The 56,724-nt window shown below is 67.1% G+C and carries 55 protein-coding genes and 1 pseudogene (1 of these 56 only partly in view); 29 read left to right on the top strand and 27 right to left on the bottom strand.

The genetic code is table 11. The features are described 5' to 3' along the window. The first annotated feature begins 86 nt into the window (after positions 1–86). A complete protein-coding gene (locus tag AC50YM_RS07755; protein ID WP_494956393.1) occupies positions 87–1,376 on the top strand; it encodes an MFS transporter in 1,290 nt (429 codons plus the stop codon). 4 nt (positions 1,377–1,380) lie between these two features. Here AC50YM_RS07755 and AC50YM_RS07760 read toward each other — a convergent pair whose 3' ends face one another. Further along, positions 1,381–2,394, bottom strand: coding sequence for a LacI family DNA-binding transcriptional regulator (locus AC50YM_RS07760; RefSeq protein ID WP_494956394.1), 1,014 nt, complete (start codon positions 2,392–2,394; stop codon positions 1,381–1,383). Between the two features lie 244 nt (positions 2,395–2,638). On the opposite strand from AC50YM_RS07760, the gene AC50YM_RS07765 reads away from it, so the two are divergent. From AC50YM_RS07765 to AC50YM_RS07805, 9 genes are all read left to right on the top strand, one after another. Beyond that, the gene (locus tag AC50YM_RS07765) at positions 2,639–4,183 is read left to right on the top strand and encodes a sugar ABC transporter ATP-binding protein (protein WP_494956395.1); all 1,545 of its coding nucleotides are present in this window, start codon (positions 2,639–2,641) and stop codon (positions 4,181–4,183) included. Continuing rightward, the gene (locus AC50YM_RS07770) at positions 4,180–5,226 is read left to right on the top strand and encodes an ABC transporter permease (protein ID WP_494956396.1); all 1,047 of its coding nucleotides are present in this window, start codon (positions 4,180–4,182) and stop codon (positions 5,224–5,226) included. Before AC50YM_RS07765 ends, AC50YM_RS07770 begins: the two co-directional genes overlap by 4 nt. Further along, positions 5,219–6,301, top strand: coding sequence for an ABC transporter permease (locus tag AC50YM_RS07775; protein ID WP_494956397.1), 1,083 nt, complete (start codon positions 5,219–5,221; stop codon positions 6,299–6,301). The genes AC50YM_RS07770 and AC50YM_RS07775 overlap by 8 nt, the downstream gene beginning before the upstream one ends. A gap of 79 nt (positions 6,302–6,380) precedes the next feature. Next, positions 6,381–7,442 carry a rhamnose ABC transporter substrate-binding protein gene (gene rhaS, locus AC50YM_RS07780; protein WP_494956398.1) on the top strand — a complete coding sequence of 354 codons (1,062 nt, stop codon included), beginning with the start codon at positions 6,381–6,383 and terminating at the stop codon, positions 7,440–7,442. 177 nt (positions 7,443–7,619) lie between these two features. Further along, entirely contained in the window at positions 7,620–9,068 is a 1,449-nt protein-coding gene (locus AC50YM_RS07785; protein ID WP_494956399.1) for an arabinose isomerase, read from the top strand. After that, on the top strand, positions 9,065–9,442 hold the full coding sequence (locus AC50YM_RS07790) for an L-rhamnose mutarotase (RefSeq protein ID WP_494956400.1): 378 nt from the start codon (positions 9,065–9,067) through the stop codon (positions 9,440–9,442). The genes AC50YM_RS07785 and AC50YM_RS07790 overlap by 4 nt, the downstream gene beginning before the upstream one ends. Position 9,443: 1 nt before the next feature. After that, on the top strand, positions 9,444–10,610 hold the full coding sequence (gene rhaI, locus AC50YM_RS07795; RefSeq protein WP_494956401.1) for an L-rhamnose isomerase: 1,167 nt from the start codon (positions 9,444–9,446) through the stop codon (positions 10,608–10,610). A 4-nt stretch (positions 10,611–10,614) separates the two neighbouring features. Then, positions 10,615–12,651, top strand: a complete 2,037-nt coding sequence (locus AC50YM_RS07800; protein ID WP_494956402.1) for a bifunctional aldolase/short-chain dehydrogenase — start codon at positions 10,615–10,617, stop codon at positions 12,649–12,651. Further along, positions 12,648–14,216, top strand: a complete 1,569-nt coding sequence (locus AC50YM_RS07805; protein ID WP_494956403.1) for a rhamnulokinase — start codon at positions 12,648–12,650, stop codon at positions 14,214–14,216. The genes AC50YM_RS07800 and AC50YM_RS07805 overlap by 4 nt, the downstream gene beginning before the upstream one ends. A gap of 49 nt (positions 14,217–14,265) precedes the next feature. Here the strand turns inward: AC50YM_RS07805 and AC50YM_RS07810 are convergent, their stop codons facing one another. Both AC50YM_RS07810 and AC50YM_RS07815 read right to left on the bottom strand, forming a co-directional pair. Further along, a complete protein-coding gene (locus AC50YM_RS07810; RefSeq protein ID WP_494956404.1) occupies positions 14,266–15,954 on the bottom strand; it encodes an alkaline phosphatase D family protein in 1,689 nt (562 codons plus the stop codon). A 40-nt stretch (positions 15,955–15,994) separates the two neighbouring features. After that, positions 15,995–16,921 (bottom strand): M20/M25/M40 family metallo-hydrolase, encoded by a 927-nt coding sequence (locus AC50YM_RS07815; protein ID WP_494956405.1) that lies wholly within the window; start codon positions 16,919–16,921, stop codon positions 15,995–15,997. Positions 16,922–17,433: 512 nt separating this feature from the next. Between AC50YM_RS07815 and AC50YM_RS07820 the strand changes: the two are divergent. Then, positions 17,434–18,620: pseudogene (locus AC50YM_RS07820) on the top strand (TerC family protein). Here the strand turns inward: AC50YM_RS07820 and AC50YM_RS07825 are convergent. The 5 genes from AC50YM_RS07825 to AC50YM_RS07845 all read right to left on the bottom strand — a co-directional run bounded on the left by AC50YM_RS07825 (position 18,617) and on the right by AC50YM_RS07845 (position 21,493). Beyond that, positions 18,617–19,291 (bottom strand): dTMP kinase, encoded by a 675-nt coding sequence (locus AC50YM_RS07825; protein WP_494956406.1) that lies wholly within the window; start codon positions 19,289–19,291, stop codon positions 18,617–18,619. The pseudogene AC50YM_RS07820 and the gene AC50YM_RS07825 overlap by 4 nt on opposite strands. A gap of 75 nt (positions 19,292–19,366) precedes the next feature. Beyond that, the gene (locus tag AC50YM_RS07830; RefSeq protein WP_494956407.1) at positions 19,367–19,891 is read right to left on the bottom strand and encodes a hypothetical protein; all 525 of its coding nucleotides are present in this window, start codon (positions 19,889–19,891) and stop codon (positions 19,367–19,369) included. A 30-nt stretch (positions 19,892–19,921) separates the two neighbouring features. Further along, positions 19,922–20,248 (bottom strand): GYD domain-containing protein, encoded by a 327-nt coding sequence (locus AC50YM_RS07835; protein WP_494956408.1) that lies wholly within the window; start codon positions 20,246–20,248, stop codon positions 19,922–19,924. Positions 20,249–20,360: 112 nt separating this feature from the next. Further along, complete coding sequence (locus AC50YM_RS07840) at positions 20,361–20,843, bottom strand: NUDIX hydrolase (RefSeq protein ID WP_494956409.1); 483 nt, start codon at positions 20,841–20,843, stop codon at positions 20,361–20,363. Continuing rightward, positions 20,840–21,493, bottom strand: a complete 654-nt coding sequence (locus AC50YM_RS07845) for a hypothetical protein (RefSeq protein WP_494956410.1) — start codon at positions 21,491–21,493, stop codon at positions 20,840–20,842. Before AC50YM_RS07845 ends, AC50YM_RS07840 begins: the two co-directional genes overlap by 4 nt. Before the next feature lie 243 nt (positions 21,494–21,736). Between AC50YM_RS07845 and AC50YM_RS07850 the strand changes: the two genes are divergently transcribed. Continuing rightward, positions 21,737–22,957: an alanine racemase gene (locus tag AC50YM_RS07850; protein ID WP_494956411.1), complete on the top strand. Its 1,221-nt coding sequence runs from the start codon at positions 21,737–21,739 to the stop codon at positions 22,955–22,957. Here the strand turns inward: AC50YM_RS07850 and AC50YM_RS07855 are convergent. Continuing rightward, entirely contained in the window at positions 22,938–23,834 is an 897-nt protein-coding gene (locus AC50YM_RS07855; RefSeq protein WP_494956412.1) for an MBL fold metallo-hydrolase, read from the bottom strand. The two genes, AC50YM_RS07850 and AC50YM_RS07855, sit on opposite strands and share 20 nt — an antisense overlap. Next, positions 23,831–24,241: a winged helix-turn-helix transcriptional regulator gene (locus tag AC50YM_RS07860; RefSeq protein WP_494956413.1), complete on the bottom strand. Its 411-nt coding sequence runs from the start codon at positions 24,239–24,241 to the stop codon at positions 23,831–23,833. The genes AC50YM_RS07855 and AC50YM_RS07860 overlap by 4 nt, the downstream gene beginning before the upstream one ends. A 103-nt stretch (positions 24,242–24,344) precedes the next feature. Here AC50YM_RS07860 and AC50YM_RS07865 point away from each other — a divergent pair, with 103 nt between their 5' ends. Then, the gene (locus tag AC50YM_RS07865) at positions 24,345–25,205 is read left to right on the top strand and encodes an SDR family oxidoreductase (RefSeq protein WP_494956414.1); all 861 of its coding nucleotides are present in this window, start codon (positions 24,345–24,347) and stop codon (positions 25,203–25,205) included. On the opposite strand, the gene AC50YM_RS07870 is transcribed toward AC50YM_RS07865, so the two are convergent. From AC50YM_RS07870 to AC50YM_RS07905, 8 genes are all read right to left on the bottom strand, one after another. After that, a complete protein-coding gene (locus tag AC50YM_RS07870) occupies positions 25,192–26,544 on the bottom strand; it encodes an MFS transporter (RefSeq protein WP_494956415.1) in 1,353 nt (450 codons plus the stop codon). The genes AC50YM_RS07865 and AC50YM_RS07870 overlap by 14 nt on opposite strands. Before the next feature lie 12 nt (positions 26,545–26,556). Further along, complete coding sequence (locus AC50YM_RS07875; protein ID WP_494956416.1) at positions 26,557–27,270, bottom strand: FadR/GntR family transcriptional regulator; 714 nt, start codon at positions 27,268–27,270, stop codon at positions 26,557–26,559. Positions 27,271–27,280: 10 nt separating this feature from the next. Then, positions 27,281–28,408, bottom strand: a complete 1,128-nt coding sequence (locus AC50YM_RS07880) for an L-talarate/galactarate dehydratase (protein ID WP_494956417.1) — start codon at positions 28,406–28,408, stop codon at positions 27,281–27,283. A gap of 95 nt (positions 28,409–28,503) precedes the next feature. Beyond that, a complete protein-coding gene (locus AC50YM_RS07885; protein WP_494956418.1) occupies positions 28,504–29,424 on the bottom strand; it encodes an AEC family transporter in 921 nt (306 codons plus the stop codon). A 149-nt stretch (positions 29,425–29,573) separates the two neighbouring features. Further along, positions 29,574–30,902, bottom strand: coding sequence for an enolase C-terminal domain-like protein (locus AC50YM_RS07890; protein WP_494956419.1), 1,329 nt, complete (start codon positions 30,900–30,902; stop codon positions 29,574–29,576). Further along, entirely contained in the window at positions 30,899–32,533 is a 1,635-nt protein-coding gene (locus AC50YM_RS07895) for an aldehyde dehydrogenase (NADP(+)) (protein ID WP_494956420.1), read from the bottom strand. Before AC50YM_RS07895 ends, AC50YM_RS07890 begins: the two co-directional genes overlap by 4 nt. 10 nt (positions 32,534–32,543) lie before the next feature. Further along, positions 32,544–33,458 (bottom strand): 5-dehydro-4-deoxyglucarate dehydratase, encoded by a 915-nt coding sequence (gene kdgD / locus AC50YM_RS07900; RefSeq protein WP_494956421.1) that lies wholly within the window; start codon positions 33,456–33,458, stop codon positions 32,544–32,546. Between the two features lie 131 nt (positions 33,459–33,589). Further along, positions 33,590–34,474: a LysR family transcriptional regulator gene (locus AC50YM_RS07905; protein ID WP_494956422.1), complete on the bottom strand. Its 885-nt coding sequence runs from the start codon at positions 34,472–34,474 to the stop codon at positions 33,590–33,592. A 141-nt stretch (positions 34,475–34,615) separates the two neighbouring features. On the opposite strand from AC50YM_RS07905, the gene AC50YM_RS07910 reads away from it, so the two are divergent. The 4 genes from AC50YM_RS07910 to AC50YM_RS07925 are packed head-to-tail and all read left to right on the top strand — an operon-like array spanning position 34,616 to position 38,152. Beyond that, on the top strand, positions 34,616–35,617 hold the full coding sequence (locus tag AC50YM_RS07910) for a Bug family tripartite tricarboxylate transporter substrate binding protein (RefSeq protein ID WP_494956423.1): 1,002 nt from the start codon (positions 34,616–34,618) through the stop codon (positions 35,615–35,617). Positions 35,618–35,622: 5 nt separating this feature from the next. Next, complete coding sequence (locus tag AC50YM_RS07915; protein WP_494956424.1) at positions 35,623–36,210, top strand: tripartite tricarboxylate transporter TctB family protein; 588 nt, start codon at positions 35,623–35,625, stop codon at positions 36,208–36,210. Positions 36,211–36,218: 8 nt separating this feature from the next. Continuing rightward, positions 36,219–37,751 carry a tripartite tricarboxylate transporter permease gene (locus tag AC50YM_RS07920; RefSeq protein ID WP_494956425.1) on the top strand — a complete coding sequence of 511 codons (1,533 nt, stop codon included), beginning with the start codon at positions 36,219–36,221 and terminating at the stop codon, positions 37,749–37,751. Beyond that, entirely contained in the window at positions 37,748–38,152 is a 405-nt protein-coding gene (locus tag AC50YM_RS07925) for a universal stress protein (protein WP_494956426.1), read from the top strand. The genes AC50YM_RS07920 and AC50YM_RS07925 overlap by 4 nt, the downstream gene beginning before the upstream one ends. 365 nt (positions 38,153–38,517) lie before the next feature. Here AC50YM_RS07925 and AC50YM_RS07930 read toward each other — a convergent pair whose 3' ends face one another. Beyond that, positions 38,518–39,009, bottom strand: coding sequence for a MarR family winged helix-turn-helix transcriptional regulator (locus tag AC50YM_RS07930; RefSeq protein ID WP_494956427.1), 492 nt, complete (start codon positions 39,007–39,009; stop codon positions 38,518–38,520). Positions 39,010–39,151: 142 nt separating this feature from the next. Here AC50YM_RS07930 and ribA point away from each other — a divergent pair, with 142 nt between their 5' ends. Further along, entirely contained in the window at positions 39,152–41,083 is a 1,932-nt protein-coding gene (ribA, locus tag AC50YM_RS07935) for a GTP cyclohydrolase II RibA (RefSeq protein WP_494956428.1), read from the top strand. Here the strand turns inward: ribA and AC50YM_RS07940 are convergent, their stop codons facing one another. Then, positions 41,084–41,422, bottom strand: coding sequence for a YnfA family protein (locus AC50YM_RS07940; protein ID WP_494956429.1), 339 nt, complete (start codon positions 41,420–41,422; stop codon positions 41,084–41,086). It lies immediately after the preceding gene. Positions 41,423–41,628: 206 nt separating this feature from the next. On the opposite strand from AC50YM_RS07940, the gene AC50YM_RS07945 reads away from it, so the two are divergent. Continuing rightward, positions 41,629–41,931: a DUF4193 domain-containing protein gene (locus tag AC50YM_RS07945; RefSeq protein ID WP_494892080.1), complete on the top strand. Its 303-nt coding sequence runs from the start codon at positions 41,629–41,631 to the stop codon at positions 41,929–41,931. An 86-nt stretch (positions 41,932–42,017) separates the two neighbouring features. Beyond that, positions 42,018–43,034 (top strand): hypothetical protein, encoded by a 1,017-nt coding sequence (locus AC50YM_RS07950; protein ID WP_494956430.1) that lies wholly within the window; start codon positions 42,018–42,020, stop codon positions 43,032–43,034. A 45-nt stretch (positions 43,035–43,079) separates the two neighbouring features. Here the strand turns inward: AC50YM_RS07950 and AC50YM_RS07955 are convergent, their stop codons facing one another. The 3 genes from AC50YM_RS07955 to AC50YM_RS07965 form a co-directional block, all read right to left on the bottom strand. Then, complete coding sequence (locus AC50YM_RS07955; protein WP_494956431.1) at positions 43,080–43,415, bottom strand: YegP family protein; 336 nt, start codon at positions 43,413–43,415, stop codon at positions 43,080–43,082. A 240-nt stretch (positions 43,416–43,655) separates the two neighbouring features. Beyond that, complete coding sequence (locus tag AC50YM_RS07960; protein WP_494956432.1) at positions 43,656–44,660, bottom strand: dienelactone hydrolase family protein; 1,005 nt, start codon at positions 44,658–44,660, stop codon at positions 43,656–43,658. Between the two features lie 61 nt (positions 44,661–44,721). Beyond that, positions 44,722–45,465: a TetR/AcrR family transcriptional regulator gene (locus AC50YM_RS07965; protein WP_494956433.1), complete on the bottom strand. Its 744-nt coding sequence runs from the start codon at positions 45,463–45,465 to the stop codon at positions 44,722–44,724. Between the two features lie 166 nt (positions 45,466–45,631). Between AC50YM_RS07965 and AC50YM_RS07970 the strand changes: the two genes are divergently transcribed. The 5 genes from AC50YM_RS07970 to AC50YM_RS07990 all read left to right on the top strand — a co-directional run bounded on the left by AC50YM_RS07970 (position 45,632) and on the right by AC50YM_RS07990 (position 50,970). Beyond that, positions 45,632–46,282 (top strand): DUF2306 domain-containing protein, encoded by a 651-nt coding sequence (locus AC50YM_RS07970; protein WP_494956434.1) that lies wholly within the window; start codon positions 45,632–45,634, stop codon positions 46,280–46,282. A 127-nt stretch (positions 46,283–46,409) separates the two neighbouring features. Beyond that, positions 46,410–47,423: an isopenicillin N synthase family dioxygenase gene (locus AC50YM_RS07975; protein ID WP_494956435.1), complete on the top strand. Its 1,014-nt coding sequence runs from the start codon at positions 46,410–46,412 to the stop codon at positions 47,421–47,423. Positions 47,424–47,598: 175 nt separating this feature from the next. Then, positions 47,599–50,295, top strand: a complete 2,697-nt coding sequence (hrpB, locus tag AC50YM_RS07980) for an ATP-dependent helicase HrpB (protein ID WP_494956436.1) — start codon at positions 47,599–47,601, stop codon at positions 50,293–50,295. Between the two features lie 106 nt (positions 50,296–50,401). Beyond that, positions 50,402–50,674 carry a hypothetical protein gene (locus tag AC50YM_RS07985; RefSeq protein WP_494956437.1) on the top strand — a complete coding sequence of 91 codons (273 nt, stop codon included), beginning with the start codon at positions 50,402–50,404 and terminating at the stop codon, positions 50,672–50,674. Further along, positions 50,671–50,970, top strand: a complete 300-nt coding sequence (locus AC50YM_RS07990) for a hypothetical protein (RefSeq protein ID WP_494956438.1) — start codon at positions 50,671–50,673, stop codon at positions 50,968–50,970. The genes AC50YM_RS07985 and AC50YM_RS07990 overlap by 4 nt, the downstream gene beginning before the upstream one ends. A gap of 89 nt (positions 50,971–51,059) precedes the next feature. Here the strand turns inward: AC50YM_RS07990 and AC50YM_RS07995 are convergent, their stop codons facing one another. Next, a complete protein-coding gene (locus AC50YM_RS07995; protein WP_494956439.1) occupies positions 51,060–52,382 on the bottom strand; it encodes a nicotinate phosphoribosyltransferase in 1,323 nt (440 codons plus the stop codon). Between the two features lie 71 nt (positions 52,383–52,453). On the opposite strand from AC50YM_RS07995, the gene ligD reads away from it, so the two are divergent. Further along, the gene (gene ligD, locus AC50YM_RS08000) at positions 52,454–53,476 is read left to right on the top strand and encodes a non-homologous end-joining DNA ligase (protein ID WP_494956440.1); all 1,023 of its coding nucleotides are present in this window, start codon (positions 52,454–52,456) and stop codon (positions 53,474–53,476) included. Between the two features lie 7 nt (positions 53,477–53,483). On the opposite strand, the gene AC50YM_RS08005 is transcribed toward ligD, so the two are convergent. Further along, complete coding sequence (locus AC50YM_RS08005; RefSeq protein WP_494956441.1) at positions 53,484–54,404, bottom strand: amidohydrolase family protein; 921 nt, start codon at positions 54,402–54,404, stop codon at positions 53,484–53,486. Positions 54,405–54,476: 72 nt separating this feature from the next. Further along, positions 54,477–54,749, bottom strand: coding sequence for a hypothetical protein (locus AC50YM_RS08010; protein WP_494956442.1), 273 nt, complete (start codon positions 54,747–54,749; stop codon positions 54,477–54,479). A gap of 186 nt (positions 54,750–54,935) precedes the next feature. Here AC50YM_RS08010 and AC50YM_RS08015 point away from each other — a divergent pair, with 186 nt between their 5' ends. Both AC50YM_RS08015 and AC50YM_RS08020 read left to right on the top strand, forming a co-directional pair. After that, positions 54,936–55,655 (top strand): TetR/AcrR family transcriptional regulator C-terminal domain-containing protein, encoded by a 720-nt coding sequence (locus AC50YM_RS08015; RefSeq protein ID WP_494956443.1) that lies wholly within the window; start codon positions 54,936–54,938, stop codon positions 55,653–55,655. A gap of 4 nt (positions 55,656–55,659) precedes the next feature. Continuing rightward, positions 55,660–55,890 (top strand): zinc-ribbon domain-containing protein, encoded by a 231-nt coding sequence (locus AC50YM_RS08020; RefSeq protein WP_494956444.1) that lies wholly within the window; start codon positions 55,660–55,662, stop codon positions 55,888–55,890. Positions 55,891–55,950: 60 nt separating this feature from the next. Here the strand turns inward: AC50YM_RS08020 and AC50YM_RS08025 are convergent, their stop codons facing one another. After that, complete coding sequence (locus AC50YM_RS08025) at positions 55,951–56,379, bottom strand: hypothetical protein (protein WP_494956445.1); 429 nt, start codon at positions 56,377–56,379, stop codon at positions 55,951–55,953. A gap of 149 nt (positions 56,380–56,528) precedes the next feature. Between AC50YM_RS08025 and AC50YM_RS08030 the strand changes: the two genes are divergently transcribed. Next, positions 56,529–56,724: the 5' end (the start) of a class I SAM-dependent methyltransferase gene (locus AC50YM_RS08030; protein ID WP_494956446.1), read on the top strand. 1,088 nt of this gene lie beyond the right edge of the window; the window shows 196 of its 1,284 coding nt (coding positions 1–196); it begins with the start codon at positions 56,529–56,531; its stop codon lies beyond the right edge, outside the window.

Below are 56,724 nucleotides of genomic sequence, written 5' to 3' on the forward strand. Positions count from 1 at the left end.
CCCTCCCCCTCCACCTTCCCTCCTCCCTTTTTGCTTCTTCCCTCGAGCCCCCCCCACCAGCCTCCGTCCCGACCACCTGGAGCAGCATGACGTTCCGCACCACCCCCGGACTGCGGGAACCGCGCCGCCGCCGCGGCACCACGCTGGGCCTGCGGCAGAACCTGGCCCAGTTCATGCTCCTCGTCGCCGTCAATGCCCTGGTTGGCGGCACGCTGGGCCAGGAACGCACCGTGCTCCCGCTGCTGGCCGGGCAGGTCTTCCGTCTTGGCCTCTACACGAGCGCGCTGACCTACATTCTGGCTTTCGGTCTCGCCAAGGCCGGCACCAACTACTTCGCCGGCACCCTCTCGGACCGCTACGGCCGGAAACCCGTCCTCATCGCCGGCTGGGTGATTGCCCTGCCCGTCCCGCTGCTGCTGATCCTCGGACCCAGCTGGGGCTGGATCGTTGCCGCCAACGTGGTCCTGGGCATCAGCCAGGGCCTGGCGTGGTCCACCACCGTCATGATGAAAATGGATCTCGTCGGCCCGGCGCGCCGCGGTTTCGCCATGGGCCTGAATGAAGCGGCCGGCTACCTTGGCGTCGCAGGCACCGCCCTCGCCACCGGTTACATCGCGGCCAACTACGGGCTCCGGCCCGGACCGTTCCTGCTCGGCGCCGCCTACATTGCGCTGGGCCTGGGACTGTCGGTTTTCGCCGTGCGGGAAACCCGGGGCCATGCCCTGCTGGAGGCCGCCAGCCATACGTCCGCCCACGCCGGCGCCCACGGGAAACTGAGCAACCGGGATATCTTCACCCTCACCAGTTTCCGGGACAAATCACTCTCCTCGGTCAGCCAGGCCGGCCTGGTCAACAACCTCAACGACGGACTCGCCTGGGGACTCTTCCCCGTCCTGTTCGCCGCCGCCGGACTGACAATCGAAAAGGTCGGCATCCTGGCCGCCGTCTATCCCGCGGTCTGGGGCGCTGCGCAGCTCGTCACCGGAGGGCTGTCGGACAGGTACGGCCGGAAATGGTTGATCGTCGGGGGCATGCTCGTCCAGGCTGCCGCCCTGGCAATGATCGCCGTCGGCCACGAGTTCGGGATCTGGCTGACCGCCGCCGTGCTCCTGGGTCTCGGAACAGCGATGGTGTACCCGACCCTGCTTGCCGCCATTGGCGACGTCGCGCACCCGGACTGGCGTGCACGATCGGTGGGCATCTACCGCCTGTGGCGCGACGGTGGCTTCGCTGTCGGCGCGCTGCTTTCCGGGATCGTCGCCGACGCCTACGGCATTCCCGCCGCCGTCGGCGTCGTTGCAGGACTCACAGCCCTGTCCGGTCTGCTCGTGGCCTTCCGTATGCGCGGCACCGACCACCACCCGGCCGTGGCCTGAGCCGTCAGCCCTGGGTGGACGCCCGGACGACGAGTTCGGGCGGGTAAACGACCTGTCGCGGAACAAACCCCGGCTCCGGGTTTGCCTCCCGCAGCAGCAGCTCCAGGGCGGTCGAACCAATCAGGGCGCTGGGCTGCCGGATGGACGACAGGGGGACGACAGCAGCCCCGGCGAATTCGATATCGTCGTAGCCGATCAGCGCAATTTCCCCCGGCACCTGCACCCCGCCCATCAGCATCAGGCCCTGGAGCACACCCACCGCGAGCAGGTCATTGGCCGCGAAGATCGCATCGGGCCGGTCTGCCGGGGAACGGAGCCGGATGGCCTCGCCCGCGGCCCGGCCCGACAGTACAGTCAGCGACTCCGTCCCGATGATTTCCAGGCTGGCGCCGCGCGCCGCCGACTCCATGGCTTTACGCGCTCCGGCCAGCCGGTCGGCCACCTGGCGGATGCTTTCCGGGCCGCCCACGAAGGCGATCCGCCGCCGGCCGACGGACAGCAGGTGCTCAACAGCCATTTCACCGCCGGCCAGGTCGTCCACGGCGACGGAGGAGAAACTCAGGTTCTCCGTCTGCCGGTCCACCAGAACGGTGGGGATGCCTCTGCGGCGCAGCTGTTCCAGCCGCGGGATCACGTTGCCCACCGGGGAGATCAGCACCCCGCGGACCCGCTGCTGTTCAAAAAGATCCAGGTAGGCCGCCTCCCGTCCCGCGTCCTCGTTGCTGTTGCCCACCAGCACGGTGAAATGTTCCGCAGCCGCCCGGTCCTCCGCTCCGCGGGCCAGTTCGGTGAAGAAGGGGTTTGCGGCGTCCAGCACCACCAGCCCAATACTGTGGCTCAGGCCGGCCCGGAGTTGGCGGGCGGCGTCATTGCGGACAAAGCCCAGCTTGTCGATCGCGGTTTGCACCCGCACGGTGACCTCAGCAGACACCTTTTCCGGCCGGTTGAGCACATTGGATACCGTCCCGACGGAGACGCCGGCCAGGGCCGCAACGTCTTTGACGCTTGCTGAAACCATTGTGAGCTCCTGAACGTGGCTGCCGCTGCGCCGGAGGGGCAGGCGAGGCGAAACCGAAGTGTGACCTTAGGATACCTGCCCGCAGCCCGTTTGAACCCTTTCAATGAAACGAATCAAATACTTCGCCCACGGGATGGAGGCATCTCTTGACGACCGGGCCGTGATACTCCTATGATTCAAATCACAGTAGCTCTGAAACGATTCATTGTGATGTTCACTCAGCCCCAAAGGTGCGGTTACTTTCATGCAGCAGACAGACAGCGCCCGGTCCGGTCCCTCAGCGGACGCGCCCGGACCGGTACTTACCCTTTCCCATGCGGCCAAGACCTTCGGCCCGGTGGTTGCACTGGCCGACGGCACCATCGAAATCCGGGCCGGCGAAATCCATGCCCTGGTGGGCGAGAACGGCGCCGGGAAGTCCACCCTGGTCAAGATCCTCGCAGGCCTGCACCACCCCGATTCGGGCGACTTCAGGGTCAGCGGCGAGAGCGTCCAGTTCCGCAACGTCGGCGACAGCAAGGCCGCCGGGATCTCCGTCATCTACCAGGAACCGACGCTCTTTCCGGACCTCAGCGTGGCGGAGAACATCTTTGTCGGACGCCAGCCCAAGGGTCGGTCCGGCCTGATCAGCAAGGCAGCCATGGTCCGGGAGGCAGGCAAACTCTTCGAGCGCCTCGGTGTCCCCGTCGATCCGACGCGTGTGGCCGAGGGCCTGTCCATTGCCGACCAGCAGATTATCGAAATCGCCAAGGCCATTTCGCTCGACGCCAAAGTGCTGGTGATGGACGAACCGACGGCCGCTCTGAGTGGAGTGGAAGTGGAACGGTTGTTCGCTGTCGCCCGCAGCCTCCGGGACAAGGGAACCGGCATCCTCTTTATCTCGCACCGCTTCGACGAGGTCTTCGATTTGTGCGCCCGGATCACCGTGATGCGGGACGGCCGCTACATCGCCACGCACCGGACCGCTGATGTCACCGTCCCGGAGATCGTCCGCGAGATGGTCGGACGCGACATCGCGGCCCTGTTCCCCAAGACCGCCGCGGAGGTCGGAGCTACCGTCCTGAAAGTCGACGGGCTCAGCCGGGCCGGGGTCTTCCGCGACATCAGCTTCGAAGTCCGGGCCGGGGAAATCGTGGCGCTGGCGGGCCTGGTGGGCGCCGGCCGCACCGAGGTGGCCCGCGCCGTCTTCGGCATCGACCCCTATGACTCCGGTGAGATCAGCTTCCAGGGCAAGAAACTCAAACCCCGCGACCCGCAGGCGGCGATCACCGCGGGGATGGGATTTGTCCCCGAAGACCGCCGGAAGCAGGGGCTGGTCATGAACCTCTCCGTGGCACGCAACGTCACCCTCACCCTGCGCCACAAGCTGGCGACCGCGGGGCTGATCAGCGGCGCCGCCGAGCGCCGGGCAGCCCAGGACTGGAGCAAGCGCCTCCAGGTCAAAGCCGGGTCGCAGGAGCATGCGGTGTCCACCCTCTCCGGCGGAAACCAGCAGAAGGTGGTGCTCGCCAAGTGGCTGGCCACCGATCCGCAGCTGCTGATCATCGACGAACCGACCCGGGGGATCGACGTCGGGACCAAAAGCGAGGTCCACCGGCTCATTTCGGACCTCGCGGGGCGCGGGATTGCCATCCTGATGATCTCCTCTGAACTGCCCGAAGTCCTCGGCATGGCGGACCGGGTCCTGGTCATGCGCGAGGGCAGGATTACCGCTGAACTGGACCGCGCCGCAGCGAACCCGGAGTCCGTCATCCACGCCGCAACATCTTCCGCAGGAGGAACCCTGTGAGCTCAGCCCTGGACCACAAGAAGTTAACGACGGCGGCGCCCAGCGGCGCGGGCCGGGGTGCGGTAGCCTCGGTGCTGCGGCTGCGGGAACTGCCCGTGATCATCGCGCTGGTGCTGCTGGTGTTGGTCACCTACCTGATCAACCCGCTCTTCCTCACCCCGCAGGGTGTCAAGGACCTCCTGCTGAACGCCACCATCGTGATGATCCTCGCCGCCGGGCAGACACTGCTGATTATCACCCGGAACATCGACCTGTCCGTGGGCTCGATGCTGGGCCTCGTTGCCTTCGGCACCGGCTCCATCTTCGCGGCGATGCCCGATCTGCCGATTGCCGCGGTGTTCGTGATCGGCATGGCGTTCGGCGCGCTCCTCGGGGCGATCAACGGTCTCCTCGTGACCGCGGCCAAGGTGCCCGCCCTCGTTATCACCCTCGGAACCCTGTACGTGTTCCGCGGCCTGAACAACGCCTGGGCCGGCGGAAAACAATACTTTGCCGGCGACCGGCCGGACGCCTTCGGCGCACTGTCGGTCAACACCGTGCTGGGCTTTCCCATCATCACCCTGCTGGCCATCCTGGTCGTCGTCGCCGTCGCGGTCTACATGGCCGGTACCCGACCGGGACGCGACCTGTACGCCATCGGTTCAGACCCGGATGCGGCCACCGCGTTCGGCATCAAGGTGTCCAAACGTGTGCTCCTCGCCTTCCTGGCCAACGGAGCCCTGGCGGGCCTGGCCGGTGTGCTCTACGCCAGCCGCTTCAACTCCGTCGGTGCCACCACGGGCACCGGGATGGAACTGACCGTCGTGGCAGCCGCCGTCGTCGGGGGTGTGGCCATCTTCGGCGGCAGCGGATCGGTGACCGGGGCGGCCCTCGGAGCCCTGCTCCTGACCACGATCACCAGTTCCCTCACCGCCCTGCGGGTGGACAAATTCTGGCAGCAGGCCATCGTCGGCGTGCTGATCCTCACCGCCATCATCATCGACCGCGTGGCCAGCCTGCGCACAGCCAGGAAACTGCGGATAAGCGAGGCACGCAATGTCTGAAACCACATCGACAACCGGCACGGCACCGGCCCCGGTGGCTGACAGTACGAAGCCGCTGGCCTCCGAGCCCAAGGGCAGGACCGGAGCCGCGCGGATCCTGGCCGGCAGGGACGCGGTCACCGTCTACGCCCTGGTCGCGTTCCTGATCTACGCGGCGCTCGCCATTCCGCGGTTCGCTTCACCGGTAACCACCGGATTCCTGCTGCTGGACGTCATTCCGGTCCTGCTCATCGCCATGCCGATGACCCTGATCATCATCACCGGCGAAATCGACCTCTCGGTCGCGAGCATCGCGGGACTGACCAGCGCCCTGATGGGCGTGCTCTGGGCCGGCGGCATGGACATCTGGCTGGTGCTGGCGATCAGCCTGCTGGCCGGTGTCGCAGCCGGAATGTTCAACGGCTTCCTGATTGCGGTCCTCGGACTGCCCTCCCTGGCCGTCACGATCGGCACCCTGGCGCTGTTCCGCGGCTTGGCCCTCGTCACCATCGGTGACAACGCCGTGGCCAACTTCCCGAAAACGCTGACGGCCTTCTTCACCTCAAAGCTCGGCGGCACGGGCATTCCCACGGTCATGATCGGCGTCCTGCTCGTCATTGTCTTTTTCGGGGTCCTGCTGCACTTCACCCCGTTCGGCCGCGGGCTGTTCGCCATCGGCTACAGCAAGGAAGCCGCCAGCTTTGTGGGCATCAAGGTCGCCCGGAGCAAGTTCTGGCTCTATGTCGCCTCCGGCGCAGTCTCTGCCCTGGCCGGGATCTACTGGACGCTGCGCTATACCAGCGCCCGCAGTGACAACGCTTCCGGCCTGGAACTGGCCGTCATCGCCGCTGTCCTGCTGGGCGGCGTGTCGATCTTCGGCGGCAAAGGATCCATTCCCGGCGTCATCGCCGGTGTCCTGCTGATCGGAACCCTCAATTACGCCCTCCGCCTGGCCCGCGTGTCCGACGTCGTGCTCATCACCGTGACCGGGCTGCTGCTCATCGTCTCGGTCGTTGCCCCGAGCGTCGGCGCTGCCATCAGGCAGTGGCGCCACACCAGGCGCGTCCGCCGAAGCTTCACCCGAAGCACCAGCTGAAAATTTGCCCACCACACGATCCGCAACCGCATCCAGACCGGACCGGCTGTACCGACCGCACGAGGAAAAAGGAAGAACAATGATGTTGAACCGCAAGAGCACAGGCCAGACCGGCCGTTTGGCGGGAATGGTGGCCATCGCTGCTGCCGCCGCACTAGCCCTGACCGGCTGCAACAGCGGCTCGGGAACCGCCGGTGGCAGCAGCCCCGCCGCGGGCGGGGACCTGAAGATCACCTTCATCCCCAAGCAGCTCAACAACCCCTACACCGACGTCGTCCTGGGCGGCGGGAAGAAGGGCGCCACCGAGGCCGGCTTCACCTCCTCCCAGGTGGTCGGACCGCTTGAGGCCTCCGCCTCCAGCCAGGTCTCGTTCATCAACGCCGAGACACAGGCCGGCACGAACGTTATTGTGATCGCCGCCAACGATCCCGACGCCGTTTGCACCGCGCTCGGCGAAGCCCGGACCGCCGGTGCCAAGATCGTCGCCTTCGACTCGGACGCCAACCCGGACTGCCGCGACGTCTTCATCAGCCAGGTGGTGGCCAAGGACGTGGCACTGATCCAGACCAAGCTCATTTCCGAGCAGATCGGCGGCAGCGGCGAAATTGCCATCCTGTCGGCCACGGCCAACGCCACGAACCAGAACGGGTGGATCAAGTTCATGGAGGAGGAGCTGGCCACCAACCCCGCCTACAAGGACATCAAGCTCGTCTCCAAGGTCTATGGCGACGACAACGACACCAAGTCCTTCCAGGAAGCCCAGGGCCTCCTGCAGGCCCACCCGAACCTGAAGGGCATCATCTCACCGACCACCGTCGGCATCGCGGCCACCGCCCGCTACCTCTCGACCTCCGAGTACAAGGGCAAGGTCGCGCTTACCGGACTGGGCCTGCCCAATGAGATGCGCCCGTTCGTCAAGGACGGAACCGTAAAGGAATTCGCCCTTTGGGATCCGGCGCAGCTGGGCTACGTTGCCGCTTTCGCCGGCAAGGCGCTCAAGGACGGCAAGATCACCGGCGCCGAAGGGGATACCTTCACCGCCGGCGAGCTGGGCGAACGCAAGGTCGAAAAGGGTGGCCTCGTCATCGTCGGTCCGCCCACGGTCTTCAATGCCGCGAACATCGACAAGTACAACTTCTAGGCCACCGCTGATGAGCTGACTCTTTTGAACCACACCGACTGAGCCGCCGGGCAGGCAGGTGACTTCCTGCCCGGCGCCACCGCCCGCAAGAAGACCGCCAAACCCGCGCCGCCCCCGGACCGGGGTCGGCGCACTGAGCCCCACGAGTTCCTTTTCCATGCCGGAAGGCCCCCTCACATGAACCAGAATCAACCGGCCGCCCGGCTGCTGCAACCGCACCGGCGCCGGCCCACCCGCATCGGCTTAGTCTCCGGCGGCCTGGGCGCCTACTGGCCCCAGTTCCCCGAACTGCTGCCGCAGCTGAAGGAGTCGGTCCGCTACGTCACGGGCCGTTTCGAGGCACTGGACGCCGACGTCGTCGACACCGGCTTTGTTTCCGATGCGCAGGAGGCAACCGCGGCCGGCGAAAAGCTGCGGGTCGCCGACTGCGACCTCATCGTCATCTTTCTGGCCACCTACCTGACGTCCTCCATGGTGCTGCCGGTCGCCCGGCGGGCCAAGACCCCTGTCCTGGTGATCGACCTGCAGCCCACCGAAGCCATGGACCACGCCAGCTTCGACACCGGGAAGTGGCTGGCCTACTGCGGGCAGTGCCCGGTCCCCGAAGTGGCCAACGTCTTCCGCCGGGCCGGCATCGAGTTCCGGTCAGTTTCCGGGCATCTCAAACAGGAATCCGCCTGGGCGCGCATCACCCGGTGGGTGCACGCTGCCGGCGTCCGCGCCCGGTTGCGCAATGCCCGGCACGGACTGATGGGCCACCTGTACCCGGGCATGCTGGATGTCTCCACCGACCTCACCACGGTCTCAACAACCTTCGGCTCCCATGTGGAGGTGCTGGAATTCGATGACCTCCGGGAAAGGGTGAACGGGGTCACCGAGGCAGAGGTCGCCGGACGCCTCGACCTGGCCCGCGAGCTCTTTGTCCTCGACGAATCCGTGAACGACGACGACTTCGCCTGGGGCGCCAAAGTGTCCGTCGGCCTTGACCGGCTGGTCGAGGATTTCGACCTCGACTCCGTGGCCTATTACCACCGGGGTCTCGCCGGTGAACAGCACGAACGCCTGGGGGCCGGGATGATCCTGGGTTCCTCCATCCTCACGGCCCGGGGAATCCCGATGGCCGGCGAATTCGAACTGCGGACCTCCATCGCGATGCTCGCCGCCCAGGCGATCGGCGCCGGCGGATCATTCACCGAAATCCAGGCCCTGGACTTCTTCGACAACGTGGTCGAAATGGGCCACGACGGTCCCGCCCACCTGGCAGTCTCCGCGCAGCAGCCGCTGCTGCGCGGCCTGGGCGTCTTCCACGGCAAGCGCGGCTGGGGCGTCTCGGTCGAATTCGACGTCCGGCACGGTCCGGTCACCACCTTCGGGCTCGGCCAGGACCCGGACGGCAGTTACGTGTTCATCACCTCCGAAGGTGACGTGGTGCCCGGCCCGCACCTGGCGATCGGCAACACGACCTCCCGGGTGGACTTCGGCGGTGACCCGGGACTCTGGGTGGACCAATGGAGCCAGACCGGCGTCGGCCACCACTGGGCCCTTTGCGTCGGACACCGCGGCGCCGACATCAAGGCAGCCGCCTCCCTGCTGGGCATCGAACACCGGCAGGTGGTCCTGTCATGAGCACCCAACGCGTCTGCTTCCAGCTCCAGCTCAAACCCGGGCTCATCGCCGAATACAAGACCCGCCACGCCGCCGTGTGGCCGGAAATGCTCCAGGCGCTGCAGTCCGCCGGCTGGAACAACTACTCCCTCTTCCTCCGCCCCGACGGGCTGCTGATCGGCTACTTCGAAACCGGGAACCTCGAGGAGGCCCAGGCCCGGATGGCAGCCGCCGACGTCAATGCCCGCTGGCAGGCCGAGATGTCCGGATTTTTCGAAGACCTGGACGGGGCGCCCGATGAGGGGTTCCTCCAACTGACCGAAGTATTCAACCTCGAGGACCAGCTGGCCGCCGCCGCTTCAGTCCTCACCCAGTCCAAGTCCCTAGGAGACTGACGTGTCTATCCCGACCGACGTATTAAATACCCTTGAACATCAGAGCATTGAACTCCCGTCCTGGGCGTTCGGCAATTCCGGCACCCGGTTCAAGGTCTTCGCCACCCCGGGAACCCCCCGCACCATCGGGGAAAAGCTTGCCGACGCCGCCCAGGTCAACGCGCTGACGGGGCTCGCTCCCTCGGTGGCCCTGCACATTCCGTGGGACAAAGTCGATGACTACGCCGCGCTGACGGACTACGCGGACGGCCTGGGCGTCAAGCTTGGGACGATCAACAGCAACACCTTCCAGGACGACGACTACAAGTTCGGCAGCCTCACGCACAGCGATCCCGCCGTGCGGCAGAAGGCCGTGGACCATATGTACGAGTGCCTGGAAGTGATGAACATGACCGGCTCGAAGGACCTGAAAATATGGCTGGCCGACGGCACCAATTACCCGGGACAGGGGAATATCCGGGCCCGCCAGGACTGGCTGGCCGAATCCCTCCGCAAGGTCTACGACCGGCTTGGCGAGGACCAGCGGATGGTGCTGGAGTACAAATTCTTCGAACCGGCTTTTTACCACACTGACGTTCCCGACTGGGGCACCTCCTACGTGCACTGCGCCGCCCTTGGGGAGAAGGCCCTCGTTTGCCTGGACACCGGGCACCACGCGCCGGGAACCAACATCGAGTTCATCGTCGCGCAGCTCCTGCGCCTGGGGAAGCTCGGTTCCTTCGACTTCAACTCACGCTTCTACGCGGACGATGACCTGATTGTGGGGGCCGCGGATCCGTTCCAGCTGTTCCGCATCATGCACGAGGTGGTCCGCGGCGGCGGCCTGGAGCCGGCCGCCGGGGTGGCCTTCATGCTGGACCAGTGCCACAACATCGAGGGGAAGATTCCCGGCCAGATCCGCTCCGTGCTCAACGTCCAGGAAATGACCGCACGGGCCCTCCTTGTCGACACGACGGCCCTCGAGGCGGCACAGAACGCCGGTGATGTCCTCGCGGCCAACGCGGTCCTGATGGACGCGTTCTACACCGACGTCCGCCCGGGACTCGCGGAATGGCGCGAATCTCGCGGCCTCCCGGCCGACCCGGTGGCGGCCTTCGCCGCCAGCGGATACCAGGAAAAAATCAATACCGACCGCCAGGGCGGCCACCAGGCCGGATGGGGAGCCTAAGACCATGACCAATCCAACCGTCGAACAGCTGGTAAGCCGCTCCAACCGCCTCGGCGCGGACAAGCGGAACACGAATTTCGCCGGCGGCAACACCTCCGCCAAAGGCACCGAAAAGGACCCCGTCACCGGCGAGGACGTCCAGCTGCTGTGGGTCAAAGGCTCCGGCGGTGACCTGGGCACCCTGACCGAACCCGGCCTCGCGGTCCTCCGCCTGGACCGGCTGCAGGCCCTGAAAGACGTTTACCCCGGCGTCGAACGCGAAGACGAAATGGTGGCGGCGTTCGACTACTGCCTGCACGGCAAGGGCGGCGCCGCCCCCTCGATCGACACCGCGATGCACGGCCTGGTCGACGCGGCCCACGTGGACCACCTCCATCCGGACGCGGGCATCGCGATCGCCACCGCCGCCGACGGTGAGGCACTGACCGCTAGGATCTTCGGGAACAAGGTGGCCTGGGTGCCGTGGCGGCGCCCAGGTTTCCAGCTCGGCCTGGACATCGCCGCGATCAGGGACGCCAACCCGCAGGCGGTCGGCACCATCCTGGGCGGCCACGGCACGACCGCCTGGGGCGCCACCAGCGACGAAGCCGAAGCCAACTCGCTGTGGATCATCGAGCAGGCCGAAGAGTACATCGCCGAGCACGGCCGGCCCCAGCCGTTCGGTGCGAAACTGCCCGGCTTTGGCGCCCTGCCCCAGGACACGCGGCGCGCGAAGGCCGCCGCCCTTGCGCCGGTGCTCCGCGGGCTGGCCTCCAGCGACAAACCGGTGGTCGGGCACTTCAGCGATGACGCCGCCGTCCTGGACTTCCTCGAAGGCGCCGAACACCCCCGCCTCGGCGCCCTCGGTACGTCCTGCCCCGACCACTTCCTGCGCACCAAGGTCAAGCCGCTGGTCCTGGACCTGCCGGCGGACGCCACGGTCGGGGACTCCATCGCCCGGCTGAAAGAACTGCACGCCGCCTACCGGGAGGACTACCAGTCCTACTACGACCGGCATGCGACCCCTGACAGCCCGGCGCTGCGGGGAGCGGACCCCGCGATCGTCCTGATCCCGGGCGTGGGCATGTTCTCCTACGGCAAGGACAAGCAAACCGCCCGCGTCGCCGGCGAGTACTACCTCAACGCCATCAACGTCATGCGCGGTGCCGAAGCCATCTCCACGTACGCCCCGATCGAGGAATCCGAGAAATTCCGGATCGAATACTGGGCACTGGAGGAAGCAAAACTCGCCCGGCTGCCCAAACCGAAATCCCACGCCACCCGCATCGCCTTGGTCACCGGGGCGGCGTCGGGCATCGGGAAGGCCATCGCCACCCGCCTCGCCGCCGAGGGCGCCTGCGTCGTGATTGCGGACCTGAACCTGGACAACGCCCGGGCCGCCGCAGCAGCACTCGGCGGCTCCGACGTCGCACTCGGGATCCAGGCCGACGTCACCAACGAAGCCCAGGTCGTGGCCGCGGTAAACGCCGCGGTGCTGGCCTTCGGCGGCCTGGACCTGGTCGTCAACAACGCTGGCCTGTCTATCTCCAAGCCGCTGCTGGAAACCACCGAGCAGGACTGGGACCTGCAGCACAACGTCATGGCCAAGGGCTCCTTCCTGGTCTCCAAGGCCGCCGCAAAGGTCCTGATCGACCAGGGCATGGGCGGGGACATCGTCTACATCTCCTCCAAGAACTCCGTCTTCGCCGGGCCCAACAACATCGCCTACTCCGCCACCAAGGCCGACCAGGCCCACCAGGTCCGGCTCCTCGCGGCGGAACTGGGCGAGTACGGCATCCGCGTCAACGGGATCAACCCCGACGGCGTCGTCCGCGGCTCCGGGATCTTCGCCGGCGGCTGGGGCGCCAAACGCGCCGCCGTGTACGGCGTCGACGAACAGGATCTGGGCAAGTACTACGCCCAGCGCACCCTGCTCAAACGCGAAGTCCTCCCCGAAAACGTGGCGAACGCCGTCGCCGTCCTCACCGGCAGCGAACTTTCCCACACCACCGGACTGCACATCCCCGTCGACGCCGGCGTCGCCACCGCCTTCCTCCGATGACAAAGCAGGTCCCGCCGGCAGACGCGGCGCTGGCTGGCACGTTCCCGACAGCGCCGGCAGACACGGTACCGGCGGCCGCCGGGGGGGTATTCGCTGCGGTCGATATCGGCGCCTCCTCCGGCAGGGTGATCCTTGGCAGGGTTTCCCGGGCTACCGGGAGACCGGAGGTGGCGCTGGAAACCGTCCACCGGTTCCCCAACGGCGTGGTGGAGTCCGACGGCGGCCTGCGCTGGGATTTCACTGCGCTGTTCGCGGAGGTGCTTGCCGGGCTGGGCGCTGCCGCGAGCATGGCGGCAGCGCTCGGGGAACGGATCACGAGCATTGGAATCGACACCTGGGCAGTCGACTACGGGAGGGTGAACGCGGCCGGGGTGCTGGTGGCGCAGCCCTTCAGTTACCGGGACAGCCGCAGCCGCGGTGCCGTGGCCAGGGTTCACGGGCGTCTTGAGCCGGAGCGCCTGTACGCCACGACCGGGGTGCAGTTCCTGGATTTCAACACGATCTACCAGCTGGCGAGCGAAGCGGACCTCGACGGCGTCCAGGCGCTGCTTATTCCGGACCTGATCGCCTTCCTGCTCACCGGAGAGCGCCGCATCGAGGCCACCAATGCCTCCACCACCGGACTGTTCGATGCGGTCGCCGGGGAATGGGCCACGGAGTTCCTGGCGGCCCTTGGGCTGCCCGTGGACCTGTTTCCGCCGCTGATCCAGCCCGGCGAAACCATCGGCGCCCTGCTGCCGGCGATTGCCGCGCACACCGGGCTGCCGGAGGGGACCAAGGTTGTCGCGGTCGGCTCACACGACACCGCCTCGGCGGTCGTGGGGGTCCCCGCAGCGACCCAGGACTTTGCCTACATCTCCTCCGGCACCTGGTCCCTGGTGGGCGTGGAACTCCCGCGACCGGTCCTGTCGGAGGCTGGCCGGCTGGCGAACTTCACCAATGAACGCGGCGTCGACGGCACCATCCGCTACCTGCGCAACGTTGGCGGCCTCTGGCTGCTCAGCGAATGCCAGCGCACCTGGGCCGCCGAAGGCCTGACGGTGTCGCTGGCCGGGCTCCTCGACGGCGCCGCGGCGCTGCCGGCCGGGGGACCCCTGATCGACGCCGACGACCCGGTGTTCACCGCACCGGACAACATGCCGGCGCGGATCAGCGCCGCCGTCAACAAACGAGGCGCACTCCCTCCCGGGGACCCCGCGGCGATCGTCCGGTGCATCCTGGACAGCCTCGCCGCCGGCTACGCCCGTACCATCGCCGACGCCGAACGGCTCACCGACCGGACCGTCGACGTCGTGCATATTGTGGGCGGCGGGTCACAAAACAGGCTGCTCTGCCAGCTCACAGCCGATGCCACCGGCAAACCGGTGATGGCGGGACCCGTGGAAGCCACCGCACTCGGCAATGTGCTGGTTCAGGCCCGCGCCGCCGGCGAAGTGTCGGGAGGCCTCGCGGACCTGCGGAAAGTCGCCGCTGGGAGCGCTGTCCTGGTGCAGTACGAGCCCGGCGCTCCAACGCGGGCTGCGGCGGTCACACACGATGCGGCGGCAATCACCCGGCAGCAATGATCCGGCAGCCATGACCCGGCAGCCACGAATCAGTCAGGCCGCCCTGATGTCAGGAGCGTCTGCTTTCACTCACGGTGCCGACCGCCGGCCGCGGCGCGAGCGTGACGGAGGCGACCGTTTCCAGGCTCGGATGCAAGTGGTCGCCGCCGTCGACCACGCCCGTCTGCCACCACAGCTTCAGTCCATCCGGTGCCACCTCAAGGCTGGCCAGGTTGTTGTCGAACCAGGGACCCTTGATGCCGGACCAGCGGAACGGCGGGTCCGGGACCTTGGCCGAGCGCGCTACCAGCGCGCCGATCGGCGTCGCCAGGCCGTAGGACATCACTGCCGCGAAGGACCTCATCAGCCGGGGCAACGGGTTGCGGATGGGGGAGCAAACAGCCTGCACGATCCGGCTGCCGGACGCGCGCTCCACCTCCGCAACGTAGGAGTAGTGGACGTCGCCGGAGAGAAAAGCGATCGTTTCCGGTGCCGGTCCCCGTTTGCCGTCGGCGACCTCGGACACCATGTCCGCCACCTCCTGGAAGCTGTTCTGGAAGGCGCCCCAGTGTTCGAGGTCCACCGCCTGGCGCAGCTTCTCGCCGGCCCGGGCGGCACGGTTCCCCCACGCGCCCTGGGAGATCGCCTCATTCCAGGATTCGACATAGTGCAGACCCATCGGCAGCAGGAAAGGCAGCGAAGTCGCCACGAGCAGGTGCCGGACGCCGCCGCGCATCCGTCCGTCGAGCCAGGCCATTTCCGACTTGTCCACCAGGGCGCGGTGGTCCGGCGCCAGATCCCGGGCAGCGCGGGAGTCCACCACAATCAGCCGGGTGTCTCCGAAGTCCCGGCAGTAGCTCCACCGGTAGCTTTCCGGGTCCTGATCGGCCCGGTCCGCGAACTCGTCCAGTGCCGCGCTCACGTCGATCTCGTCGTCGCCGTCGTGCCCGGCGATTTGCTGCCAAATGGCATCCTGGGCCCGCTCCTGCGGTGACAGGTTCCCGAGGTGCTGGTAGACCCAGTACGAGGCCAGCCCTGCGACAATTCGCTCATGCCACCACGACGTCGTCTCCATTTCCTGCTTCCAGCTCAGTGAGGTGTTCCAGTCATCGCGGATGTCATGGTCATCGAAGATCATGGCGCTTGGCAGGGTCGAGAGCAGCCACCTGTTTGCCGGGTCTGACCAGGCCAGAAAGTAGAGGTGGGCGTACTCCGCGTAGTCCTTGAGCTCCTCGCCAGGAGGCGCGTTGATGTCCCGGCGGGCGCGGATGAAATCCTGCATCTGCTCGCTGGTCAGGTCGGCGTAGACCTGGTCGCCCAGGAAGGCCACCAGATCCGGCCACGGCAGGGCACCGCCGGAGGCCATCTTTAGGGCGTAGGCACGCAGTGAGTCGACGCCGTGGGTCCGGTTTCCGGACTTATCGTGCGGGACGCTGGTCCGGCAGGAGCCGAAGGCCATCCGCAGCGGCTTCCCGGGCTCCAGCGTCGCTATCCTCGACGGCGGAAACCCGGACTCCGGATCGGGCCACGCCTGGGTTCCATCGATGTCGAGGGCGTAGGACGTCACGCTGCCCGGCTCGAGCCCGTCCAGCGCCACCAGCGCGTAGTGGTGACCGTGAACGGCGAAAGTACCGGCTGCCCAGTCTCTGCCGCCGGCGCGGACCGAGACGCGGGCAGCGGACCGGGTCTCCACCCAGACACTCGCCGAGGTCTCATCCACGAACCGCATCATCGGGCCGAGCACCAGGGGAGAAGTCATGACTCAGTTCTACCCGCTCTGCACCGCCGCGGCCAGCAGTTCAGCCGCGGGCGGCGGTGGCGTAGGACGCCGTGGCGTAGGCCAGTGCGGCGGTCATTTCCTTGAGCAGGTCCGCGTTGGTGTTGCTGATGGTGTCGCAGGCCTTGTGGTAGCAGGAGTCCAGGACCTTGCCGGCCGTGCCGCCGTAGGCCTGCACCTGGGCTTTGGTCTTTTTCTTCACCTCGCCGGTGAACAGCCCGCCGCCGGGAATGCCTGCCCTGAGGAACGGGTCGTAATCGGAGTCGCCGTCGACAAGGGGCGTTGTTTCCGCCGGCAGCGAGTTCTCCTTGAAGTAGCGCTCGAAGACGGCTTCAATCCCGTCGGAGCCCTTCGGCCCGGCATCCCCGAAGTCGGACCCGTCGCCGTCGTGGAAGGACCGGACACCGTTCGGCGAGGCCGCCATATCCACGTTCAAGTAGGCCGCAGTCTGCTCCTTCCCGGCCTTGCTCAACTCGTTAACGTAATGCCGGGAACCGTCGAGGTCATTCTCCTCGGCGCCCCAGAACGCGAACACCACCCGGTTCACCGGAGTGATTCCTTTCTCCTTCATCCACTTCGCCGTCTCGAGGATGGCCGCGACGCCGCTGCCATTGTCGTTGATCCCCGGGCCATCTTCCACGGAGTCCAAATGGCCGCCCACCACCACGGTGTGATCGACACTGCCGCCGGTCTCGGCCAGGATGTTGAAAGTCTCCACCTGCTTGCTGTTCCTGCCGTCACCCCGGTAGGTGAACGTCTGCCGGACCGGGGTGTACCCGGCGGCGCGCAACTGCTCCTCAACGTACCGGCCGGACGCCTCATACCCGGACGTGCCCGACGCCCGGTTCCCGCCGTTGTCATCGGCGATCCGCTGCAGCGCCTCAAGATGGCCCACCATGCCCCGGCCCTTGAAATCCTCCAGCACCGCCCGCGCATCCACCCCGCCCACAGGCTCCAGGCGCGGAGCTTGGGCGCTGGGACTCGTGGATCGAGGAGCCGCGGAGCTCCCCGGGCCGGTGGTCACTAAGTCGGGCGGGGAGCCGGCTGCGTTCTCGGAAGTGCAGGCCGTCGCAGAAAGCAGCAACACGGCCAGGATCGAAGGAATTACATGCCTGCGCAGAGTCAACATGCTGGGAAACCCGTCGTTTGTCGGTTTCAGGCCGAAAGGTCAGGACGCTTGCCACTGATGCTGAGCAAGTCCGCGGCCGCCATTGAGTCCGCGGATTGCACTATCAGTTCCGTCCATTCTCGCCGACCCGGCTGTATCTTCAATAGCGCTTGGCTGTGAAAGTGCTGTGCGAATCGGGTGCCGTCCAACACGCGGCGGACTGTTCGCCGGCAGCGGGCGGGTTCCCGGCGGCATCCCGTGCGCCTCCACCAGCACTTAGATTCCAACTACCATCTGTAGTACCGGACAGCGCTGGACCCAGGGGCCAGTCCCTTTACGGAAGTTGAGCAGACATGACAGTTTCACCCCTCATCTGGGCAATCACCATTGTAGTCATCCTGGCCCTGTTGGCCTTCGACTACTTCTTCCACATCCGCAAAGCCCACGTGCCCACGCTGAAGGAGGCGGCCGTGTGGTCCAGCCTCTACGTGGGCCTGGCCGTGGTCTTCGGCATCGTGGTGTGGATCTTCGGCGGCGCCGCGATGGGGTCGGAGTACTTCGCGGGCTACATCACGGAGAAGGCGCTCTCCGTGGACAACCTCTTTGTCTTCCTGATCATCATCGCGAGCTTCCGTGTACCCCGGGAAGACCAGCAAAAGGTACTGCTGTTCGGCATCGTCTTCTCGCTGATCGCCCGCACCGGTTTCATCTTCCTGGGGCCGCGCTGATCAACTCCTTCGCCTGGGTGTTCTACATTTTCGGCTTGATCCTGCTCATCACCGCGGGCAACCTGCTCCGGCCGGATGCCCACGGCGACGAACATGCCGACAACTTCATCATCAGGATTGCCAGGAAGCTCTTCCACACCACGGAGCACTACGACGGGGACAAGCTCTTCACCATCCACGACGGCAAGCGGGCTCTCACTCCGATGCTGCTGGTGATGGTGGCGATCGGCGGGACCGACATTCTCTTCGCCCTCGACTCCATCCCGGCCATTTTCGGACTGACCCAGAACGTGTACATCGTCTTCACCGCCACGGCGTTCTCGCTCATGGGCCTGCGCCAGCTCTACTTCCTGATCGACGGGCTCCTGGACCGACTCATCTACCTTGCGTACGGCCTGGCGGCCATCCTTGCCTTCATCGGCGTCAAGCTGGTGCTCCACGCCCTGCACGAGAACAACCTGCCGTTCATTAACGACGGCGAGCCGGTTCCCGTCGTCGAGATCAGCACCGGCCTGTCCCTCAGCGTCATCATCGGAGTGCTTGTGATCACCGTCGTGGCGTCGCTGTTGAGCAAGGCCGGCAAGGCGCAGACGTCGATCAACAACGCGCGGCGGCACGCCGTCAACTACCTCGACCTCGAATACACCGCTGACGCGGCCGAACGCGAACGCATCTACCGGATGCTGACCGCGGAGGAAGCCCAGATCATGACCATGGACCTGAAGTACCGGGACAAGGCCAAGGACATCGACAAAATCCGGGAGCTGGTCGCGGAAGCGCACCGCCAGCACGAGGAGTATCTGGCCCGCTAGGCACCGGGCCCAGCGCCGGAGGATGCGGTCCCGCAGGATGCGGGATCGGCAGGCGCGGGCTCGGCCGGCGCGGGGCCGGCCGTGCAGCATTCCTTTCGCTGTCCGCCCGCGTCGGAGATGGCGGCTTGCACCCGGGAGAGGACCTCGCCGGGGGACCCGCCCGCAGGGATGTGGGTGAACGCGGAAAATTCGGGCAGGGATCGATACGCGTCGCGCAAGGACACCAGGTCCTCAAGCCGTTCCGAGTCGGTGCCCCGCGCGAGGATCCTTGCGTGTGCCTCGCCGGGTTCAATGTCCAGGTAGATGACCAGGTCCGGCGCAGGGAGCGCCCGGATGAGCCAGGGAAGGAAGCGTCCCCGCGGAAGTCCGTGCATCCCGCGGAGCGCAAGCTGGCAGTGGAGATGCCTGTCCATAACCACCAGGCCGTGGAATTTCCGGGCGCGGCGGTGGGAATTCAGGACATTGAAGGTGCGTACGGCAGTTTCAGTGACATCCGCAGCCCGTGCGGGCAGTTGCACGCCGAGCCTGTCGCCGAGCAGGGACATCCTGCGGCGGCCGGCGTAGTTGCGGAGGAGACGGGCGTCGGTCCCCGCCTGGCGGGCGGCCACGACGGTGGCCTCGGCCGCCGTCGTCTTTCCCGAGCCGTCAATTCCCGTGAGTACGATCAGCAAAAAAGCTGGCTCCTTTAGGTGTTGTGTGGTGGGTGGGCTACCTGACCCAACGAATGAAGGCGCCGGTTGATCCCCTCAGAGGTTGTGGGCCAGCAGCTCGAGACCGATGACCAAAAGGCTCAACACTACTTCGGCGCACACAATCACGGCTTTGTGGCGGAACGGCAGCTCGAGCCGGCGGATCGCCAGATAACCGATGACGAAGAGCGTGACAACGAGAACCACGATGGCCCATTGAAGAGCCACCGCCGTGGACCAAAGGCCGAGGCCGGCCGCCGTGAGGAGCAGGAGCGGAGTCACCAGGACGCTCAGTGACTCCGTGCAGACGGTTACCATGTGCCGCATCTCCGGGCCGCTGGGAAGCTTCGCGTGGACCGTCAGGTGGCTCAGCAGGTCGGCGACCAAGATGCCCAGCAGGGAACCGACGACGACGATCGTCAGGGTAGCGGCCGCCGCGGCGGGTGTCGTCTCGTCTGCGTGGCTCCGCAGCGCCAGCACCACGGCCAGGCTGGTGAAGCTGATGTAGACGCGCTCCTTGAGGCTTGCCGCACGTTGGCTGGCTGTCGGCTCCGGGCGCCCGGTCGGTTCGATCGTATCCATCGAAGGCCTCCTCGTGGTGGGGTGGGGCCGTCAGGCGCCGGGAGCCCGGTACCCGACGTCCCCGGCCATACGCAGGGCTTCGAGCGTTTCGTCGACGGTCAACAGCACCGTTGTCTCGAGCGAGCTCAGAGCGCCGCCACCGGTGATTGCCAGCGCCACCGCGGCCATGGAGACGTTGTTGGGGGCCTCCCAGAGGTTGTAGCCGTCGTGGCTGCCGAAGGCGTACCAGAAGCCGTGGAGTTTTCCTCCCACTGATTCGATGTAGGCCTGGGCGGCCTTCCCGCGGTCCTCCGGGTTGCTGATCATCCTGGCCCAGGTCTCAGGGGTGTAGCTGAACTTCGACAGGTAGAGCGGCATCGTCTTTCCCTTCGTTCGCTTCCGGGAGTGCGGATTACCCAAGGATGGCAGTCAGCCGCCGGGCCAGCAATGCCCGGACGGCCCACCCGGGAGCCCGGCGGGACAGCGCCCGTCACGGAGCGGCGCCGGCAGCCAAGTAGGCCTTGAGGGCGTCGAGGATCGGCAGTTGGCCCTTGACCAGCTTGGTGCGGGCCTCAGGCTCTCCGGCCCACCTGGCGCCGTCCACCTCGGGGTAGTTCCGGACAACGCCGGATCCCTTCGGCCATTCCAAGGCAAAGGTGTTGCTCACGATCTGCTCGGGAGCATAGAAGCCGGCCTCTGCAGCGAAGACCGTGATGACCTTTCCCGAGGGTTGCCGGAAGGCGCCCAGCTGGAGATACTCGGCGGACGGGGCGGGGGTCCCCATTTCTTCGGCGAACTCGCGCCGCGCGGCGGACAGCGGGTCCTCGTTGTCGAGGTATTCGCCCTTCGGAATCGACCACGCGCGGGCATCCTTGTGCGCCCAAAACGGCCCGCCCATATGGGCTATCCACACCTCCACGTCCGTTCCCGTGCCCCGGCGGTAGAGCAGGATGCCTGCGCTCCGGATCGTCATGGCGTGCCACCTGCCCCGGGCGTCCCGGGGGCCTGGTCCGGTCCTTCTCCGGCGCCGGCTCCGGCACCGGCACCGGCGGCCGGGAGGAACTGGCGGTTCCTGATCCGTGACTCACCGAACTGGAGAGCCAGCGGCTCAATCTCCCACGGCCCGTGTTCCCGTGTCTTGGGCCGGCCCACGGCAACGTGCGGTGTCCAGCGCGGATACCGGAAACCGAGGGCCCGCGAGCCGAGGATGAAGTCGTCCACATTGTCCACCAGCAGCTCGTCCAACAGCTCGTGCAGCGCCTTCACCAGGGAGACCTGGTAGTCCCGCACATGCTGCGGCACATCCACTTCCAGGCCGCTCACGCGCCCGCCGCCGAGCAGGACCAGCCTCCCGGAGCTCGCGGTGAAACCCCCCAGCGCCGGCAGCCCCTCCAGCCAGGCAACCGTCGCGTTGGCCGCCTCAGCGGCAGTCGTGATGCCCTTGGTCCAGTCTGCGATGTCCTGGGTGAAGTCTGCCAGGACGCCGACGTGCAGCAGGGTCAGGTGGAGGCCCTGTCGCCTGCGCAGCGCATCGACGCGGCTGCCCAGTTCCTCGTAGTCGGAGGGTCCGGAGCCGATCGCGAGCACCGGCACCTCCACCGTGATCCGCGGAGCAGACTGCATCAGGTCTCCCTCCCGTCCATGCCGGACGTTGGTTCGCGTGCCACTTTCCGACGGTGCCACTAACCGACGGTGCCATTATCCACCCGGGCCACTATCCACCCGCCGCGGAATCCGGCCTCCGGGCGGTGTGCCCGCCGGTTCGACGCGGAAAGGCGCATGACACAATCAACGCAACGCCCGCATCGGACTCCCGCTGCCGCAACCCTGGCCGGCGGACCTGTCCCGTCACCACAAAGGAGCCTCGTGAGCAGCCCGATCCAGCACCAGAACGGACCTGACAGGGACGCGGCGGCAGGGAGCCTCACGGCCCCGGCATACCCGCAGCTGAGGCTCAATATCGATGCCCTCACCAACAACATTTGGGTGATGGCGTCCTGGTGCCGGCAGCGGGGCGTGGACCTTGCCCCGCACGTCAAGACAACGATGTCCGCACCGATCATCGCGCGCCAGGTGGCGTCCGGCGCCGTCGGCGTCACCGTGGCCACCGTGGACCAGGCCGGTTCTGCACTGGACTGGGGACACCGGCACGTCCTTATCGCCAATGAGGTGGTCGATCGGCACGGCCTGATGCGCCTCCGCTTATGGCTGGAACAAGATTCCGGACGGGAAATCCGCTGCTTCGTCGATTCGGCTGCCGGCGTTGACGCGGCGGCCCGGGTTTTCGCTGGAGCTGCCGTCAGCCTTGAGGTGCTGGTCGACGTCGGAACACCGGGCGGCCGCACCGGAGCCCGGAGCCTGGGCGACGCCCTTCGCCTGGCCGAGCTGGTCCATGGCACGCCCGGCCTCCGGCTCGCAGGCGTTGCCGGGTACGAGGGCGTGGTGCCCAACACCAGGGCGGAGTCCACGATCGAAGGGGTCGACCGGCATTGCCGGCTGGTGCGGGACGTGTTCGTGGCAGCCGCACGATACTTTGAGGCAGCCGCCCCGATCTACTCCATGGGCGGGTCCGCGTTCCCGGACCGCGTGGTGGAGCACCTTCCCGATGACCGCCTGGTGCCCAAGACCCGGAGGATCCTCCGGTCCGGCTGCTATGTCACCCACGATCACGGCACCTATGCGGCGGTCAGTCCGGTACCGGGCCTGGTTCCCGCGCTGTCGGTCCGGGCCGTCGTCCTGTCCGTCCCGGAGGAGGGAATGGCCGTCGTCGGTGCAGGTAAGCGGGACCTGCCCTACGACGCCGGACTGCCGATCTTCCTGTCAGCCCGCACCGCGGACGGCGCCCCCAAGGCTGGGGCAGCCGCGGTCGTGCGCAATCTTTTCGACCATCACGCAGTCCTCACCGGGGTGAGCGGGCTGGACGTCACGGATGTGGTCGACTTCGGGATCTCCCACCCCTGCTCGGCCTTCGACCGCTGGCCCGAATACGTCGTCACCGACGCCAACGGGCGAACCATCGATGTGTGGCACACGGACTTCCACCGTTCGTCCCTGGCCCCGGGGAGCGCTACCGGCCAAAGGCCCTGAACAGGAGGAGCCTGACGGCCTGGACCGCGGACTCCCGCCGGCAGGGCCCGTTCCAGATGATGAAGTTGGCGAACCGGTGCGCCCCGGGGCGGCCGGCGACCTGGGCGGCCGCATCCCGAACCGACTCCAGGTCCCCGGCCGTCAGCGGGAGCGGCGCTTCACCGGGGTGCCAGGTCGAGCCGAGCGGAAAGTCCCTGAACGGCCGGGCCGGCATTTCGATGTGGGCGCCGAGCACCACACGGACCGGGTGCGAGGCGCTGAAATCGCAGAGCCTGCGCAACGAATCCTGGAACGCCGGAAAGTCCTGCACATAGAGCCGGCCAGGGTACACCGTGTCGCCGGTGAGCAGCATGCCTGTGGCCTCGTCGTAGATGGCGACGGCGGAAGGATGGTGCCCCGGCGTCGCGATCACGTCAAGCACCCGGCCGCCAAGGTCCATTCGGGCCGTGCCCTGGGGCCAGTTGTCGATTCCGAAGAACGCCGCTACCTCGCCGGCGGTGTGTCCCACGACCCGGGTGCGGGGCCGGCCGGTGAACTGCCCGTCCGCGGCGACGTGGTCCCCGTGGGCGTGCGAGTGGGCGACGACGAGTTCGTAACTGTCCTTGGGGTGGCCGCGCAGCCAATCCTCAATGAGCGTGTCGACTGTGGCCCGGAGCGGAAATTCGGTGGCGTCCGCCGTCGCGCCGGTATCTAGGAGGAAGGCGCGGTCCTCGCCGAAGAGCAGGTAGAGGAAAGGTGCCTCGAAATTGCTCGCAAAGCTCTGCCGGAGCAGCACCGTGTGGGGCGCGGCCATGTGCACCTGGATCGGCGGCGCCGCACTGCTTCCGCGGGACCGCGTCCCCGCGTACCATTGCACGTCGAGATCGAGGTCGGTCACAGCGCAGGTTTTCCGTTCACGGCGCCCGCGGAGCCGTGGCCGTTGACGATTTCGCCCGCGTGATCGGCGATCCAGGTGACCAGCGGGAGCAGTACGGCAACAAGCCCGCGGCCCCGATCAGTGAGGCTGTAGTCGACCCTGGGCGGGATGACCGGCTGGGCGTCGCGGCGGACGAAGCCGTCCCCCTCCAGCGTCTTGAGCGTTTGGGCGAGCATTTTCTCGCTGATGCCCTCGGCGCGGCGGCGCAATTCGCTCCAGCGCTGAGGGCCGTTCCACAGCGCGACCAGGATCAGCACGCCCCATTTGCTGGAGACGTGATCGAGGACCGTCCGGCTGGGACAACCGGCGGGAAAGATCCCGTCCGCGCCCTCGATGGCGGATAGGCCCAACTCAATACTTACTTCCATACCAGTACCTTACTTTAAGGTGCGTACTCTCTTCCGGGAAGCTTTGGCGATCCGGTGCCGTTGCTATGGATGTCAGCCATTCCCCCTGGTGAAAAGGACCATCATGACCATTGTTATCACCGGCGCCACCGGACAGCTCGGACGCCTTGTTGTTGAAGCCCTCCTCGATCAGAACGTTCCTGCGGGGCACATCGTTGCCGCAGGCCGGGATATTGCCAAAGTCGCGGACCTCGCCGACCGGGGCGTCCAGGTCCGGAAGGTCGACTACAGCGACCCCGAGTCGCTCCGCCAGGCATTTGCGGGCGCCGAAAAGGTGCTGCTGATCTCCGGCAGCGAGGTCGGCCGGCGGCTGGAGCAGCACCGGAACGCCATCGCGGCTGCCAAAGATGCCGGCGTTGGGCTGATCGCCTACACCAGCATCGCCAATGCCGGCAGCACCGGCCTGCAGCTGGCGGCCGAGCATGAGGCCACCGAGTTGGCCCTGGAAGAGTCCGGCCTGCCGTACACACTGCTCCGCAACGGCTGGTACCTGGAGAACTACACCGATCAGCTGGGCAGCTACGTCCAGCACGGAGCCGTGCTCGGCAGCGCCGGTGAGGGACGCGTCAGTGCCGCCACCCGCGCCGACTACGCCCGCGCCGCCGCGTCAGTTCTTCTCCTCGAGGGCCAGGCCGGAACGGTGTACGAGCTCGGCGGCGACGTGCCGTTCACCCTGCGCGAGCTGGCTGAGGAAGTCAGCTCCGCCGCCGGGCAACCGGTGACATACCAGGACCTGCCGGTGGAGCAGTACACGGAGGTGCTGGTTGAGGTAGGGCTGCCGGAGGCGTATGCGGCTATCCTCGCGGACAGCGAGCGTGGCATCGCCCGCGGCGAGCTGCTAGTGACCAGCGGTGACCTGAGCCGGCTCATCGGCCGGCCCACAACGTCCCTGCGGGAGGCCGTGCGGGCTGCTACGGGACGGTGACGGCTTGCTGAGGAATTCGCCCGGCCTCGCGCCGGGCCCTCGGGCCCCTTTCGGTCCGTCGTTCCTTCACGAAACAGACGAGTCCGGCGGCAAGGGTGGACGCCGCGGCGAGGGCGAAGAGCCCGGGCACCACGGTTCCCGTCTGTTCCTTGATGATGCCGAAACCGAAGGGGGCCACAAAGCCGCCCAGGTTTCCCAGCGAGTTGATGATGGCGATGGCCGGTGCGAGGACCAGCGGATGCAGGCCCGACTGGGGGATGGTCCAAAACAGGGGAGTCGCACTCTTGAAGCCCATCGCTGCGACGGACAGGAAGACCAGCGCGAGGGCCGGGGAAGCGACGGCGGCAGCGAGCGTTCCGGCCGCGGCGACCAGCAGGGCCGCCGCCAGCAGGGGCCGCCTGGATTTCGCCTTGTCCTGCCACCTGGCCGCAAAATACATGGCAACTATGGCGCAGACCCATGGAATAGCGGACAGGAATCCCACACTGAGGTCCGTGGTTCCCGGGATCCGCCTGATGATGCTGGGGAGCCAGAAGGTGTTGGCGTAGACAGAGAGCTGGATGGCGAAGTAGATGCCGCACAGCAGCAGGATTTGCGGATTCAGGAGCATCTTCCAGCGGTTCAGCCGTCCTTCCCCCACGCTGGCGTGCCGGGCGTCCTCCTCCGCGATGGCAGCGGCCAGGGCGGACTTTTCACCGTCACTGAGCCACTTGGCGTCCTGGACTTTTGCGTCGAGCAGGAAGAACACAACGGCCCCGACCACCACGGAGAGCAGACCCTCGAACCCGAACAGCCACTGCCAGCCACGCAGGCCCAGGACGTTGTGGAGACTGAGCAGCAGCCCGGCGATCGGCCCCGAGATGGCTGCGGCGACGGAGGACCCGGCGATGAAGATTGCCGTGGCCTTGCCGCGCTGGCCGGCCGGGACCCAGCGGGCGAAATAGAAGATGACTGCGGGGAAGAAGCCCGCCTCGGCGGCGCCGAGGCGGAACCGGAGTGCATAGAACATCGCCTCGTCCTGCACGAATGCCATCAGGAACGCTACGATGCCCCAGCTGACCATGATCCGGGACAGCCAGATCTTCGCACCGTACTTTTCCATCATGACGTTGCTGGGCAGCTCGAAGATGGCATAAGCGATGAAGAACAGTCCGGCGCCCAGGCCGTAGGCCGCGGCACCGATGCCGACGTCGGCTTCCAGCTGTGCCTGGGCGTAGCCGATGTTGGACCGGTTGAGCTGGTTGCAGACGAGCATGACCAGCAGAATGGGCAGCACGCGCTTAAAGAACTTCTTCGTGGCGGTTGCCACGTCCGTGACTGCGGTGTCGACAGACTGCATGCGGAGAGGTCCTTAGCGTTCGTCCCGGCGGCCGGACGCGGGCGTGCGGAGCCGGCGTCGGGAGTTCGCCAGATGGGTCCTCATGGCGGCCGACGACGACGGCCCGTCGCCTTCCGCGATGGCGGCATAGATGGACCCGTGCTCCAGCACCACTTGCTCGAAATGCTCCCGGACGTATAGTTCCCCGCCCGTCATCAGCCGGGTCCGGGGCATGGCGATCATGGTCTGACCCAGCCGGGCCAGGCAGTCGGAATAGAACGGGTTGCCCGTCGCTGCCGCAATGGCCCGGTGGAACTCGTAGTCCGATTTCATGGCGTGCGCCGGGTGGGCCGCGCTGGCGGTGAATTCCTCCAGGGCCTTCCGGACCGCCTGCAGTTGCCGTTCCGAGCGGTTCCGGGCGGCCAGGGCGGCAGCTTCGGATTCGACGCCGATGCGGAACTCAAGCAGCTTCACCTGGTCCGCCAGGCTGGCCACCGGCCGGTTGCCGGGGACCGGCAGTGCGTCCGCCTGGGGAGGGGTCAGCGCGAAACTGCCCCGCCCCCGTTCGGTTTCGACCAGCCCTTCGGCCTGCAGGCGGGTGAGCGCGGACCGCACCACGGTCCGGCTCACGCCGAACTCGCTGATCAGGGTGTTCTCGCTGGGGAGCTTGCCGCCGGGCTGGATCACGCCGTCGACGATGCGCATGCGAAGGTCGGCGGCTAGGTCTGCGGTCAGGTTCCGGCTCATGGGTTCAAGGTTACTTGCCGAATTCCACCGACTCGGTCGTCCAGGCCCTCGCCTGGTCGCTGAGGGTGATACCCAGGCCGGGGCGGTCCGGAACGAGCATGCGGCCGTCCTTGGTTTCGAGGCGTTCGTTGAAGAGCGGATCCAGCCAGTCGAAGTGCTCCACCCACGGCTCGCGCGGGTAGGCAGCCGCGAGGTGGAGATGGATTTCCATGGCAAAGTGCGGGGCAAGGCCCAGTCCGCGCTCGTCCGCGAGGGCGGCGAGGCGGAGGAACTGGGTGATGCCGCCGACGCGCGGGGCATCGGGCTGGATGATGTCGCAGCCCTCGGCGTTGATGAGGCCCTTGTGTTCGGCGACTGAGGCCAGCATTTCGCCGGTGGCGATGGGGGTGTCCAGGATCCGCGCCAGATGCGCGTGACCTTCGAAGTCGTAGGCGTCGAGGGGCTCCTCGATCCAGATGAGGTTGAATTCCTCCAGTTGGCGGCCCATCCGCAGGGCGGTGGCCCTGTCCCACTGCTGGTTGGCGTCAACCATCAGTGGGACGTCCCAGCCGATGTGTTCGCGGATTCCGGCGACACGGCGGAGGTCCTCGGCTGTGTCGGGCAGTCCGACCTTGATCTTGATGCCGCCGATTCCCTCTTCCAGGAGGACGGTGGCGCGGGCCTTGACCTCGTCGAGCGAGGCGTTCAGGAAGCCGCCGGAGGTGTTGTAGGTCTGTACCGAGTCCCGGTACGAACCCAGGAACTTGGCGAGCGGCAGTCCGGCCCGCTTGGCTTTGAGGTCGTAGAGTGCGATGTCGATGGCCGCCAGCGCCTGGGTGGCAACACCTGAGCGCCCGACGGAGGCGCCGGCCCACAGCAGCTTGGTGTACAGCTTGCCGATGTCGTTCGGGTCCTCCCCGATGATGCCTTCGGCAACTTCCCGGGCGTGGGCGTACTGGGCCGGGCCGCCGGCGCGCTTGGAGTAGCTGAAGCCGATTCCGCGGTGGCCCTGCTCGGTGGTGATTTCGGCGAAGAGGAAAACGACTTCGGTCATTGGCTTCTGGCGTCCGGTGAACACTTTGGCGTCGCTGATGGGGACGGCGAGCGGCAGCCTGGCCGTGGAAAGCTTTACGTGGCGGATCAGATCGACGCTGGTCATGGATTCTCCCTGGAAGTAATTGCCGGGCTGCACCGCCCCGCACCTACTTAGGCTACAAGCTTCAAACTTGTATAACAAGTGTTTCGGCGGGGAATTTAGCCCAGCAGCCACGCGACGGCGAGGAGCGCGCCGGAGCTAAGGATGGTGGTGCAAAGAATCACGTCGCGGGCCATCGTCACGCCCCGGCCGTAGGGGGACGCGAAGAGGAACACGTTCTGGGCGGTGGGCAGTGCCGCCATGATAACGCTGGCGAGCAGATGCTGGCCCTCCAGGCCAAAGACGAAGCGGCCCAGCGCCCAGACGACGAGGGGCATCGCTGCCAGTTTCAGGGCGGTGGCGACGAGGGTCTCGGTGCGGCCGTCCCCCTTCTGCAGCGGCGCCTTGCCGGCCAGGGAGAGCCCAAAAGCGATCAGGACCATGGGCACGGCCCCGCCGGCGAGCATGTCGATGGGTTTCTGCAGCAGCTCGGGAGCGTGCCAGCCGGTCAGGGCGACGGCGGCGCCCAGCCCGGACGCGATGATCATGGGGTTCGCGAACGGCTGGAGCAGCTGCTTTTTCCAGGAGATCCTGGCACCTCCGGCCAGTCCCAGGACGGTCAGGTAGAACGGGGCCATGACCAGGATCTGGACCAACAGCACCGGGGCAACATGCTGTGCCGTGCCCACGGCGTAGAGGGACACCGGAATGCCGATGTTGTTGGCGTTGGCGTAGCTGCTGGCCATGGCCCCGACGGCGGTTTCGGCCACCGGCCGCCGGAAGAACAGAAAGCTGAGCAGGCAGTAGAGGAGCCCCACAGCCGCCGCGGAGAGCAGCGCCAGCGGAGCGTCGGTGCCGAGCGCGGCGCGGATGTCGCTGCCGGCCACGACCGTGAACAGCAGGGCCGGGTTGGTGACGTAGAACGCCGTGCGGGTGAGGGCCCCCTGGACCTCGGGCCCCAGGATCCGCAGCCGCGCGGCGCAATAGCCGACAGCGATGACAGCGGAGACGATCAGAATTCCGGAGACGACGCCGCCCAAAATTGGTCCTTCGAAAGTAGCTTCCGGCCGGTATCCGGCCGGGGTTGATGCCGGGGTTGGTTTCCGCACGGCCGTCTCCCGTTTGCGCTGGGCTCGGGCCGTGCGGGATTCGGGGTGCCGCTGTTGGCCGGGGCGCCTGGCCGGGCCGCCTAGCGGACCAGGCAGGGCCGCTTGGGGTCGAACGCCCAGCCTTCAATGTAGTACTGCATGCCGATGCTGTCGTCGCGGGCGTCCAGCCCGTGCTCCTGGTACAGCTGGTGGGCCTTGTCCAGGGCATCCCGGTCCAGCTCGATCCCCAGGCCCGGGGCGTCCGGGACCTCAATGGCGCCGTCCCGGATCTGCAGCGGTTCCCTGGTCAGGCCCTGGCCGTCCTGCCAGATCCAGTGCGTGTCCAGGGCGGTGATTTCCCCCGGAGCGGCCGCTCCGGTGTGGGTGAACATGGCCAGGGAGATATCGAAGTGGTTGTTCGAGTGCGAGCCCCAGGTCAGGCCGAACTCGTTGCACAGCTGTGCCACCCGGACGGAGCCGTGCATCGTCCAGAAGTGCGGATCCGCCAGCGGGATGTCGACGGCGTTGCTGCGGATGGCGTGCGCCATTTCCCGCCAGTCCGTGGCGATCATGTTCGTGGCGGTCCGCAGCCCGGTGGCGCGGCGGAACTCCGCCATCACCTCCCGGCCGGAGAACCGGCCCTCGGCGCCGCAGGGGTCCTCGGCGTAGGCCACCACGCCCTGCATCCGCTTGCCAAGCCGGATGGCTTCCGCAAGCAGCCAGCCGCCGTTGGGGTCAAGGGTGATCCGTGCTTCCGGGAAGCGCGTGGCCAGGGCGGTGACGACGTCGACCTCGGCGTCGCCGGAGAGTACGCCTCCCTTCAGCTTGAAGTCGGTGAAGCCGTAACGCTCCTGTGCGGCTTCGGCCAGGGCCACGACGGCGTCGGGGGTCATGGCTTCGTGCCGGCGGAGCCTTTCCCACCCGTCCGTGGGCGCTGCCTCCACGAGGTACGGCAGATCCGTCCTGCCCTGGTCGCCGATGAAGAAGAGGTAGCCGAGCATGGGCACCGAGCTGCGCTGTTGTCCGTCGCCCAGGAGTTCGGCGACCGGGACGCCGAGGAATTGTCCGTGGAGGTCCAGCAGCGCGGATTCGACGGCGGTGACGGCGTGGACGGTGGTGCGCAGGTCGAAGGTCTGGAGACCCCGGCCGCCCGTGTCCCGGTCCGCGAACGCCGTCGAAACGCCACGGAGCAGGGAGCGGTAACGTGCCACCGGAAGGCCTGTGAGCAGCTTGCCCGCCTCCTCGATGGTGGTGCGGATCTTCTCCCCGCCCGGCACTTCACCGAGGCCGGTCCGGCCGTCAGAATCGGTGATGATGACGATGTTGCGGGTGAAGAACGGGCCGTGCGCGCCGCTGAGGTTCATCAGCATGCTGTCGTGGCCCGCGACGGGGACGACTTCGACCCGGACGATGGTGGGTTGGGTTGTCACGCGTTGACCTCCGTCTTCAGTGCTGCGGCCGGCTCTGCTGCTTCTTCCGCTGCGGAGTTGACGACGACGCCGTTGATCCGGCGGTTCAGCCGCCACGGATTGTCCTCCCGGAGCGGCACGGGGAGAAGTTCCGGCGGCAGGTTCTGGTACGCAACGGGCCGCAGGAACCGGTTGATAGCCAGGCTGCCGACGGAGGTGGTCCGGGTGTCCGAGGTGGCGGGGAAGGGGCCGCCGTGGACCATGGCGTGCCCGACTTCAACGCCGGTGGGCCAGCCGTTGACAATGATCCGGCCAACCTTCCGCTCCAGCGCCGTGACCAGGGGAGCCGCCGCGGGGTAGTCCGCCTCGGTGAGCTGCAGTGACGCGGTGAGCTGGCCTTCAAGCCGGCTGGCGGCGTCGACGAGTTCCTGGGTGGTGGAAAAGCGGATTACCAGACTGGCGGCGCCGAAGATTTCCGCGTGCAGCACGTGGTTGGCGACGAACTCGGCGACGCTGGCGCCGAAGATGGCGGGAGCGGGGGCGTTCTTCGACGTCCCTTCGACGCCTTCCCCGAGGACGCTGACGTTTGCCGCGGATCCCAGCGCCTCCGCTCCGGCATGCCAGGATCCGGCGATCCCGGCGGTGAGCATGGTCTGCCCGGCGCAGCCGGAGACGGCCCGGGCGACGGCGGCAGCGAATTTGTCGCCCGCCTCACCGGCCGGCGCGAACAAAAGCCCGGGGGACGTGCACAGCTGCCCGGAGCTGCCCGTGACGGCCGCAACGTACTGCGCAGCCAGCGCGTCGACGTCGCCGGTGAGGGCTCCGGGAAAGACGAACACCGGGTTGAGCGAGGACATCTCCGCATAGACGGGAATCGGCTCGGGCCGCGCGGCGGCGGTGCGCATCAGGGCGATGCCGGCGGTCTGCGAGCCGGTGAAACCGACGGCCTTGATCGCGGGATCTGCCACGAGGGCCTGGCCGATGCTGCTGCCCGGACCGTAGACCAGCGAGAAGACGCCGGGGTGCAGCTCGAAGTCCGCGACCGCCCTGGCGATGGCCTGCCCGACGAGTTCGCCGGTGCCGGGGTGGGCGTTATGGGCCTTGAAGACCACGGGGCAGCCGGCCGCGAGGGCGGAGGCGGTGTCTCCGCCCGCCGTCGAGAAGGCCAGCGGGAAGTTGCTGGCGCCGAAGACCGCGACCGGTCCAAGCGGGATCTGGCGCTGCCGGATATCGGCGCGCGGCTGCGGCGCGCGGTCCGGCAGCGCGGGGTCGATCCGGACGCCGCGGAAATCTCCCTGGCGGACGACACCGGCGAAGAGGCGGAGCTGGCCGGTGGTGCGGGCACGCTCGCCCTGCAGGCGGGCGGCGGGCAGGCCGGTTTCCTGGCTGGCCCGGGTGATGAGCTCCTCGCCGATGGCTTCGATGTTGTTGGCGATGGCCTCCAGGAAGCCGGCGTGGGTTTCCGGGTCCAGGGTGCTGAACGAGGCGAAGGCCTCCGCGGCTGCCGCGGTCGCCTGCGTCAGCTGCTGCTCTGTCAACAGGGTGTAGGCCGGTTCGAGCTTTTCGTTGGTGGCGGGATTGACGCCGAAGGTGGTGTTGCCGTTGCCGGCGAGCGGCCGGCCGGCGATCAGGGAGTGTCCGGTGAGGGTCAAGGGGTTTCTCCTAGGAAACGGTTGCGATGAGTGCTTTGAGATCGGCCAGGTCCTGCGGCGCGAGGTTCTGCAGCGGCGGGCGGACTCCGCCGGCGGAACGGCCGATGGCGTCGAGGCCGCCCTTCACGATGGAGACGGAGTAGCCCTTGACCCGGTCGCGGATGTCCAGGTACGGGATCACGAAGTCGTTGAGCTTCTTGTTGACGGCCATGCGGTCTACGTTGCGGACATCCTGGTAGAAATCCAGGGCGAACTGCGGGACGAAGTTGTACATCGCGCTGGAATAGGTGCTCATGCCCAGCTGGAGCAGCGGCAGCGCGAACGTTTCGGCCGTGGGAAGCCCGCCAAGGTAGAAGAGCCGGTCGCCGAGCTTGGCGTAGACACGGGCGTCGTGTTCGAGGTCGCCGACCCCGTCTTTGAAGCCGATCAGGTTTTCGTGCCGGTCCGCAAGGGTGGCGACGGTGGTGTCTTTGTAGATGGCGTTGGCGCGGTTGTAGATGATGACGCCGAGCGAGGTGGACCGGCAGATGGCGCCGACGTGGTCGATCAGGCCGTCCTGGTCCGCCTCGGTCAGGTACGGCGGGAGCAGGAGGATGCCCTCGGCCCCGGCGGCTTCGGCGGCCTGGGCGTTTTCGATGGCCTGGGCGGTGGATCCGCCGGCGGAGGCCAGGACAGGTACGCGCGCTCCCACCTCGTCAACGGCGGCCCGGACCACCCGTTCCGATTCAGCCGGTGTCAGGGAGAAGCCTTCGCCGGTGCCGCCGGCGGCGAACAGACCCGCGACCGGGAAGCTCGCCTGCCAGGCAAGGTGCTTGCGGTAGTTTTCCTCGTCAAACTGCAGCTGCGCATCGAACGACGTGACGGGGAAGGAGAGCAGGCCCTCCTTGAGGGCGTTGGCCAGTTCCTGGGGTGTGTATTTTGCCACGATATGGTCCTCCGGGTGGGCGCCGTGATTGGCGCAAGTGGTCTGGTTCCCCTTCAGACTAGGCTCGGCTCTCATGCCTGTCTAAGTTCATTTTTGTATGTATTGATACCCTGAGTGCATCGTGGAAGTAGTCACTCCATTTGATACTCGAGTTCGGTCAGCAGGCGGCCCAGTGCGGGGTTTTCCACTTTCCGGTTCCAGATGGCGTGAAGTTCCACGGGTTCGCCTTTGCTGCCCGTCAGGGGCAGGAAATCCACACCGTCGATTCCCAGTGCCGTTGCGGAGTGCGGAACGAAAGCCACGCCGCGGTTGGCCGCCACCAGCGAAACCATTGTCAGGATCTGGCTGACCGTATGGACCACATTGCCGTGCTGGATGGGGAAGGTGCGAATGACGAGGTCGTAGAAGTACCGCGCCTGCAGCGGCGAGTGCATGATGATCGGCTCATCCTTGAGGTCCTCGTTGTCGATGTCCCGGCCCAGGAGCGCCAGCGGGTGGCCGGTCGGGACGGCGAGGACCAGCGACTCGCGGTAGAGCAGGTGGGAATCAAACACGTCGTTGTTAAAGGGTGGCCGGGCCAGACCAAGGTCCAGTTCCCCGGTCTGCAGCGCCTGGATCTGTTCACCGGACACCAGTTCCTGAAGGTCGATGTCGACGTCGGGCAGCCGGGTGGCGATCTCCTCCAGCAGGGGGCCCAGGATGCTGAGTCCGCTGGCCGCGGTGAAACCGATGCGCAGCAGGCCCGAGCGGCCCGAGGCGATACGCCGCGCGGTCAGGGGGGCGCGCTCGGCGAGCGCCAGCAGGCGCCTGGCCTCGTCGAGGAAGGCCACCCCGGCGCGGGTCAGCTGAACCTTGCGGTTGTCCCGTTCGAGGAGCTCGGCACCGACGCTGCGCTCCAGCTTCTGGATCTGGCGGCTCAGCGGAGGCTGGGTCATGTTGAGGCGTTCGGCCGCGCGGCCGAAGTGAAGTTCCTCCGCCACCGCGATGAATCCGGCCAGCTGGTCAAAAGTAAACATAATGCCTTCCGGGTATCACTTGATGCATATTTGGGCTTAGACAGGCATCATAGCGTCTCCCTACACTCGATTCAGCGAACCGGAGTGATGCGGTTCACATGCTTCCGGGGCCATGACCCCGACCACCAACGAGGAGTTCCAATGATGCACTTCCCTTCGCGCCGCACCGTGCTCGGCGCGGCTTCCGCCGTCACGCTCCTGGCGCTGACCGCGTGTGGCAACGTCGCAGGCGGCACTGCCGATTCCGCAAAATATCCGAATGGGCCCGTTAACTTCACCGTTGGCCAGGCTCCCGGCGGCAGCACCGACCTCATTGCCCGTGCGATCTCCGAGGGCGCCGCCAAGACCCTCGGCGCCCCGATGCCGGTGGTCAACAAGCCAGGCGCCAACGGCGCCCTGGCCAGCAAGGAAGTGGCGGGCAAGCCCGCCGACGGACAGAACCTGGTGCTGCTCAACGCGTCCCTGATCACCATCACCCCGCTGGCCGTCACCGCGGACGAGGCAGTGAATATCGACGACTTCGATGTGATCGCCGGATTGTCCCAGGACGACTACGTGCTGGTTGCCAGCGAGAAATCCGGGTTCAGGTCCATCAAGGATGTGACCGGGGCGGGGCGGAACATCACCTTCGGCACCACCGGCGTCGGTACCGGCAGCCAGCTGGCCCAGGCGGTGCTCTTCAAGCAGGCCAACGTGGCGGGCACGGACGTGCCCTTCGACAGCGGCAAACCGGCGTTGACCGCGGTACTGGGCAACCAGGTGGAACTGGCCACCGTCCAGCTCGGTGAAGCGATGCCGCAGATCAAGGCCGGCAAAGTAACCCCGCTCCTGGTCTTCTCCGAAGGGCGGAACTCCTTCCTGCCGGATACGCCCACTGCCAAGGAATCGGGCTATGACGTTCCCGTGGCCCAGTACCGGGCGGTCGCTGCCCCCAAGGGCACTCCGCAGAACGTGAAGGACAAGCTGCTCGCGGCCTTGCAGGAGACGTTCAAGTCCGATGCCTACAAGTCCTTCAACGAGCAGAACCTCCTGACCCCGAAGGAGATTTCGGGCGAGGAAGTCGTCACGCAGTGGAAGGACTACGCCGCGAAGTACAAGTCCCTGGTGGAGAAGTACAGCATCAGCCTCAACGGGACCAAGTGATTCCTGTGACAGCAACACCCCCTGTGTCCGCCGGAGAGGGCGGCCATGCAGCTGCCCGCTCCGGCGGGGACGCCCCCGACCTGCCCAAGGACCTAACGGAGGAGGAGTTTACGCCCGGGCAACTCGCCGCCCAGTGGGAGGATGAGAAGCCGCCTGCAGCCGGCGCGCTGGCCAACACGGCCGCCTCGCTGGTGGTCCTCGGCGTCGGCATCGGCGCGCTCCTCCTGTCGCTGGCGATGGGCCTGGGTACCCCGGCAGCACCGCAGCCCGGACTGTGGCCGTTCATGATCAGCTGCGTGATGGTGGTCCTGGGACTCTTCCAGCTCATCATCGGGCGGCACAACCGGGACGCCGAGAAATTCACCCGCATGTCCATGGCCCCCCTGACCGGGCTCGTCACCCTCGCCGCCATGGTGGCGCTGATGCCGGCCACCGGCTTCGAACTGCCTGCCCTCGTGCTGTGCATCATCTGGATGCGGTTCCTTGGCGGCGAAACCTGGCGCTCCACCCTGCTGGTCAGCGCCATCGTCGTGGCAGCGTTCTACGGCATTTTTGTCCTGGCGCTCAACACCTCCATCCCCCACCTCTTCTAGGAGACCCCGTGGATTTTCTGAATCCCGTGATCAACGGATTCACCGTTGTCCTGGAGCCGACCAACCTCCTGTACTGCCTGATCGGCGTCGTCATCGGCATGTTGATCGGTGTGCTGCCCGGACTGGGGCCCGCGGCAACCATCGCCATCCTGCTCCCGCTCACGTACAACGTCGAACCCGTCACCGCCATCATCATGCTGGCCGGCATTTTCTACGGGGCACAGTACGGCGGCACCATCACCTCCGTGCTGCTGAAGCTGCCCGGCGAGGCATCGTCAGTGGTCACCGTCTTTGACGGCTACCAAATGGCCAAACAGGGCAAGGCCGGCACGGCCCTCGGCCTGGCCTCGATCGGCTCCTTTATCGGCGGCACCGCGTCCATCATCGGACTGACCTTCCTGGCGCCGGTCGTGGCCAGCTTCGCCCTGGACTTCGGCCCGGCCGAATACTCGGCCCTCGCGCTGCTCGGGATCCTCCTGGTGGCAACCATCAGCAACGGATCCAAGGCCAAAGCGCTCATCGCCGCGGCACTGGGACTGCTGCTCGCCACCGTGGGCCGTGACATCTTCACCGGCGAAGGCCGCTTCACCTTCGGAAGCCTGGAGCTCGCTGACGGAATCGACTTCGTGCCGATCGCGATGGGCGTGTTCGGTCTCGGTGAGATCCTGTACAACCTCGAGGAACGCCACCGCGCCGCCAAAGCACCCTCGAAGGTCACCAACGTCTGGCCCTCCCGCGCAGACCTCAAGCAGGCCTCGGGAGCGATCGGACGCGGCTCGGTCCTTGGCTTCTTCCTCGGCATCCTGCCCGGCGGCGGCGCAACGATTGCCTCGATGGCGTCCTATGCCATGGAGAAAAAGCGGGCCAAACAGCCTGAGCGGTTCGGAAAGGGCGCTCCGGAAGGGGTTGCCGGTCCCGAAACGGCCAACAACGCCGCCGCGACCTCCTCGTTCATCCCTTTGCTCACGCTGGGGATCCCGGCGAACGCCACCATGGCACTGATGTTCGGCGCCCTCCTGATCCAGGGTGTGACGCCGGGCCCCCAGCTTGTCGAGGAGCACCCGGACCTGTTCTGGGGCGTGGTGAATTCCATGTATATCGGCAACATCCTGCTGCTGATCATGAGCCTGCCGCTGGTGGGCCTGTTCGTAAAGATCCTTCGGGTGCGGGCCGCCATTCTCGCCCCCGTCACCGCCCTCATCACCCTGCTGGGCGCCTACACCATTAACAACAGCATGTTCGATGTCACGCTCGTCGTTGTCTTCGGCATCATCGGCTACCTCATGAAGAAGTTCGGCTTCGAACCGGGACCGCTTGTGCTGGCCTTCGTCCTCGGCTCCCTGCTGGAAAGCTCGCTCCGCCGTTCGCTGCTGGTCTTCGGCGGGGACCCGACTGGATTCTTCAGCCGCCCGATTTCGGCGACGCTCCTCATCGTCTTCGTGCTCGTCGCGGTCCTCCCGGGCATCCGGACCGTGCTGGCCAAGCGCAAGCCCTCCGCCCCTGGAGTGCCTGCACCTGAACAAATCAAGGAGAAGGTATGAGCATCATCGTCGGTTTCGTCCCCACACCCGCCGGGGAGGCCGCACTCACGGCCGGTATCGCGGAGGCAACCCTCCGGAACGAAGACCTCGTCATCGTCAATTCGGCCCGCGAAGGCGCGCTGGTCGACAAGGCCGTGGCCACCGCAGCACTTCTTGAGGAGGCCGCGAAGCGCGCCGCGGCCGCCGGCGTTAGGGCATCCGTGATGCAGCCCTCGTATCAGCACGACCTGGCCGACGAGTTTCTCGAGCTCGCGCGGGAGGTCAATGCGTCGCTGATTGTCATCGGCCTGCGCCACCGCACCCAGGTGGGCAAATTCATCATGGGCAGCCATGCCCAGCGCATCCTGATCCAGGCCGACCGTCCGGTCCTGGCTGTCAAGGCAGACGGCGCCGGGCGCTGAGACGGCCGCAACTCGTGGCGGTGACACAGGGCGGGTCCGAACCATTTGGTTCGGACCCGCCCTGTGTCCGTTTGTCGCAACGGCCAAGGGGGGGTCGACGACGGCTGGGGAGAGATGCCCCGGTCTCAGAGGGCTCTCGCACGTCGCCGGCCCCGTCTCGCGCCGGACCTCACGGTTCCGGCAAGCAACAGGCAGTCAAACGCACATCATGCAGCATCCATCTCATGCACTTTGATCTGGTGCAGCGTTACGTCGTGCTGCTTTTAGTACTATTTAACACCCTGTGCGCAACTACGGGCAGGTCCCGGGGATCATTGAGGTTCGCTCCGCCCGGACCTGCGGAGCCTTCATGCGGGGATCTGGTGTTAGTCCGTGTCGCGCAGGCGGCCGGCAATGGGATCGACGGCTCGCAGGATGCGCTGGCCGATCTCACCCAACTGGCGCGACTGGGTTCTGGTCAGCGGATCGAAGACAAGCGCCCGGACGGCCGCGACATGGCCAGGCGCCGTCTGCACGACCTTCTCCCACCCGTCCTCCGTGAGCGTAACGAGGGTGGTGCGGCCGTCGGACGGATCAGGGGAGCGGCGCACCCAGCCGCGCCTTTCCAGCCGGCTGACCACCTGGGACAGCCGGGGAAGACCGGATTCCGTGAAGCCGGCCAGCTCACTCATCCGGCGCGTGCGGCCGGAAGCTTCGGAGAGGCCAGCCAGCACCATGTACTCAAAGTGGCTGACCCCGGCGTCGCGCCGGAGCTGGGCATCGAGGGCTGAGGGAAGCCGGGCCATGACGCCGACAAGCGTTAACCAGGCCTGGCGCTCCTCGCTACTCAACCACTGGGGTTCCACCGAGGCTTCCATCGGGCCAGCGTAACACTTCACGCATGAAGTGATTTGGCGTCGCAATCACTTGCATCGTGAACTGACGGTCGCTACGGTTAACTTCAATCTTCAAGTAAATTTCTGATTGGACCCACATGCTCGTGCCCCGTTTGGACCTCAGATGACCGTACTGTTCGAGTCAGCAGCACCGCTCCTGGCGATTGCGCCGGCAACAGTCCGAAGCCAGGTCACCGTTCCGCTGCGCTTTCCGGACGGCTTCACCGCCACCACCCAGGTGCTCACGTTCCGGGGGCTGTCTGACGGCAAAGAACACCTGCTGCTCGCCTTGGGCGAGTGGGAGCAGGTGCTGCTGCAGCAGGGGCCCACGGGCCCGGCGCCTCTCGTCAGGCTGCACAGCGAATGCCTGACCGGTGACGTGTTCGGCAGCCAGCGCTGTGACTGCGGCCCGCAGCTGCGTGAGGCGGTCGAGCAGATCACAGACACCGGAGGGTTCCTCCTTTACCTCCGGCAGGAAGGCCGCGGCATCGGCCTCTACTCGAAGCTCGATGCCTATGCGCTTCAGGACGCCGGTCTGGACACCTACGAAGCCAACCTTGCCCTCGGCCACGGCGAGGATGAGCGTGAATATGCTGCCGCCGCTCAGATGCTGGCCGCCCTCGGCGCCACCTCGGTACGCCTGCTCAGCAACAACCCGGACAAGGCCGCGCAGCTGACGGCCCTCGGTATCGATGTCACCGAGCAGCTTCCCACCGGGGTGCACCTGTCGGAGGCCAACCACCGCTACCTGACGGCGAAACGCGACCACACCGGCCACACGCTCGATCTGCCGGTCGGCGTCGAACCCGGGCCGGACGCCGGTGAGGGCAAGCACACCGGTGAGGGCAAGCACACCGGCGGGGTCGCAAACGCGGGCAACATTGCGGCCGACGGAGCCCTGCCCACCCACGAAGGGCTGCTCAGCCGTATTGACGGGCTCATTCCCCGGCTCAGGGAGCGGGCCGAGGAAACGGAGAATCTTCGCCGCATCCCCGACTCCACGATGGAGGACCTGACGGACGCCGGCGTTTTTCAGCTGCTGTCGCCAAAGGCTGTCGGCGGGTTTGGCCTGGGTCTCGCAACGTATGCAGAGTCTGTCCGCCGGCTCGCCCGCGGCTGCGCCTCCACCGCCTGGACCGCCGGGCACCTGATCGAGCACGTCTGGATGCTGGCACGGTGGCCGCAGGAGGTTCAGGATGAAGTTTTCGCGAATGGTCCCGCTCCGTTGGCCGCCGCGACCGGGGCTCCGGTAGGGACCGCCGAGAAAGTCCCGGGCGGCTTTGCTATTTCCGGCCGGTGGAGCTTCGCCTCCGGCGTGATGCACTCCGGGTGGGTCCTCCTGGCAGCGCAGCACGGGGACACGCGCCTGCAGTGCCTCGTGCCGATTTCCGACGTCGAGCTGCTGGACGTGTGGCACACGGCCGGGTTGCGGGGCACGGGCAGTAATGACGTCCGGACAGAGCGGCTGTTCGTTCCGGCATACCGGACCCTGGACTGGGCGCTGCTGGGGGCGGCCGACAATCCTGGCAGCCGGATCCATCCGGAGCCCATCATCCAAACCCCCATGGCCACCCTGTTGAACCTGCTGGCACCGGCCGCCGCGCTGGGCGCCGCCGAACACGCCGTCGAACTGTTCCGCGCGGGGACGCTGGTGCGCAAGGTCAAGAACACCGTGGAGAACCGCCAGGCGGATTCGCCGCTCGCGCAGGCCCGCTTCTCGCAGGCGTACGGGCTCATGGTCACCGCACAACTGCACTGGGACGAGGCGATCAGGGTTGTTTCCGCCGCGTATCAGCGTCAGCCTTCAGAGCTGACGGAGGAGGAGCGTGCCCGGCATCGGCTCTCGCTCGCCCTCAGCGGGGAGGCGTCGGCGGAAGCTGTCCGCATCGTGATGGCAGGATCAGGGGGCAGCGCCCACCGGCTTTCGCATCCGCTGCAGCGGATCCAACGAGACGTCAACGTGCTGCTCAATCATCCAACCCTGACGATCGATCCGATCCTCGAGCAGGCGGGCCGCGGCCTGCTGGGTCTGGGGTTTACGATCCCTTCGTTCTAGCTAGCCGGCGTTCCGCGGCGCAAACATGATCACGCACACGCCCGTCAGGCAGATCACTGACCCGACGATGTCCCATCGGTCGGGCCGGAATCCGTCGAAAATCATGCCCCAGGCGAGCGATCCAGCGACGAAGACGCCGCCGTAGGCTGCCAGGATGCGACCGAAATGCGCATCCGGTTGTAAGGTGGCCACGAAGCCGTAGGCACCCAGGGCGACGACGCCCGCACCGGCCCACCACCAGTCCTTGCCTTCGCGGACCGACTGCCAGACCAGCCAGGCACCGCCGATTTCAGCTGCGGCGGCGAGGATGAACAGCACGATCGATTTGGCGATAGTCACGGGCCCATCATCGCAGGGCTGGTGCCGTGGCTGTTGCGCCGGGCCGCTGGATTCGCCCGAGTCAGGGGAGCTGCGGGGCGCATCCCTGGCGGCCGCTCGTGCGCACGTCTCCGCGCGGGTATCCTCTGGGGATGGGAATACCCCAGAGGTTCCGAATGTTGAACACCTAGCCGAACCCGCAAACCGAAGAAGAGAGAAACACCTCAGTGGCAACCGATTACGATGAAGTACGTTCCGACGTTAAGGAATCGCAGGACAGGTCCTTGGAGGCGTTGCAGTCCGCCAACGCCCCGGACGCGCGCAGCGTGGTGAGCGAGCTCGATGAAGCGGACTCACTGGACGGGTCCATCACCCCGGGCGGAGAATTCGTTGCCGAGGAACTGGTCGTCCAGGTCATTCCGCAGGCGGAGGACGAATTTACCTGTTACTCCTGCTTCCTTGTCCGGCACCGCTCCCAGATCGCCCGCGAGAAGAATGGTCACGCGTACTGCGTTGACTGCGAAGGCTAAACCTTCCTCCGACCGGCGGTGAAATCCGGCGCCGCCGGTCGAACAAAGCTATGTGAACAAGACACCGCCAGCACTACAATCGGCGCATGACCGTCCTGGACTGGCTGCTCGATTCTGACCCTTCCGTCCGCTGGCAGGCGCTGCGCGACCTGGCCGGCGCCCCGGCCCACGTCGTGGCCGCCGAGCGCGCACGGGTAACCACCGAGGGGTGGGGCGCCCGGTTGTTGGCCTTGCGCGGGGAGGACGGCCAATGGGCCGGGGGAGCCTATTTCCCTGCGCGCGGCGGCCAGCCCGGCGTCGAACCTCCCGAAGCGACTGACGCTGCGGACGGCGGGCACGACTCCGGCGGCCATGAGGCACCCGAGGACGGCAGCCAGCCCTGGACCGCCACGACGTACAGCCTCCTGCAGCTGCGCGACTTCGGTGCCGACCCGGCAAGCGAGCAAATGCGCCAGACCGTCGCCCTGGTGCGGGAAAACTGCCGTTGGGAAGAGGGCGGCCAGCCCTACTTCAGCGGTGAAGTCGAGCCCTGCATCAACGGCATGACGGTGGGTCTGGGCGCCTACTTCGCCCAGGATGTAGACGCCGTGGTCGCCCGGCTTGTCCGTGAGCAACTCGGCGACGGCGGCTGGAACTGCTGGGCTGAGTACGGCGCCAAGGTTTCGTCGGCCGCCACCACGATCAACGTGCTCGAAGGACTCCTGGCGCACGAGCACGCAACCGGCGGCTCAGCGGACTCCGTCGAGGCGCGCCGGCGCGGCAAGGAGTATCTGCTCGAACGCAGGCTGTTCCGCCGCAAAAGCACCGGCGAGGTTATCGATGCGGCCTGGCTGGAGTTCAGCTATCCGACCCGCTGGTACTACGACGTGCTCCGTGCCCTGGACTATTTCCGCTCCGCCGGTGACCCGCCCGACCCGCGCGTCGCAGAGGCCGTCGAGCTGGTCCAATCGAAGAAACAGCCTGACGGCACCTGGCTTCTGGAAAACACCCACCCCGGGCAGACCCACTTCGAACTCGAGGATGGCGACGGCGGGCCGAGCAGATGGAACACCCTGCGGGCGCTGCGCGTGCTGCGGTGGTATCACGGCGGTGTGAGCACGTAGCCAACCCCCTGCGGGCGGGTCAGGACGGGCCTTGCCCCGCCGGTGCTAGGCCGCGCCCATCCATTTGGTCGCCATTGCCGCCCGGCGGATGGTCTTGGCCCGGGTGTGGGAGCCGTCGGCCCGTTTATGCCAGTCGTGACGGGCCTGCGCGGCGACGCTGGAATGGGTGGATTCCAGCCGGCCGTGGTCTCTCGCGCCGCCGGGGCACAAATCGGTAATCAGCCCCATGCCGGCACACTCCCGCACCGCTTCGATGCCGGCGACGGCTGCGGACTTGTAAATGAACGCGGCGGACACCGCCATAATGGTGCCGTCCGGTGCCTTCAGCCGGAATCGGAAATTCGACTGCCCGTCCACGAACAATTCAATACTTCCAGTCATCCTCGTGTTCCTCCCCGCCTTTGGAGCCTGCCCCCTGCCGTCGAATCCGCGGAGTGCGGTCGGACGCATCGCTGCGTTCCTGCCGCGCTGTCCGGGTCGAACGGCCGCGAGGGAACTGTTCATCTAGTCATTCCAGTTTGTTGCACGCCCGCGGTGCCCACAAGGCACAGCATGTAAACCCTGGGTAAAAGCTGTGCAACGCCGGGATCAGAGGTCCCCATCGAAAAAAATAGTCGGCGCTCAGACGTATTTGGCGAACCAGGCGAGCGTGTCATTCCAGGCAGCTGTGGCCTGCGCCTCAACGTACCGCTGTCCGGTGTCGTTGTGGAAGGCGTGGTCGACGCCGGGATAGACGGTGAGCTGGTGGCGGACATCCGTGGCGGCCAGGGCCTCCCGCAGCGCCGGCAATGCGCCCGTGATCCGCTGATCAAGTTCGGCATAGACGCCGAAGACAGCAGGCTTGATCGTGGGGACCTTTTCCAAGTCGGGGGAGGGCCCGTAGAACGCGGCGGTTGCCTTCAGTTCCGGAAGCTCCGTCGCGGCCTGCCAGGTAATGCCGCCGCCGAAGCAGAACCCGGTCATGGCGATCCGGCCCTGGTCGACAAAGTCCTTTGACTGCAGGTAATCGAAGGCGACGGCGAAATCCGAGACGTGGCGCGCGGCGCCGGCCGCCGTCAAGGCGCCGGGGACGGCGTCGCGGTCCATTGCGGACGTGCCCCCTTCCCGGCTGAGCAGGTCCAGCGCCAGGGCCGCGTAGCCGGCCTTGGCGAAGCGGCGCGCCACGTCCTCGATATGCGGGGTCAGCCCACGGTTTTCGTGGCAGACCAGGACCGCCGGTCCGGGCGTACCCGACGCCGGCCGGGCCAGGTAGGCGCCGATCTCGGTTCCATCCGCGGGAAAGCGCACCGTCTCAGTCTTGAGGCCCGGCGCGCCCTCGGGGACGGAGAGCGGGCTCTTGGCCCCCGGCACCGGCCCGGCAGGACCGCTGACGTTGGCCGGGCCCGACGGCGGCGAGGAGTTGGGTGTCGGCATCGGGTCGGTGCTGCGCGGGACTTCTTCCGGCGTGCATCCGACCAGGAGCATCGCGGCCGACGCTGCGGCCATACTGCCGGTAATGAACGCAACCCGGCGGGTGAACCTGTGCTGGCTCAGGGCCCCGGCGCGGTAATCGTCGAAAAATTCCTCAATCAGGTACTTCTCAAATTTGCCGAGCGTGCTCATGAAGGCCTCCTGGAGTGTGCGCACATCCTCCTCCGAAGTCGGGGGACAGGCAAGGTCGATCCTGCCTCGGCCTATCGGGTGACGGCTACCGGCTGTCCGTCTTCTTCTGCGCCGATGACCAGCCCTGCATGTGCAGCCGCTCGAAACCGTCCAGGAGCAGATCGAGGGCAAACTCGAACTCGAACTGGTCGTCGCAGCCGTGCCCGACGACGGATCCTTCATCGTGGGGTTTCGACGTGGCGACTGCCAGGATGTTCGGATACCGTGCCGCCATCTGCTCGAACAGGGCGGCCTGGGCGTCCGGCGACACCGCCGCCGGGGAATCAGTGGCGGGGTTCGCCGCCGGGCCTGCCGAGTCATCGAACAGCTCCTGGGTGAAACCCCACATCCGGCCTCCGAGGGCGTGCATCACGTGGTGAGTGAGATCGGCTGAAAAGCCCCCGGTCAGAAACATGCCGATGAACGATTCCATGTAGTCCAGGACGGCGGGGGTCTTATTGGTCCGGGACTCAATCGCGCGCCGGGCCCACGGGTGCCGCAGTAGCGCCCCTCTTGCGGAGAGTACCCGCAACCGTACGGCGCTCTTCCAGTCGGTGCCGGGGACGGGGGGATCGATCTCGCCGATGAGGCTGGCGACCATTGCATCGAGCAGTTCCTCCTTGTTGGCGACGTGCTTGTACAGCGCCATTGGCACCACGCCCAGTTCCTCGGCGAGCCTGCGCATGCTGAGCGACTCCAAGCCCGTGTCGTCGGCGAGTGACACGGCTGCCGTGAGGAGCCGGTCCCGGTTCAGGGGCGTACGGCGTGCGTTCTCGAGCTGCTGAGTCATCCGTATCCCTTTTCTTGACGGTTTGCTCTTGACAAGTGTACACCGTACACCTAACTTGAATGGCGAACGGTGTACGTCGTACACCACCTGCATTGAGGACCAGGCCATGACAACGACATCCGGCAGTACCAGGCAGTCCACCAGGCGGACCGCGCCGCAGTGGCCAGTGCCCGTCGCCCTGATCCTGCTCAGCCTGATCCCGGTGCTCGCCGGCGCGTCCCGGATGACGGAGTTGACTGGCGGCGCAGCCATCACGCCGCAGAATGCCCGGTTTTTTGCCTCACCGGTTCCCGTAGTGATCCACATTGTCAGCGTCACCATCTACAGCCTGCTCGGCGCATTTCAATTCGTGCCCGCGTTGCGGGGCCGGCGGGCCTGGCATCGCGTCGCCGGAGGCATTCTCATTCCGGCAGGCCTGCTTTCCGCTCTCTCCGGTCTGTGGATGTCGGCGTTCTACCCGCTTCCCGATGGCAGCACTGATGTCCCCATCCGGCTGTTTTTTGGCTCGGCAATGCTGGTCAGCATCATCCTGGGGCTCGTAGCGATCCGGCGCCGCGATTTCGTCGGCCACAGTGCCTGGATGACGCGCGGCTATGCCATCGGGGTCGCGGCGGGCACCCAGGCGCTGGTGATCCTTCCCTGGATGCTGTTGGTGGGAACGCCCAACGAACTGACCCGGGCACAGCTGATGGCGGCGGCCTGGATCATCAACCTGGCAGTGGCCGAGGTCGTCATCCAGCGGCGCGCCCCGCTGGCCGCGCGTGTGCCTCGTCCTGTCGGCGGTCCGGTCAGGGCTGCCGCCCGGGTGCCCCGGTGACCTTGCCGGGCTGAGGGAGTTCGATGTCTTAAATCGACATCTAAATGCCACTACGGGATGTCCGCTCCGTAACATTAGAGCGACTACAGTTCCCAGCTTGCCAAGTTCATCGAAAAGGACTATTAAGTTGCCACTCGAATCATTGCCCGTCCTGGATTTCTCCCGTTTGAGCGCGGGCCCGGAGGAGGCCGCTCGGTTTCGGAACGATCTGCGCGACGCCATGCACGAGGTCGGCTTCCTCTATCTGGCCGGCCACGGGATCCCGCAGGAGCTGACGGACTCGATGCTCGACGTGTCCCGCCGCTTCTTCGAACTGCCCGACGAGCAGAAACTCGCCGTCGAAAACGTCCACAGCCCCCAGTTCCGCGGTTACACCCGGGTCGGCGGCGAGCTCACAGACGGAGCGGTCGACTGGCGCGAGCAGATCGATATCGGCGTCGAGCGTGCTGCCGTGGTGCCGGGGCCGGGCGTCGCTGACTACTGGCGTCTCGAAGGTCCCAACTTGTGGCCGGACGCCCTCCCCGAGATGCGGGACATCGTCCTGGAGTGGAACGAGCGGCTGAGTGCGATCTCGTTGACCCTGCTGCGTGCGCTGGCATTGTCCCTCGGAGCACCGGAAGACACCTTCGACGAAGCCTTCGCCGAACGGGCCTTTCCCCTGCTCAAGGTTGTGCGGTATCCGGGGGAGTCCGACCCGGAGCCCAAGCAGGGCGTGGGTTCCCACCGCGACGGCGGGGTCCTGACGCTGCTGTTGGTGGAGCCCGGAAAGGGTGGACTTCAGGTCGAGTACCAGGGGCAGTGGATCGACGCCCCCCAGGTACCGGGAACGTTTGTCGTGAATATCGGCGAGATGCTTGAGCTGGCCACCAATGGCTACCTCAAGGCGACGCTGCACCGCGTGATTTCTCCCCTGCGCGGCACTGACCGGGTTTCCCTTCCGTTCTTCTTCAATCCTGCGCTGGACGCGACGATGCCGCAGCTCGCTGTGAGTCCGGAGTTTCAGTCCAAGGCGCGGGGCCTGTCGGTTGATCCGACGAACAGCCCGATTCTTGAAACCTACGGCGACAACGCTCTGCGCTACCGGCTCCGGGCACACCCAAATGTCGTCGCCGCCCACCACTCCGATCTGCAGAACGGCTGACCGACGGTCCCCATCCCGCTGCGCACGTAGCCATCCCCTGACCCAACCAACGCGGGGTCACTCCGGGCCCATCCCAAGGGGATTTATGGGCGCGGAGTGACCCCGCGTTGGTTGGGTGGGGAAGGGGCGGCGGCGCGGTCACCGGGCGGCCGGGCCGTGTGGGCACAATGGAGGCGTGACTTCTCCGGCTTTTCCGCTGACCGCTATTCCCGCGCCCTTCGATCTGGTGGCCATCGGGTCCGGTCTGGCGTTCGCGCAGTCGCTCGGCCAGCTGGCCGACGCGCTGCGGTCCGGCGGCCCCGGTGCCACCGCCGTGGTGCAGGCGCCGCCGGGCACGGGCAAGACAACCCTGGTCCCGCCCCTGCTGGCCAACCTCACGCTGGCCAACATGGCGCCAGGCAACTCCGCTGCGGCTGCCGCCGGGCAGCAGACCCGGGCAGTGCCGCCGCGCATCATGGTGACACAGCCACGCCGCGTTGCCGCGCGATCGGCAGCCCGCCGCCTGGCGGCCCTGGACGGCAGCCGGCTGGGGGACCGCGTCGGCTACACGGTCCGCGGCGAACGCCAGACCGGTCCCGGCACCCTGATCGAATTCGTCACGCCCGGCATCCTTCTGAACCGCCTGCTCGCGGATCCGGGACTGGAAACCGCGAGCGCCGTCATCCTCGACGAAGTCCACGAGCGCGGCCTCGACACGGACCTCTTGCTCGGCCTGCTTGGCGAAGTCCGCCAGCTGCGGGGTGACCTCGCGCTCGTCGCCATGTCCGCCACGCTCGACGCGCCACGGTTCGCCGCCCTCCTCGGGGCAGCTGGTAACGCGGGGGACGCCGGCGCCGGCGGGTCCGCGCCCGTCATCGACTGTCCGTCCGCGCTCTATGCCCTTGACGTGGACTGGGCGCCGGCCGCGGTACCCCGGCTCGATGAACGGGGAGTGACCCGCGCCTTTCTGGACCACGTGGCGGACACCGCCGCCTCGTCGCATGCCGACGCAGCCTCGTCCGGCCAGGACGTAGACACGCTGGTGTTCGTTCCGGGCGCCCGGGAAGTGTCGTATGTCGCAGGCCGGCTGCGCGGCCGGACCAGCGCCGAAGTGCTGGAGCTGCATGGCCAGATCGGGCCGGTGGAACAAGACCGCGCCGTCTCCGGGCGGGAGCCAGGCGGCAGCCCGCGGATCATCGTATCGACGTCGCTCGCCGAGTCCTCCCTGACCGTTCCCGGCGTCCGGCTTGTCATCGACTCCGGACTCTCCCGCGAGCCCCGGCGGGATGCGAGCCGGGGAATGTCCGGCCTGGTGAACGTGTCCTGCTCGCGTGCATCCGCCGAACAGCGCGCCGGGCGGGCGGCCCGCCAGGGTCCCGGGCGGGTAGTCCGCTGCTACGACCAGAGGGCCTACGGCGCCGCCCCGGCCCACCAGACGCCGGAGATCGCCGTCGCCGACCTCACCGGCGCAGCCCTGGTCCTCGCCTGCTGGGGATCGCCCGGCGGGCGGGGACTTGCGCTGCCTGACGCGCCGCCGGTAGCCGCGATGGAAGAAGCTGTTGAGGTACTCCGCGAACTGGGCGCGGTGGCGCCGGACGGTCTGGCCACGGATCTCGGCAAGACGCTGGCCAGGGTGCCCGCCGATCCCCGGCTGGCCCGCGCCCTGCTTGACGGGGCCGCCGCCCTGGGCAGCCGAACCGCCGCCGAGGCCGTCGCGTTGGTCGCCGGGGACCAGCGTGCCCCCGGCGCTGATCTTCCGCGTCTCCTGGCTGCCCTGCGCGCTGGGAAGGATCCGGCGTCCCGGCGCTGGGCGGAGGACGTCCGCCGGATGGAGTCCATTGCCCGCCGGGAGCGGCCCAGCGGCGCCGCCCTTCCGGAGTCTGCTGCTGTTTCCGCCGCGGAGGCGCTCGGCTTCGTCGTCGCCCTCGCTTTCCCGGACCGGGTCGCGCACCGGGTCTCCGGTGACGGACCGGAGCGCTACCTGCTCAGCTCCGGGACGAGGGCGGGTCTTCCGGCCGGCAGTTCCCTGTCCGGGCACGAATGGCTCGCCGTCGCGGAGGTCTCCCGGGCCCAGGGGCGCGACGCGGCCGGCACCGGCGCCGTCATCCGCTCCGCCGCCCCGCTGAGTGCGGAAACCGCCGAGGCCGCCGCCCGGCATCTGCTCGGCGAAACCGTGGAGGCCCGGTTCAGCCAGGGCCGGGTCACCGCCCGGAAGGAACGCCGGCTGGGAGCGATCCTGCTGTCCTCCACACCCGTGCGTCCCTCCGCCGCTGAGGGCCGTGCTGCGGTGGCCCGCGCGGTGTCGAAGGAAGGGCTCGGAACCCTCGGATGGTCACCGGCGGCGGACGCCCTGCGCCGCCGCCTCGCCCTGGTGCACCGGGAACTCGGGGCCCCCTGGCCGGACATGTCCGAGGCGGCCTTGCTGGCCCGGCTCGACGAATGGCTGGCTCCGGAGCTTGAGGCGCTGGCCCGCGGCGCCGGCACAGGCGGAATTGACCTGGCCGATCCGTTGCGGCGGCTGCTGCCGTGGCCCGACGCCGCCCGGCTTGGGGAATTGGTCCCGGAACGGGTCCACGTGCCGAGCGGCTCCTGGGTGAAAATCGACTATCCCGCGGTGGGGGACGACGGCGGCCGCCCGGTCGTGGCGGTCAAGCTGCAGGAGTGCTTCGGCTGGGACCAGACACCGCGGCTGGTGGGCGGCCGGGTGCCGGTGTTGTTCCATCTGCTCTCGCCGGCCCGGCGGCCGCTGGCGGTAACCGATGACCTCGCCTCGTTCTGGTCCGGGCCCTACGCGCAGGTCCGTGCCGAGATGCGGGGACGCTACCCCCGGCATCCCTGGCCGGAGGATCCGTGGACGGCGCCTGCGACTGCACGTACCAAGAACAGGAGCTGATTGACGGGAAGCTGTTACGTCATTGTGACGCGGCACACAGCGGGTTGGGTATCCTAGAAGCGGTCAGGCAGTCGACCGCGCATGCTTCACAGGGGACCTTTTTACTATGACCAGCAAACTCGGCATCACTGTCGCCGTCGACCTCAGTTCGGAATCTGCCCTCGTTTCACCGGAGGGCCAACTCACCGTTCGCAACGTTCCAAGCCTGATCGCCGTCGCCCACCGGGCGGGCAATTCCGGGTACGGCCTCGACGTCGTGGTGGACCTGCGGAAATTGACGGCCGCAGATCCCAAGGCCGTCGCCATGATCCGCGACTCGGGATGGCAGGGGAGCCATCTGATCGGAGTCGGCAAGGCCGGCCGGGGGCGGGCAGCATGAGGCCGGAATTGGCCGGCGGGTACCGGTCAATCGCCCACACCCACGGCGCGGGACTGATGTTCGATTCCTTCCGCCGCTGGCCGCTGGTGCCATCCGTGCAGTTGGTGCGGCTCCGGTCGGCACTGCTGCAGTGCGTCGAAGTGGCCTCGCCGGACAACGGCAGAAACCTTTCCGAGTCTGCGGGGAAACTGTTACGGCTTGTCACCGACGAGCTGGAACGCCGCAGCAGCATGGCGGGCCTGGCCGTCGTGCCCCCTGAAGGATTCCGGCACGCCCGGCGTCGGCCGCACGCATAGGCTCGACCTCAGCCATATGCTCGACCTCACTCATAGGCTCGACCTCAGCCATATGCTCGACCTCACTCATGGATAGCCTATTGCCGGCCTCACACATAGATAGTCGGAAGGGCGGGCTCGCCGCGCTGGAGCCGGTTGACGACGTCGGGCAGTTCTGCCATGGTCGCGGCGTGCCGGCGCTGGCCCCGCGTCACGGCCTCGGCCCCGATCCATCCCGGCAGGAGCTCTCCGCCGCTCATGAATTGCTGCAGCAGTGGCCTGGCGTTCGGTTCCCCCGCCGGCGGGTGGCCAACGCCCAGGACTTCGTGGGTGGCTGTGCCCGAGGCGTCCAGCCTGCGCAGTGCGTGCTTCCGGCCGCCGAGGTTGATCTTGTTTTTGGAGCTCTTGGCCACCGCGGTGAACTCCCCGGCGTCGTTGGTCCGGCTGACCAGTTTGTAGACCATGCCGGCAGTGGGGGCGCCCGAACCGGTGACCAGCGCGGTACCGATGCCATACGCGTCCGCCGGCGCGGCCCGAAGGGCAGCAACGGAGTATTCGTCGAGATCGGAAGTGACGACGATCTTCGTGTGGATGTTCCCCAGACGGTCGAGCAGCTCACGGACCCAATGGGCTTGTGCGATCAGATCACCTGAATCGAGCCGTACTGCCCCGAGTTTGTCCCCGGCGAGCTCCACGGCGGTACGGACAGCCGCCTCGACGTCGTAGGTGTCCACCAGCAGCGTGGTTCCGGGGCCCAGCGAGTCCAGCTGCGCCCGGAAGGCTTCCCGTTCGGTGTCGTGCAGCAGCGTGAAGGAATGCGCAGCGGTGCCGACCGTCCTGAGCCCGAAGCGGCGGCCTGCGGCCAGGTTCGACGTCGCTGCGAAGCCCGCGATGACGGCGGCACGGGCGGCCGCGGCGGCGGCTTCCTCGTGGGCCCGGCGCGAACCCATCTCGAGGCACGGCCGGCCTCCGGCCGCGCTGACCATCCGGGAGGCCGCCGACGCGATGGCGCTGTCATGGTTCAGGACGGACAGCACATAGGTCTCCAGGACGCAGGCCTCGGCAAAGCTGGATTCCACGATGAGGACGGGGGAGTAGGGGAAGTACGCCTCGCCCTCGGGATAGCCCCAGATGTTGCCGGTGAACCTGAAGTCCGCGAGGCGGGCCAGGGTGTCGCGGTTGACGACGCCGGTTCGGTCCAGGAACTCCAGCTCCGCCGGTCCGAAACGGAAACCGGCGACGCCCTCGAGCAACCGGCCGGTTCCCGCAACGATCCCGTACCGCCGGCCCTCCGGCAGTGCGCGGGCGAACGCCTCGAAGACCGTCCGTCGCCCGGCAGCGCCGGAGTGCAGCGCCGCCTGCAGCATCGTGAGCTCGTAGTGGTCGGTGTAAAGGGACGTGAGGGGGCCGTCCCACGCTGGAAAGGTGTCCATGATTCACCCTATTCCTCAGTGCGTTGCGGCGGGCTCTTCAGTTGCCCGGTATCGCGGGGTACGTTGTCCCAATGGCCAAGGAAGAAGCAAACGTCACTGTCAGCGGGCCCAACGGAAACCGGGAACTGAGGATTTCGAGCCCCGGCAGGGTCCTGTGGCCGGAGCTGGGCCTGACCAAGCTGGACCTGGCCCGCTACATGATCGACGTCGGCGACTGTTTCCTTGCGGCGAACGGAAACCGTCCTGTCACACTCCAGCGGTTCCCGGACAACATCGAAGGCGAGCACTTCTTCTCGAAAAATCCGCCCAGGGGCGCTCCGGACTTCGTGGGCTCGGTAATGGTGGTCTATCCCAGCGGACGCTCGCATCCCCAGCTCGTCTTCGACGAGATTGCCGCAGCGGTCTGGGCGGTCCAGATGAACACGGTGGTGTTCCACCCCTGGGCCTCAAGGTCGGACAATCCGGACAACCCCGACCAGCTGCGGATCGACCTGGACCCGCAACCGGGCACCGGATTTGAGGAAGCCATACCCGCCGCGCAGGAACTGCGCGCGGTGCTGTCCGAGGCCGGACTGGAGGCCTTCATCAAGACGTCCGGCAATCGGGGCCTGCATGTGTTTGCCCCGATTGAACCCGGCCATGAATTCCTCGAGGTACGGCACGCGGTGATCGCTGCTGCCCGCGAACTTGAACGGCGGATGCCACATGCCGTCACCACCGCGTGGTGGAAAGAGGAACGGGGGGCGCGGATCTTCGTCGACTTCAACCAGGCGAACCGCGACCGCACCATCGCAGGGGCCTATAGTCCGCGCGCCCTGCCCGGTGCGACAGTTTCCTGCCCGATCGGCTGGGACGAGCTGGAGCATGTCAGCACGAAGGACTTCACCATCATTACGGTGCCGGAGCGGCTCAGGGCGACCGGAGACCCGTGGGCGGACATGCACACCAAACCCGGCACCATCGACGTTCTGCTTGGCTGGTGGGAGCGTGACCTGGCGGCCGGGCTGGGCGAGTTGCCGTTCCCGCCGGACTACCCGAAGATGCCGGGCGAGCCCATGCGGGTGCAGCCCAGCCGGGCCAGGAACAAGGACTAGGCGACGATCAGACGCCGAGCAGGCGCTCGCCGTTAGACCAGCAGACTGCGCGCAACCAGTCGTCGTCGAGGCGGGGCTCCCGGTCGCGGAGGCGTTCCAGTGACTCCAGTTGGTGGGCGTACGCGTACGGAATGTTCGGGAAGTCACTGCCGAGCACGATCCGCTCCGGCATCGCGGCCAGCCGCGGCAGCAACTCCGGCGGAAAAGGCGCGGCCGCCTCGAAGAATCCCGTGAAGACCATGGTGGTGTCCAGATGGAGGCGAGGGTATTTCCCGGCCAGGTCCAGGAACTCGCCATACTCGGGCGCCCCCAGATGGGCGACGACGGCGGTCAGCTGGGGATGGCGGCGCATCACTCCCTCAAGTTTGTCCGGACCGGTGAAGCCGGGCCGCGGCACCGGGCCGCTGCCCACATGCACAACGATCGGAACGCCGGACTCGGCCAGCAGCCCCCAGACGGGGTCGAGTATTGGCTCTCGCAGGTCGAATCCGCCCACCTGCGCGTGGATCTTGAAGACCCGCGCGCCGCGGTCCAGGGCCGACCGCACCTGGTCCAGGACACCGTCCTCGGGATAGAACGTCGCGCTCGGGACGCAGTCCGGTTCTGCTGCAGCCAGATCAAGGGCGAAATCGGTGAGTTCCGCCGCCATCCCGGGGCGGTGCGCGTAGGTCAGTGCGGTGAAATGCCGCAAACCCAACTGGCGCAGCCGGGCCAGCCTGCTGGCCTCATCCGTGCGGTAGGTGATGGGCCAGGGGCGGCCAATCAGCGGGCCGGCCTCGTCGAAGTGGGCCCATACGCGCCGCAGCATCCGCTCCGGCAGGAAATGCGTATGGATGTCGATCAGCCCCGGGAGTCCGAGGCGCGCCCACCACTGGGGTACGTCAGCGTCCTGCATCGTTTCCACTGGCTCTTCCGTTAGGTTGCTCACGCCCACAGTGTGCCACGCCGGGCAGCCTGCCCCGCAATGACACACTGCGGGGCACAGGTGGCCCCGCTGGCCTCAATTCAGCGCAGGATACGTGGCCAGGATGTAGTCGGTGGCCGCAGGCCCGGCCATCCTGAGCCTGCTGCGGCCCGGGGTGATGCGGTGGGCCTTCAGGGCGGCCCAAAAGTCGGATACCGGGTGCGGTGCGGCGTCATGGAGCAGGCACCAACTGATGTATAGACCGTAGAGCTGGTCCTTCTGCAGCACGGATCCGTCGTCGGATCCTGCGACGGTGGCCTCGGCGAGGAATCGGTCGATGTGGGCAGGGACCATCGGTGAAGCGGCCATGGTTGGCTCTCTTCCATGCTGTGCGGTGGATGCTGCCGTGTGGCTACAGCAGCGGATACTTCAGCGCCGTGCACGGGGCGCCGAAGGGGTGTCTACATTGTAGATATTAGGCGTAGACTACAGTCATGGCAAGTGGTGCCGCGGTCGCGGTGCCTGGCCTCCAGGTTTGAGGAAGTGGCAGAAACCATGGCAACCCCGCAGCAACCCGCAGTCGATGAAGATGCGGTTAATGTGACCCGGAAGAACCGCCTCAGCCGGGAGATCGTGTTGGAAGCGGCGCTGAAACTCGTCGATGATGAGGGACTGGAAGCGCTGACCATGCGCCGGCTGGGGCAGGCACTGCACCGGGATCCGATGGGGCTGTACCGCTACGCGGCCAACCGGGCCGCCCTCCTGGACGGCGTCACCGAGCTCGTCCTCAACGAGCTGGCCATCTTCGGCGACGACCCGGATTGGCAGGGACAGCTGCGGCGCATCGCCCACGACCTCCGGCTGCTCGCGCTCCGCCATCCGAACGTCGTTCCGTTGCTGGTGACCCGGCCGCTGTCCACCCCGCTAGGTCTCCGCCCGCTGGGCACCCTCCGGCCACTGGAGCAAATCCTCGGGCTGCTGATCGACGCCGGCTTCAACGCCGCCGATGCCCTTCACGTGTACCGGGCCTACTACGGATTCCTTTACGGCCACATCCTCAACGAACTTCAGGAATTCATCGTGGACCCGGACGAGAATGAGGCGCTGCTTCGTCTTGGCCTGCACCGTCTTCCGCCGAAAGAGTTCCCGCGGCTGCGCGCTCTGGCGCCCGCCCTCGCCGACTACGACGGGGCCCAGGAGCTGGATCAGGGGATCACCATCCTCTTGTCCGGGCTCGCAGCCCACCTTTCCGCGCCGCAGACCTCGAAAAGCTGAGGACATGTTCATTCTCTTCGGACTCAAGACCGTACAGCGTCCACTGCCCGGCCGGCAGGCCATCTGCCGGCGCTGTGGACAGTCCGCCCACCACGCGCTGGAGGAACGCGCCACCCGGTTGACGCTTTTCTTTGTCCCGGTGTTCACCACCTCGCGGGCGTACCGCATTACGTGCTCGAACTGCGGAGCGGTCAACACCCTGACGGCCCGGCAGAAGGACTCACTCGCCGGCTAGCGAAGGCGCCGCCTGGCGCCGGTGCGGGCTCGGGGGCAGGTACCGGGATTCGCGACCGGCTCAGCGGCGACGGAGGGTGCGGAGCGCACCGCGGACCGAATAGCCGACGGCGCAGACGAGCGGAACAAGCCCGGCGAGGACCGCGATGCTGTTGGGCCGGAACGTGACCTGCCCGTTGCTTCCCCGGCAGTACACGCCGAGCGGGAGTACGAAGCCGCCTCCTCCGCCGCCTGCCGCGCTGTCCCCGGCGGCACTCCCGGCGGCACTCCCGGCGTCTGCGGCCCCGCTGCCGGTGTTCTCTCCGATGGCGTTCCCGCCGGCCGTGTTGCCGCCACCGCTCCCGCCGTTGGAATTCCCGCCGCCGAAGCCGAAGGTCACCAGGGCCACCGGAATCAGTTCCTCACCGTCTACCGAGACGGTCGGACCATAGGCCCGGGACACGCCCACGTTCTTGAACGTCTCCGCGAGAGACGACAGAGCTTCAGTCATGCCAACGACCTTAGGCGCACCCCACGGTGAAGCACCAGAGGCGTTGGCCCCGGACCCGCCGAGCCGTAAGGGCCATCCGGCCCCTGTTCGGCTCCGGCGCACCGGAATAGATTGGGAGGGACTAGTGCACCCGACGAAAGGCCTTCGCCATGACGAAAACGACTGGGGCGGCACCCCGGCTGGCTCAAGTACTCGCCATCGTCCTTGGAACGAAGGAAATCCCGCTGCGGCTGAAGGCCTGGGACGGCTCGGAGGCAGGACCGGCCGGCGCGCCAATCATCGAGTTCCGGTCGCGTCGGGCCCTGCGCCGGATGCTGTGGTCACCCGGGCAGCTCGGCCTCAGCC

The organism is Pseudarthrobacter sp. RHLT1-30-1 (genome assembly GCF_059383415.1).

Bases quoted from the DNA above. Each gene is read 5' to 3' on its own strand.
- AC50YM_RS07755 (WP_494956393.1), top strand. From the start codon at position 87: ATGACGTTCCGCACCACCCCCGGACTGCGGGAACCGCGCCGCCGCCGC.
- AC50YM_RS07760 (WP_494956394.1), bottom strand. From the start codon at position 2,394: ATGGTTTCAGCAAGCGTCAAAGACGTTGCGGCCCTGGCCGGCGTCTCC.
- AC50YM_RS07765 (WP_494956395.1), top strand. From the start codon at position 2,639: ATGCAGCAGACAGACAGCGCCCGGTCCGGTCCCTCAGCGGACGCGCCC.
- AC50YM_RS07775 (WP_494956397.1), top strand. From the start codon at position 5,219: ATGTCTGAAACCACATCGACAACCGGCACGGCACCGGCCCCGGTGGCT.
- rhaS (WP_494956398.1), top strand. From the start codon at position 6,381: ATGATGTTGAACCGCAAGAGCACAGGCCAGACCGGCCGTTTGGCGGGA.
- AC50YM_RS07785 (WP_494956399.1), top strand. From the start codon at position 7,620: ATGAACCAGAATCAACCGGCCGCCCGGCTGCTGCAACCGCACCGGCGC.
- AC50YM_RS07790 (WP_494956400.1), top strand. From the start codon at position 9,065: ATGAGCACCCAACGCGTCTGCTTCCAGCTCCAGCTCAAACCCGGGCTC.
- AC50YM_RS07800 (WP_494956402.1), top strand. From the start codon at position 10,615: ATGACCAATCCAACCGTCGAACAGCTGGTAAGCCGCTCCAACCGCCTC.
- AC50YM_RS07805 (WP_494956403.1), top strand. From the start codon at position 12,648: ATGACAAAGCAGGTCCCGCCGGCAGACGCGGCGCTGGCTGGCACGTTC.
- AC50YM_RS07810 (WP_494956404.1), bottom strand. From the start codon at position 15,954: ATGACTTCTCCCCTGGTGCTCGGCCCGATGATGCGGTTCGTGGATGAG.
- AC50YM_RS07830 (WP_494956407.1), bottom strand. From the start codon at position 19,891: ATGGATACGATCGAACCGACCGGGCGCCCGGAGCCGACAGCCAGCCAA.
- AC50YM_RS07835 (WP_494956408.1), bottom strand. From the start codon at position 20,248: ATGCCGCTCTACCTGTCGAAGTTCAGCTACACCCCTGAGACCTGGGCC.
- AC50YM_RS07840 (WP_494956409.1), bottom strand. From the start codon at position 20,843: ATGACGATCCGGAGCGCAGGCATCCTGCTCTACCGCCGGGGCACGGGA.
- AC50YM_RS07845 (WP_494956410.1), bottom strand. From the start codon at position 21,493: ATGCAGTCTGCTCCGCGGATCACGGTGGAGGTGCCGGTGCTCGCGATC.
- AC50YM_RS07860 (WP_494956413.1), bottom strand. From the start codon at position 24,241: ATGGAAGTAAGTATTGAGTTGGGCCTATCCGCCATCGAGGGCGCGGAC.
- AC50YM_RS07865 (WP_494956414.1), top strand. From the start codon at position 24,345: ATGACCATTGTTATCACCGGCGCCACCGGACAGCTCGGACGCCTTGTT.
- AC50YM_RS07870 (WP_494956415.1), bottom strand. From the start codon at position 26,544: ATGCAGTCTGTCGACACCGCAGTCACGGACGTGGCAACCGCCACGAAG.
- AC50YM_RS07875 (WP_494956416.1), bottom strand. From the start codon at position 27,270: ATGAGCCGGAACCTGACCGCAGACCTAGCCGCCGACCTTCGCATGCGC.
- AC50YM_RS07880 (WP_494956417.1), bottom strand. From the start codon at position 28,408: ATGACCAGCGTCGATCTGATCCGCCACGTAAAGCTTTCCACGGCCAGG.
- AC50YM_RS07905 (WP_494956422.1), bottom strand. From the start codon at position 34,474: ATGTTTACTTTTGACCAGCTGGCCGGATTCATCGCGGTGGCGGAGGAA.
- AC50YM_RS07910 (WP_494956423.1), top strand. From the start codon at position 34,616: ATGATGCACTTCCCTTCGCGCCGCACCGTGCTCGGCGCGGCTTCCGCC.
- AC50YM_RS07925 (WP_494956426.1), top strand. From the start codon at position 37,748: ATGAGCATCATCGTCGGTTTCGTCCCCACACCCGCCGGGGAGGCCGCA.
- AC50YM_RS07930 (WP_494956427.1), bottom strand. From the start codon at position 39,009: ATGGAAGCCTCGGTGGAACCCCAGTGGTTGAGTAGCGAGGAGCGCCAG.
- ribA (WP_494956428.1), top strand. From the start codon at position 39,152: ATGACCGTACTGTTCGAGTCAGCAGCACCGCTCCTGGCGATTGCGCCG.
- AC50YM_RS07950 (WP_494956430.1), top strand. From the start codon at position 42,018: ATGACCGTCCTGGACTGGCTGCTCGATTCTGACCCTTCCGTCCGCTGG.
- AC50YM_RS07955 (WP_494956431.1), bottom strand. From the start codon at position 43,415: ATGACTGGAAGTATTGAATTGTTCGTGGACGGGCAGTCGAATTTCCGA.
- AC50YM_RS07965 (WP_494956433.1), bottom strand. From the start codon at position 45,465: ATGACTCAGCAGCTCGAGAACGCACGCCGTACGCCCCTGAACCGGGAC.
- AC50YM_RS07985 (WP_494956437.1), top strand. From the start codon at position 50,402: ATGACCAGCAAACTCGGCATCACTGTCGCCGTCGACCTCAGTTCGGAA.
- AC50YM_RS07990 (WP_494956438.1), top strand. From the start codon at position 50,671: ATGAGGCCGGAATTGGCCGGCGGGTACCGGTCAATCGCCCACACCCAC.
- AC50YM_RS07995 (WP_494956439.1), bottom strand. From the start codon at position 52,382: ATGGACACCTTTCCAGCGTGGGACGGCCCCCTCACGTCCCTTTACACC.
- ligD (WP_494956440.1), top strand. From the start codon at position 52,454: ATGGCCAAGGAAGAAGCAAACGTCACTGTCAGCGGGCCCAACGGAAAC.
- AC50YM_RS08010 (WP_494956442.1), bottom strand. From the start codon at position 54,749: ATGGCCGCTTCACCGATGGTCCCTGCCCACATCGACCGATTCCTCGCC.
- AC50YM_RS08015 (WP_494956443.1), top strand. From the start codon at position 54,936: ATGGCAACCCCGCAGCAACCCGCAGTCGATGAAGATGCGGTTAATGTG.
- AC50YM_RS08020 (WP_494956444.1), top strand. From the start codon at position 55,660: ATGTTCATTCTCTTCGGACTCAAGACCGTACAGCGTCCACTGCCCGGC.
- AC50YM_RS08025 (WP_494956445.1), bottom strand. From the start codon at position 56,379: ATGACTGAAGCTCTGTCGTCTCTCGCGGAGACGTTCAAGAACGTGGGC.